This window comes from Actinosynnema sp. NPDC037264 (genome assembly GCF_055603705.1).
In genome coordinates this window covers 113,159-167,981 of record NZ_JBVJVK010000006.1, presented here as the reverse complement: position 1 = coordinate 167,981, position 54,823 = coordinate 113,159, and the positions used below count along the sequence as shown (strand labels likewise).

The following is a 54,823-nucleotide window of genomic DNA, read 5'->3' as shown; positions in this document are numbered from 1 at the left end:
CGCCGCCGCGTAGTCGCGGGGGCGGAGCTGGTACTTCTCCGAGTTCAGGTACTCCTCGCTGCCCGGCCGGACGGCCTCGTGCTCGAACAGCTCGTAGCCCGAGTACACACCCCAGGTCGGCGCCATCGTCGCCGCCAGCGCCGCGCGCAGCGCGAACATGCCCGGGCCGCCGTGCTGCAGCGACTCGTGCAGGATGTCGGGGGTGTTGACGAACAGGTTGGGCCGCGCTTCGTCCCAGTGCTCGACCAGTTCGTTGCCGAACTCGGTCAGCTCCTCCTTGGTCGTGCGCCAGGTGAAGTAGGTGTAGCTCTGCGTGAAGCCGAGCTTTGCCAGGCCGTACAGGCGGGCCGGGCGGGTGAACGCCTCGGACAGGAACAGCACGTCGGGGTGCCGGTCCTTGACCGCCCAGATCAGCCACGCCCAGAAGTCCGGCGGCTTGGTGTGCGGGTTGTCGACCCGGAAGATGCTCACCCCGTGGTCGACCCAGTGCAGCACCACGCGCAGCACCTCGTTGTAGAGGCCCTGCGGGTCGTTGTCGAAGTTGACCGGGTAGATGTCCTGGTACTTCTTCGGCGGGTTCTCCGCGTAGGCGATCGAGCCGTCCGGCCGGGTGGTGAACCACTCGGGGTTCTTCAGCACCCACGGGTGGTCGGGGGCGCATTGCAGCGCCAGGTCCAGCGCCACCTCGAGGTTCAGCTCGCGGGCGCGAGCGACGAACGCGTCGAAGTCCTCGATCGTGCCGAGCTCCGGGTGGATCGCGTCGTGCCCGCCCTCGTCCGCGCCGATCGCCCAGGTCGAGCCGGGGTCGTCCTCGGTGGCGGTGAGCGTGTTGTTCGGGCCCTTGCGGTTCACCCGCCCGATCGGGTGGATCGGGGGCAGGTAGGCGACGTCGAAGCCCATGGCCGCGATGCGGTCCAGCTCCTTGGCGGCGGTGACGAACGTGCCGTGCACCGGGACGCCCGACTCGTCCACGCCGCCCGTGCTGCGGGGGAAGAACTCGTACCACGAGCCGAACGCCGCCCGCTCCCGGTCGACCCACACCTTCTGCGGCTTGCCCTTGGTGATCAGCTCGCGGACGGGGTGGTCGTGCATGATCCGGCGGACGTCGCCCGCCAGGGCGGGTGCGACCCGCTCGGCCAGGGGGCGGTGCTCGTCGCGCAGCGCGGTGGCCGCGTTGACCAGCAGCGGCTTGTCCTTGCGCCGGTCGGGGCGGCGGCTGACGCGGTCGAGCAGCAGCGCGCCGCTCTCCAGGTCGTTCGCCAGGTCGTCGGCGCCCTGACCGGCGGCGATCTTGACCTCGACGGCGTGCTGCCAGGTGGCCCAGGGGTCGCTCCAGGCGTCCACGCGGAACGTCCACGAGCCCGTCGCGTCCGGCACGATCGTGGCGGCCCAGCGGTCCAGGCCGACGCCGTGCGGGACCATCCGTGTCTGTCTGGCGACCCGGTCGTTCGGTCCCCGCCACACCACCGTGGCGGCCACGGCGTCGTGGCCCTCGCGCCACACCGTGGCCTCGACCGGGACGTGTTCGCCGACCACGGCCTTCGCCGGGTAGCGACCGCCGCTCACGGTCGGGGAGACATCGTCGATACCGAGTCGTCCGCTCATCGGCAGCGCCCCTCTCACCTGGTGTGACGCTTGCACGGTCAAGTCTGCCCGCAGCGGTGGGACGGCCCACCACCGGGACACCTGTACCCGCTGTTCCTACCCGTTCTGATCGGATTGCACACTTGGCGGTGGCGCCCGTCTCGCGATCCGAGCAGATTCGCAGGCGGTGATCCGCTTCGACCGGGAGCCACGCCGATCTCAATCGAGCGACTAGGGCTCACACGATCGGAGTAGCGCCGGCCGGACCACCCTGCCGTGCCACCCGCCCTGGCGATCAGCCGCACGCCGGGGTGCCCCCGGCGGCCTCCGACCGCGCCGAACGCACGCCGCGCCGCCGAACGTGTCCAGGGTGCCGCGTCAACGTTTGCGCACTGTGGGCGAAATAACTTGCAGAGCGCCGTTTGCCCTGGTGAAGCTGTATCGGTCACGGCATCGGTTCGGGTGACCGTTGTCCCGCACCGCTGGATGGGGGATAAGGTCCGACGCCATGCGAGCACTTCGCCGGTTCACCGTCCGAGCCAGCCTGCCCGAGCCGTTGACCGCCCTGGGCACCCTCGCCACGAACCTGCGCTGGACGTGGCACCAGCCCACCCAGGACCTGTTCGCTTCGGTCGACCCAGAGCTGTGGGCCGAGCACGGCGACCCGTTGCGGCTGCTGTCCGTGGTCGCGCCCGACCGCCTCGAAGCCCTCGCCCGTGACGAGCAGTTCCTCGCGCACGCCCGCGCCCTGGCCGACGACCTGCACCGCTACACCACCGGACCGCGCTGGTTCCAGCGCCGCCAGGACGAGATCGCCCAGCGCCGCGAGCACGGCAACCACGACCTGCACCCCCTGCCGACCGCGATCGCCTACTTCTCGATGGAGTTCGGCGTCACCGAGGCCCTGCCGAACTACTCCGGCGGCCTCGGCGTGCTGGCGGGCGACCACCTCAAGGCGGCCTCGGACCTGGGCGTGCCGCTGATCGCGGTCGGCCTGCTCTACCGGTCGGGCTACTTCCGCCAGGCGCTGTCCCTGGACGGCTGGCAGATCGAGCACTACCCGGTGCTCGACCCGCGAGGCCTGCCGCTGGAGCTGCTCACCGAGCCGTCCGGCGCGCCGATCCTCGTGCACGTCGCCATGCCGGGCGACCGGGTGCTGCGCGCCAAGGTGTGGAAGGCGCAGGTCGGCCGCATCCCGCTGCTCCTGCTCGACTCCGACGTCGAGGAGAACGACGACGACCTGCGCGGCGTCACCGACCGCCTCTACGGCGGCGACCAGGACCACCGCATCCGGCAGGAGATCCTGGCCGGCGTGGGCGGCGTCCGCGCCGTGCGCACGTACTGCGACCTGACCGGGCACCCGTCGCCCGAGGTCTTCCACACCAACGAGGGCCACGCGGGCTTCCTCGGCCTGGAGCGCATCCGCGAGCTGGTCACGACCGAGGGCCTGGACTTCGACCAGGCGTTGGCGGCGGTCCGCGCGGGCACGGTGTTCACCACGCACACGCCGGTGCCGGCCGGCATCGACCGGTTCCCCGTCGACCTGGTGCAGCACTACTTCGGCTCCGAGGCCCTGCTGCCGGGCGTGAACACCCAGCGCCTGCTCGCCCTCGGCGCGGAGGACAACCCCGGCCTGTTCAACATGGCGCACATGGGCCTGCGGCTCGCGCAGCGCGCCAACGGCGTCTCCCGGCTGCACGGCACCGTCAGCCGCGACATGTTCCGCGGCCTGTGGCCGGGCTTCGACGCCGCCGAGGTGCCGATCGGCTCGGTCACCAACGGCGTGCACGGCCCGACGTGGGCGGCGACCGAGATGAGCAGGCTCGTCGGCGACACGGAGGAGGCCGGCGTCGGCCTGCACGGGTTCGAACCCGTCACCGACCAGCGGCTGTGGGAGCTGCGCAACGACCTGCGCGGCAAGCTCGTCGACGAGGTCCGCCGCCGCACGCGCGCGTCGTGGTTGCAGCGCGGCGCTTCGGCGTTGGAGCTGGGCTGGACCGACTCGGTGTTCGACCCGGACGTGCTGACCGTCGGCTTCGCCCGCCGCGTGCCGACCTACAAGCGGCTGACGCTGATGCTGCGCGACGCCGAACGGCTGCGCGCGCTCCTGCTGCACCCCGAACGGCCGGTGCAGCTGGTCGTCGCGGGCAAGTCGCACCCCGCCGACGACGGCGGCAAGGCGTTGATCCAGCAGATCGTGCGGTTCGCCGACGACGCGGGCGTGCGGCACCGGATCGTGTTCCTGCCCGACTACGACATGTCCATGGCCCGGTACCTGTACTGGGGTTGCGACGTGTGGCTGAACAACCCGATGCGCCCGCTGGAGGCGTGCGGCACGTCCGGCATGAAGTCGGCGCTCAACGGCGGGCTGAACCTGTCGATCCGCGACGGCTGGTGGGACGAGCTGTACGACGGCAGCAACGGCTGGGCCATCCCGACCGCCGACGGCATCACCGACCCGACCCGGCGTGACGACCTGGAGGCCGCCGCGCTGTACGACCTGCTCGGCAACCAGGTCGCGCCGCTGTTCTACGACCGCGGCGAGGACGGGGTGCCGACGCGGTGGCTGGCGATGGTGCGGCACACGCTGGCCTCGCTCGGCCCGGCGGTGCAGGCGTCGCGGATGGTGCGCGAGTACGTGGAGAACTTGTACGCGCCCGCCGCGTCGTCGGCCGCCTCGGTCGTCGGCGAGGGTTTCCGGGGCGCGAAGGAGCTGGCCGCGTACCGGCAGCGGCTGCGGGCGTCGTGGACGCGGGTGCGGGTGCTGGAGTCGGAGATGTCGCTGAACGGGTCGGTGACGCCGAACCTCGGCTCGCCGGTCGGCGTGCGGGCGCGGATCGAGCTGGCCGGCCTCGAACCGTCCGAAGTGGACGTCCAGGTGGCGTTGGGCCGGGTCGGCGACTCCGACGAGCTGTACGACGTGGTCACGCACGGGATGGACTACGCGGGCAACGGCAACTACGAGATCGAGGTGCCGCTGCCGCACGCCGGCGCCGTCGGCTACACGGTGCGCGTGCTGCCGCGGCACGACCTGCTCGCGTCACCGGCGGAACTCGGTCGGGTCGTGCTGGCCGGCTGAGGTCGCTCGATCAGATGACCGTCGGCGTGACCGGCGGTCATCTGATTCACGCTGGTGTGCCGAGGTTTCTTCGGTCGGGTGAACTCGCGGTTTTCACCGGCAGGTGGCCGCGCGTCCGCGCTTACGCTTCCGCCGTGAGGAAATTCGCAACGATCGGCACGGTGCTCGCCGTCGTGCTCGCCGTGGCCGTCATCCCGGCCGCGTCGGCGCAGCGGCGGTCGGCGGAACCGCCCGCCGCGTGCGCGGGACTGGTGACGCAGCTCGCGGACACGCTCAAGACGGTGGTCGCACCGCTGGCCGCGAACCCGCCGGCGCCCGACAAGGCCGCCGTGCCGCTGGGCGAGGCGCTCCGCGTGCTGGTGGCGATGACGGCCGCGAAGTGCCTGCCGACACCACCGACGACCGCGCCCGCCGAGAGCCGGTTGCACGGGCCGGAGCTGTGCCTGTCGCAGGACCTGGCCATGTTCGCCGGCGCGTTCAGCGTGTTGAGCAAGATCGTGCCCGGCGCCGTGGCGCCGGATCCGGGGAAGCTGCGCGCCGAAGTGCAGACGTGGTTGAAGCTGGTGAACGAGGCCCTGAAGACCTGCGGCCTGCCCGTGCCGGAGGGCGGCATGCCGACCATGCCGGATCAACCCGCATAGATCGGAGTCGGCGATGTGCGGCGTCATCTACCTCGGCGATCGAAGGGTCGAGATCCCTTGCCTGGTGCTGGATCCGCTCTGGTGGCGGCATCCGTGGCCGCCGATCGACTTCACGCAGATCGGTCTGGGCGAGGACACCGCGGGGCCGCTTCCCGAGCCGTGGAAGGTGGAGCTGACCAAGCTCGGTGAGATGTTGGCGGCTGCCGGTCGGTTCAGGGATGACGGGCAGGCTGATCGCCTCGGTGCGGTCATCGTCGAGGTCGGTAACGCCATCGCCGAGCAGGAGCGAGCGGAAGTGCGGTTCGAGTGGGCCGCGCACGTGAGGTAGTGCTGCGCGAAGTCCGACCTGGAGCCGGACTTCCCCGCTCGCACCCGTGACCCGACCGATGCCGCCGGACGTAGCCCCGGCTCCGGTCAGGTGATGTTGAGCCGGGCCGTGGTTTCGGCGACCCGGGGCATCCAGCCGGCGAGTTGTTCGGCCTCGACCAGGCTCGCGCGGGCGGCCGCGTTGTCACCGGCGGCCATGTGGGCGCGGGCGATCGTGGCCAGGGCGTCGGCGCGGGCGAGACCGGTCTCGCTGGTGGCCTTGGCCTGGGTGGCGAGGGCCAGCGCGGTGGCGTGGTTGTGCTCGATCAGGGCGAGTTGGGCCAGCGTGGCCGTGCAGCGGTGGCGGGGGTAGCCGAACTTCATCGCGCCGTCCGCCGCGCGTTTCGCCGCGGGCACGCCGACGTCCGCGGGCAGTTGGCCGCCCTCGACCGCGTTCGCCGTGGAGCCGGCCATCGCGGCGAGCACGAACGCCATGTCGCGCGGCTCCAGGTCGGTGCGCCCGACCAGGCCGCTGACCAGGTGCAACGCCTCGCCGTAGCGGGCGCGCAGCGTCAGCACGGAGGACCGCGCGCCGATCGCGACCAGCAGCGTGGGGTGGCGCTCGACCAGTTCGTCGGCCAGCGCCTCGGCCCGGTCGAGGTCGCCGACTTCGAGCGCGTCGGTGACCTCGTTGACCAGGGGGGTCGCCTCGTACTCGGCCGCCGTGCGGCCGGACACGCGGGGCAGGGCGAACAGGAACCAGCCGGGTGAGGTGGTGCCCGCGCCGCGTCGTGGCCACAGGCCGTTGAGCAGCACGGCCGTGCCCGCGACCGCGAAACCGCGCAGGAACGGCTGGTCCGCGCCCGACCAGCCGAGCGCGCCGAGCCAGGCCACCGCCACGACCACCGCGGCCACGACGGCCGACGTGAGCCCGGTCAGCCACAGCCGGCGGCGGACCGGCGCCTTGATCGACGTGAGGCCGACCGACATCAGCAGCGGGATCGTCCGCCACACCACCCGAAGGTGGGGCTTCGTCCACGTGCGGATCTCGCCGCCGACGCCGATCTCGACCAACGGCACCCGCACGTGGAACAGCCGTGCGCCGGCCAGCAGGCCGAGTTGGAGCGCCACGTTGACCGCCCACGTCCCCACCGCGGCCCCGCCGAACGTCGCGACACCCGGCCGCCAGATCACGAGGACGACCAGGGCCAACCCGGTCAGCGCTTTCCACACGAACCTGGAGACGCTGCCGCCGGCCTCCTGGTTCCCGAACGCGGAACTCGGGTGTGCTGAAGGCAGGACCCGCGCGACCTGAAGGATCGACCCGCGGGTCCTGGAGGTTCGACACGCGCGTGTGTCGAACGCTCGGGTCGCGTGTGTCGGACGCTCCGGTCGCGCGGGTCGGACGCTCGGGTACGCCGAGTTCCGCGTTCGGGGCGGTCAGGTGACGGCTTGGGTGGCGCCCGGGCGCACGGGCAGGCCGGCGGCGGCGTAGCCGCGGAAGCCGCCGACCAGGTCCGTCGCACGCGGCAGGCCCACGCGTTGCAGGTCGCGGGCGGCCAGGCTGGAGGCGTAGCCCTCGTTGCACAGCACGACCACGGTGGTGTCGGCGGTGAAGCCGGGGATCCGGTGCTCGCCGTTCGGGTCCAGCCGCCACTCCAGCACGATGCGCTCCACCGGGATCGAGCCGGGGATCTCACCCTCCGCCGCCCGGTCGTGGTGTGGTCTGATGTCGACCACCAGCACGTCCGACAGCCCGGCCAGCTCCTCCGGCGACACGCGGCTCAACGACCGCCGCGCTTGTTCCAGCAACTCCTCGGCACTCACGGACCCTCCTGGTCGGCCAGAACGCGCAGCTGCTCCAACGGCAGCCGCAGGGCGGGCAGCGGCGGGATCTCCCGCGGTATGTCGGCGAGGCTCGCGTACTCTCGGGTCGGCACCAGCGGCGGCGAGTAGGCGTGCACGCTCGCCGCACCGATACTGCCCTGGTTCAGCACCCGGTGCGCACGCCCGGCGCCGAACCCCAACGCGCTGCCCACGGGCCGCCGCGCGCTGCGGATCGGCCCACCGGGGTAGCGGTAGTCCTCCGCCAGCTCACCGGTGAGCACGGTGAACGAGCCCGCCGCGCCACCGTGGTCGTGCGCTTCGGTGCCCTGACCGGGCAGCCAGCTCAGCAGCCACAGCTCGACGCCCCCGGTCAGCCCGAGCCGCGCCCACCAGCGCCGATCGGGGTCGTACCGGAGGACGTCCAGCAGCGGGGTGGTCAGTTCGGCGGCGACGGTGGACGTCAGCTCGCGCAGCTCGCGCGGCGTCCACAGGTCGCGTTCGGGGTGGATGATGTCGCGCAGGAACCGCACGTCCAGCTTCGGGTGCAGGTCGGCGCGCGCGATCGTCGCGGTCACGTGGGTCGCTCCTGATGGCTACGGGTCGGGCGGGGTAGCGATCAAGACGCGACGCGGCGTCAACCAGGTAGGCCGGACCGGCCGCGTCGCGTCCGGCTACACCCGCACGACGCCACCAGCAGGAGGTCGATCGTGCGGTCGCACCAGGTCAGCAACGGGCGGGCCACGCCGGCATCGTGCCACGGATCGGCGCACCGCGCGCACGGCTCTCACCAGGCAGGATCGTGTCGGTGGCGGAGGCAGTCGGTCACCGACACAACTCAGTTCGGCACCCTCAGCAGCAACAGCGAGCGGCCCTCCAGCACGACGGTCGCGCCGGCCGCCAGGCTCTCCCCGGCCGCGGGCGAGCCGTCGGGGGTGGTGGAGTCGATCGTCGGCTCGTAGCGCCCGCCGTACTCGGGTCCCGGCAGCGTGACCTCGACCGGGTCCGCGCCCGCGTGCAGGAGCAGCAGCCACGAGTCGTCCGACACCAGTTCGCCGTCACGCGAGCGGGACAGGCTGTTCGACCCGTCGATCCACATGCCGAGGAACCGGCGGCCCTCGTCGAACCAGTCGGTCTCGGCCATCTCCTCGCCGTCCGGCCGGAACCACACCAGGTCGGGCGCGCCGGACGACGTGGTCCGGCCGTCGAAGAACTGCGGCTGCCGCAACGCGGGCGACGCGCGCCGCACCGCGATCACGCGCCGGGCGAACGCCAGCATCGCCTCGCCCTCGCCGCCGAGCTTCCAGTCCACCCACGACGTCTCGTCGTCCAGGCAGTACGCGTTGTTGTTGCCGCCCTGCGTGCGCCACTGCTCGTCACCGGCGGTCAGCATCGGCGTGCCGGTGGACAGCATCAGCGTGGCGAGCAGGTTGCGCGCCTGCCGGGCCCGCAGCGCCAGCACCTCCGCGTCGTCCGTCTCGCCCTCGACGCCGCAGTTCCACGACCGGTTGTCGTTGGTGCCGTCGCGGTTGTCCTCGCCGTTGGCCAGGTTGTGCTTCTCGTTGTAGGACACGAGGTCGCGCAGCGTGAACCCGTCGTGCGCGGTGATGAAGTTGACCGACTGCCACGGCCGCCGCAGGTCGTCGGCGTACAGGTCGGACGAGCCCGACAACCGGTACGCCAGGTCGCGCACGCTGGTCATGCCGCGCCAGAAGTCGCGCACCGTGTCGCGGTACCGGCCGTTCCACTCGGCCCACTGCACGCCGAAGTCGCCGACCCGGTAGCCGTCGCCGGTGGCGTCCCACGGCTCGGCGATCAGCTTGCACCGCGACAGCACGGGGTCCTGCGTGATCGCGGTGAGCATCGCCGACGCCCGGTCGAACCGGCCGCCGCCGGGCCTGCCCAGCGTGGACGCGAGGTCGAACCGGAACCCGTCCACGCCCAGCTCGGTGGCCCAGTACCGCAGCGAGTCCGTCACCAGCCGCACGAACTGCGGCGACCCGGCCTCGGTGGTGTTGCCGCAGCCGGTGATGTCGAGCGTGCCGCCGCCGTCGATGTGCAGGTAGTAGCCGGGCGCGTCGAATCCCCGGTAGGACAGCGTCGGACCCTCCGGACCGCCCTCGCACGTGTGGTTGAACACCACGTCGATGATCACTTCGATCTCCGCGTTGTGCAGCGCGGCGACCATCGTGCGGAACTCCTCCACCTCGCGGCCCGGCTCGCTGGCGTAGGCGGGGTGCGGCGCGAAGTAGCTCAGCGGCGAGTAGCCCCAGTAGTTGTGCCTGCCGTCGCGGATCAACGACGGCTCGTCGACGAACGCGTGCACCGGCAGCAGCTCGACCGACGTCACGCCGAGCCGGGTCAGGTGCTCCAGCACGGCCGGGTGCGCCAGCCCCAGGTACGTGCCGCGCTGGTGCTCGGGCACGGCCGGGTGCCGCTTGGTGAACCCCCGCACGTGCAGCTCGTAGACCACCGCCTCCTCGAACGGCACCTCGGGCTTCACGCCGGTGTCCGGCCCGCCGGGCGAGGTGACCACGGACAGCGGCACGCTGCCGAGCGAGTCGACCGGTGACGGTCCGCCGAGCATCGGGTCGTCCACGTAGCCCAGCGCCGCGTCGAGGTCGGACAACGTCCCCGTGATCCGCGTCGCATACGGGTCGACCAACAGCTTCGCCGGGTTGCACCGCAGGCCGCGTGACGGGTCGTACGGCCCGTGCACGCGGTAGCCGTAGCGCTGACCGGGCGTGACTCCGGAGATCAGCCCGTGCCAGACACCGAACGTGCGCTCGGTCAGCTCGACCCGCTCCTCGGTGCCGTCTTCGCTGATCAGGCACACTTCCACGGCGTGCGCGGGCGGTGCCGAGACCGCGAAGCGCACACCTCCGGCCTCGGGGTGCGCCCCGAGGGGGAACGGTCGGCCCGCGAGCAGGATCGAGTCGGCAGCCATGCGCCCGATCTTTCCAGCACACACGCTCGGTGTGGGCATGAGCGCGCTCAGGTTCACCGAGCCCGCCCATACCTCCCCCCACCGGACCACCGGCGGAACGGGGTGCAGAACAATGGCGGCGGCGGCGCATCGACGGGGCGAGGGCAGGCGTGGAAAACGAAGATCTGGTCATCCACATGCAGGGTGTTTCGGTTCGACGTGGCAAGACCACGCTGGTCGGGGACGTCGACTGGAGCGTGGAGCTCGACGAGCGCTGGGTCGTGCTCGGCCCGAACGGGGCCGGCAAGACGACGCTGCTCCGGCTGGCCGGCGCGGAGCTGCACCCGACCAAGGGCAAGGTGCACCTGCTCGGCGAGCGGATCGGCCGGACCGACATGGCCGAGCTGCGGCCCCGGATCGGGCTGTCCTCCTCGGCGTTGAACGGGCGCATCCCGGCCGACGAGAAGGTGGTCGACCTGGTGGTCAGCGCCGGGTACGCGGTGCTGGGGCGCTGGCGCGAGGAGTACGACCGGCTCGACACCGGCCGCGCCAGGCAGCTGCTGGCCACGATGGGCATCGAGCACCTGGCCGACCGCACCTACGGCACGCTGTCCGAGGGCGAGCGCAAGCGCACGCTGATCTCGCGGGCGTTGATGACCGACCCGGAGATGCTGCTGCTCGACGAGCCCGCGGCGGGCCTGGACCTGGGCGGCCGCGAGGACCTGGTCGCCCGGCTGTCCGAGCTGGCGATGGACCCGGACGCGCCGGCGACGGTGCTGGTCACGCACCACGTGGAGGAGATCCCGCCCGGCTTCACGCACGCGCTGCTGCTGCGTGACGGCGGCATCGTGGCGCAGGGCCTGCTGGCCGACGTGCTGACCGAGGAGAACCTCTCGAAGACGTTCGACCAGCCGCTGGAGCTCCAACGGTCGGGTGACAGGTACTTCGCCCGCCGGAAAACTACCGAGGGGTAACCTGCGAGGCGCACCGACGTCAGGGTCGAGGAGGACCGCGTGGCTGAGTTCGTGAGGCTCGAAGTCGAGGACGGGATCGGCACCATCCGGCTGGACCGCCCGCCGATGAACGCGCTCAACCGGCAGGTCCAGGAGGAGATCCGGTCCGCCGCGCTGGAGGCCGCCGACCGGGCCGACGTCTACTCGGTGATCGTCTACGGCGGGCCGAAGGTGTTCGCGGCGGGCGCGGACATCAAGGAGATGGCCGAGCTGTCCTACGCCGAGATGGCGGCCCGCGCGGGCGCGTTCACCTCGGCGCTGCGTGCGGTGGAGGAGATCCCCAAGCCGACCGTGGCCGCCATCACCGGGTACGCCCTGGGCGGCGGGTTCGAGCTGGCGCTGTGCGCGGACCGGCGGATCGCGGGCGACAACGCCAAGGTCGGCCAGCCGGAGATCCTGCTCGGCGTCATCCCCGGCATGGGCGGCACGCAGCGCCTGCCGCGGCTGATCGGGCCGTCGCGCGCCAAGGACCTGATCTACACCGGCCGGTTCGTGGGCGCCGAGGAGGCGTTGCGCATCGGCATGGTGGACGAGGTCGTGGCGCCCGACGACGTCTACGGGGCGGCGAAGCGGTGGGCCGACCAGTTCGTGAACGGCCCGGTGCGCGCCTACGCCGCCGCGAAGGCCGCGATCGACGGCGGGTTGGACACCGACCTCGGCAGCGGGCTGAAGCTGGAGAGCCAGCTGTTCGCGGCGATGTTCGCCACCGAGGACCAGAAGACCGGCATGGCGTCGTTCATCGAGAACGGCCCGGGGAAGGCGAAGTTCAGTGGCCGTTGATCCCAAGCCCAACCCGCACGCCACCGCCGAGGAGATCGAGGCGGCGTACAAAGACCCCAAGCTCGCGAACGTGCTCTACCACGACTGGGAAGCGGGCACGTACGACGAGAAGTGGTCGATCTCCTACGACGAGCGCTGCATCACCTACGCCACGGACCGGTTCCGCGCGGTCGCGGGTGACACCGGGCCGTACGAGCACGCGTTGGAGCTGGGCTGCGGCACGGGGTTCTTCCTGCTCAACCTGATGCAGGGCGGCGTGATCAAGCGCGGCTCGGTGACCGACCTGTCGCCGGGCATGGTCGAGGTGGCGCTGCGCAACGCCGGGCAGCTGGGGCTGCCGGTCGACGGCCGGGTGGCCGACGCCGAGCGCATCCCGTACGACGACGACACGTTCGACCTGGTGGTGGGGCACGCCGTGCTGCACCACATCCCGGACGTGCCCGCCGCGATGCGCGAGGTGCTGCGGGTGCTCAAGCCGGGCGGCAAGTTCGTGTTCGCGGGCGACCCGACGAACGTGGGCAACCTCTACGCCCGCAACCTCGGCCGGCTGACCTGGTGGCTGACCACCAACGTGACCAAGCTGGCCCCGCTCAACGACTGGCGCCGGCCGCAGGAGGAGCTGGACGAGTCCTCGCGGGCCGCGGCGCTGGAGGCCGTGGTCGACCTGCACACGTTCGACCCGTCGGACCTGGAGCGGACCGCGCGCGGCGCCGGCGCGGTCGGCGTGCGCGCGGTGACCGAGGAGCTGTCGGCGGCGTTGTTCGGCTGGCCGGTGCGCACGTTCGAGGCCGCCGTGCCGCGCGAGAAGCTGGGCTTCGGGTGGGCGATGTTCGCCTACAAGACCTGGCAGCGGCTGTCCTGGGTGGACGAGAACGTGCTGGCCAAGGTGCTGCCGCGCGAGCTGTTCTACAACGTCTCCGTGACGGGTCGCAAGCCGGTCTAGTGGCCTACGCCTTCAGCCTCGACGACGTGGCGTACCTGCGTTCGGACGCCGGGCGCGCCGCGTTGTCGGCGCTGGCCGACCTGCCGCTGACGCCCGCGTCGCGGCTGGCGGACGTGAACCGGGCCAGGCAGGTCTCGCCGACGCACTTCGCGGCGGTGCTGGAGACGGTGCTGTTGCGGCGCAAGGCGGTCGCGAAGGTCGGTTTCGCCGACGGGCTGTTCACCTCCGACGCGTTGCAGCAGGCCACCGCCCACCCGGTGGCGGTGCACCGGGCACGTCGCTTCCGCGGTCGGGCGCACGACGTGACCTGCTCGATCGGGGCGGACCTGGCGGCGTTGCCCGAGGGTTCCATCGGGTCGGACCTGGACCCGGTGCGGCTGGCCATGGCGCGGCACAACCTGGGTGACGCGGTGCCGTTGGTGCGTGCGGACGCGTTGCGACCGGTGTCGCGCGGCACGGCGGTGCTCGCCGACCCGGCGCGGCGGGACGCGAGCGGGCGGCGCACGTGGCGGCCCTCGGACTTCGCGCCGCCGCTGGACGAGCTGGCGGAGGCCTACGCGGACCGCGACCTGGCGGTGAAGTGCGCGCCGGGCGTCGACTTCGCGGTCGCGCCGTGGGCGGACGAGGTCGAGCTGGTGTCGTTGGACGGGCAGGTGCGCGAGGCGTGCCTGTGGACGCGCGGCCTGGCCACGCCCGGCGTGTCGCGGCGGGCGACCGTGCTGCGGTCGGACGGTCCGGAGTGGACGGTCACGTCCGCCGACCCCGACGACTGCGGTGTGCGCGAGCCGGACGAGTGGCTGGTCGACCCGGACGGCGCGGTGGTGCGGGCCGGGCTGGTGCGGCACTACGCGGCCCGGCACGGGTTGGCGCAGCTGGACGAGCGGATCGCCTACCTGACCGGACCCACGCCGCCGCCGGGCGTGCGCGCGTTCCGGGTGGTGGAGCACGGGCACTACAGCGAGAAGGCGTTGCGGTCCGTGCTGCGGGCGCACGACGTGGGCCGGCTGGAGATCCTGGTGCGCGGGCTGGACGTGGACCCGAACGCGCTGCGGCCGAGGCTGAAGCTGTCCGGGTCGGCGGAGGCGACCGTGGCGCTGACGCGCATCGGCCGCCGTCCCGTCTACCTACTCGCGCACGCCGAGCGCACCTAGCCGCTCGAAGAGGAACGCGCGCAGGCCGTCGAGGTCGGCGTCCAGCGTGATGTCGAGCGTCTTGGGGGCCTCCACCTCCAGTCGCCGGTCCACCACGAGCGCGCCCCGGTTCGGGCCGTAGGAGCAGTCGACGTCCACCGGGAACGGCGTGCCGCTCAGGATGCCGGGCCGCACCGCCTCGGCCACCGCGACCGCGTCGTGCACCGCCATGCCGTCCCAGCCGAGGAAACGCCGGTAGGTCTCCAGGTAGGAGGGCGTGAGGCCGACCAGCGTGGCGGCGACCCGCGACGTCTTCGCCAGCGCGTCCAGCCACTCGGCGCTGACCGCGCAGCGGCGGGTCAGGTCCATCGGCACCAGCGTCGTGGGCACGTCCTCCTCGACCAGCACGCGGCGGGCGGCCTCGGGGTCGCTCCAGACGTTGAACTCGGCCGTGGCGGTGACGTTGCCGCCGCTCACCCCGCCGCCCATGACGACGAGCCTGCCGATCTTCGGCTTGAGGCCGGGGTGGGCGGCCAGCAGCAGCGCGATGTTGGTGAGCGGGCCGATGGGGACGATCGTGACGGGTCGGTCGGCCTGGTCGAGCAGGTCGCGCAGGAGCGTGACGGCGTCGCGCCCGTCGGGGCCTCGGGTGGCTTCCGGCAGCGTGTCGGCGTACCCGGAGAGTCCGTCCTTGCCGTGGGCGCTGGACAGGTGCGGGTGGGGGTGGACCAGCGGCCGAGACGCGCCGACGCCCACCGGCACGTCGTCGCGGCCCAGGAGCGCCAGCAGCCGCAGGGCGTTGCGCGTGGTGTTCTCCAGCGACACGTTGCCGAAGACGGTGGTCACCCCGATCAGGTCGACCTCGGGGCTGGCGGCGGCGAGGGCGAGGGCGAACGCGTCGTCCACGCCGGGGTCGGTGTCGATGATGAGGGGTGTCGTCACGGCACCATCCTGGATCACGGCCGGCACCGGGGCAGCAGCGGCGGGTTGGGCTTGCGGTGGATCGCCAGCTTGTAGGCCGGGGTCACCAGCACGTCGCCGATCGTGCCGGGCCGCACGTCGGTGAGCGTGCACAGGGTCCGGCCCCGGACCGAGTCCTGCCGCAGGATCTCCGGCCGGCGCGTGTCGTGCGCGATGAACGTCAGGTCGTGGTCGCCGGACTCGACCACGTAGCCCACCGACCGCGTGCCGTCGGTCCGCTCGACCGCCTCGACGGGCAGCCAGAACTGCACGCCGTGGAAGTTGATCGCGAGGGTGCACGCGGTCAGCGGGATGGCCAGCACGGCCGTCACCCAGCGGCGGCTGAAGCCGTGCTCCTCCCGCATGCCCCTGATCTCCAGCCAGGTGACCGCCACGCCGGCCAGCATCATCCCGGCCAACAGCAGCGGGAGCAGGGCGCAGGACAGGACGGCCGCCGCGAAGAGGGCGCCGCGGACCACGCGGCCCTTCCTGGTCTTGGGCACCACGGCGTACAGCGCGACGAACGCGAAGGCGGGCAGCACCATGAACGTGGGGCTGAAGGCGCTGAACGCGACCGCGGCGAAGTCGATGTGCCGCGCGACGATCCGGACCAGTCGGAGGTCGAAGTCGGCGAACAGCAGCGCCTTGAGCACCACCATGGCGATCGGGACGCCGGTGAGGAGCAGCGCGGCCAGCTCGAACCAGCTCCACGACCTCCCCGGTAACCGCTCGGCGGCGCGGCGGCCCCGCCCCGCCCCGACCCGGCTGAGCCTGGACCGGTCGGCGGGACGCCGGCGAACCCGGATCGGTGGCACGCGCTTCCCCCAGTGGTGCGTTCGACGGCACGGCGACCTGGCACTTTAGCGGTCGGCGGTGGAAGTTAGAGTGCCATTCGTGACGAGCATGTGGGGTGCCCCGGTGTGGACGAGGTGGCGCCGGTCGCGCCGCGATCCGGCGCAGGCCAGGTTCCTCACCCTGGCGTCGTTGCGCTGGGTCCTGCGGCACCGCGCGTACACGCCCTGGTACCTGGTGCGGTACTGGCGGTTGCTGAAGTTCCGGGTCGCGAACCCGCACGTGGTGCTGCGCGGCATGGTGTTCCTGGGCAAGAAGGTCGACCTGCACTGCCGCCCCGGCTACGGCCGGCTGGAGATCGGGCGCTGGGTGCACATCGGCGACGGCAACGCCATCCGCTGCCACGAGGGTTCGCTGCGGATCGGCGACAAGGCCGTGTTCGGCAAGGACAACACGGTGAACTGCTACCTCGACGTGGAGATCGGCGCGGCCACGCTGATCGCCGACTGGGTCTACGTCTGCGACTTCGACCACGTCACGGCGGACGTCACGCTGCCGATCAAGGACCAGGGCATCGTGAAGTCGCCGGTGCGCATCGGGCCGGACTGCTGGCTCGGCACGAAGGTCACCGTCACCCGCGGCACGCGGATCGGGCGCGGCTGCGTGATCGGCGCGCACGCCGTGGTGCGCGGCGACGTGCCGGACTTCAAGATCGCCGTGGGCATCCCGGCGAAGGTCGTCAAGGACCGCCGCGCGGACTACGAGGCCGACGCCGTGCGCCGCGCCGCCGTCGCCGACATGGCGCGCAAGGCGCAGGAAGCCCTCGAGCAGTCCCGCAACGGCTCCTAGACGGGCTGGAGCTCCTCGCCCGCCTTGCGGTCGTACTCCTCCTGCGCGGCGCGGATGTCGTCGATGTGGGTCTCCGACCACACCCTGATCGCGTCCATCAGGCCGCCCACGTTGTCACCCAGCGGCGTGAGGCTGTACTCGACGCGCGGCGGCACGCTCGGGTAGACGGCGCGGTGCACGAGCCCGGCCCGTTCCAGGTCCCGCAGGGTCTGGGTGAGCATCTTCTGGGTGATGCCGTCGAGGCGTCGCCGGAGCTCGCCGAAGCGCAGGGTGCCGGGGCGCAAGCCTCCGATCACCAGGCACACCCACTTGTTGGTGAGCAGGTCGAGCACGGCTCGTGACGCGCACGTGCGGAGGTAGGCGTCCGCACCGCCGTGAGCGCGCAGGTCAGGGGTGGTATACACGAGGTACCTAATTACCATTCAGGTGCCTACTTCACAAGAGGTACCACCGAAGATGATCCTTTGACCATGACGAACGAGATGCGAGCGGTGATGGTCGAGGCCTTCGGCGGGCCCGAGGTCATGGAGGTGCGGACGGTCGCGCGGCCGGAGCCGGCGCGGGACGAGGTCGTGGTCGAGGTGCGCGCGGCGGGCGTGAACCCGTTCGACTGGAACGTGCGGCGGCACGGCTACTGGTTCACCACGCCGTGGGTGCCCGGCTGGGACGTCTCCGGCGTCGTGGTGGACGTGCCGGCGGGTGAGCACCGGTTCCGGGTCGGCGACGAGGTGTTCGGCATGCCCCACCTGCCGCGCGAGGCCGGCGCGTACGCCGAGTACGTCGCCGCGCCCGCGCGCCACTTCGCCCGCAAGCCCGCCGGCCTCGACCACGTGCACGCGGCGGCCCTGCCGCTGGCCGCGCTCACCGCGTGGCAGGCCCTCACCGAGGCCGCCGACGTCAAGCCGGGCGACCGGGTGCTGGTCCACGCCGCCGCGGGCGGTGTCGGGCACGTCGCCGTGCAGCTGGCGAAGTCGCTCGGGGCGTGGGTGATCGGCACCGCGCGCGCCGGCAAGCACGACCTGCTGCGCGAGCTGGGCGTCGACGAGCCGGTGGACTACACGACGCGGGACTTCGGCGAGCTGCGGGACGTCGACGTGGTGCTCGACCTGATCGGCGGCGACTACGAGCGCCGGTCGATGGGCGTGCTCAAGCCCGGCGGGCTGTACATCGGCCTGCCGGACCCGACCCGGCTGCCCGCCCTCCGCGTCATGGCGGACGAGCTGGGCGTGCGCGCGGCGGTCGTGTCCGTGGTGCCGGACCACGCCGTGCTGGAGCACGTGGCCGGACTGGTGGAGCGCGGCGAGCTGAGGGCGGTCGTCGCCGAGACCTTCCCGCTGGCGGACGTCGTCAAGGCGCACGAGGTCGGCGAGGCGAACCGGACCACCGGCAAGCTGGTGCTCACCGTCTCGGACCGCTGACCCCGCGTCCACGGCGAGGCGCTCGGCCCAGGACGCGCGGTCGGCGGTGGCCAGGGCGTCGTCGTGCGGCGAGAGCGCGGCGGACGCCCGGACCACGGCCGGCGCCGACGGCGTGCTCTCGGCGCATGGCGGAGGACTAGAGGAACACGTTGCCGGTCGGGATCTTGGGGCGGCCGAGCGGCGGGTGGTCGCGGACGGTCGTGGAGCGGTAGACCGCGGCCGTGTCCTCGGCGATCTTCGACCAGTCGAAGTCCGTGGCCAGGCGGGACTTCGCGGCGCGGGCCCGGCGGACGGCGGCGGGGCGGTCGTCCAGCACCGACCGGACCGCGCCGGCCAGGGCCTCGGTGTCGCCGGGGGCGAAGGACAGGCCCGTCACGCCGTCCAGGACGACCTCGCCGAGGCCGCCGGCGGTGGACGCGACGAGAGGCGTGCCGGCCGCCGCGGCTTCCAGCGCGACGATGCCGAACGGCTCGTACTTGCTCGGCAGCACGACCGCGTCCGCCGCCGCCAACGCCGCCGCCAGCGCCCGGTCCGACAGGTGGCCGACGAAGTCCACCGCCCGGCGCACCTTGTGCTTGCGCGCCTGCTCCACGAGCCAGTCCCGGTGCGTGCCGGTGCCCGCCACGACCAACCGGGTGCCCGGGTGGATCCGGCGGATCCGGGGCAGGGCGGCGATCAGGTCCTGCACGCCCTTCTCCCACTCCAGCCGCCCGAAGAACAGCAGCAGCGGCGCACCCGAAGGGCTGTGCGCGGCACGCGCGGCGGCCACGTCGGACGCCCGGACCCGCCACCGGCGGGGCTCGATGCCGTTGTGCAGCACCGTGACGGACGACGGCTCCACCTCGAACAGGTGCGCCACCTCCGTCCGCATCGCCGACGAGCACGTGATCAGCGCGTCCGCCCGGTTCGCCAGCCACCACTCGACCGAGTGCACCTGCTGGTTCAACGTCTGCGACAGCCACCCGCTGTGCCGACCGGCCTCGGTCGCGTGCACGGTCGCCACCAGCGGCGCGCCGCACTCCTCGGCCAGCGCGATCGCGGGGTGCGTGACCAGCCAGTCGTGCGCGTGCACGACGTCCGGCCGCCAGCCGCGCAGCAGCGCCAACCCGGCCCGCGTCATCGCGTGACCCATGGCCAGCGTCCACGCCACCAGGTCCCGCTCGAACACCAGGTGCGTCGGGTCCTCGGCCACCCGGATCAGCCGCACGCCGTCGACCACGGTGTCGGACGTGGGATGCGTGACCGCGTCCGTCCCCGAGGGCTGCCGGCACAGCACGACCACGTCGTGCCCCTGCGCCGCCAGGTGCCCGGCCAGCGCGTGCACGTGCCGGCCCAAACCGCCGACGACGACCGGCGGGTACTCCCAGGACAACATCAGCACGCGCATGGGCCATCCTCGCATCTCTGCACCGCTACCCTGGGAAGCTCCGGAGGAATCGGGGGCACGGTCATGCAGCCTTGGGTCTGGGCGGTCCTGTTCTGCGCCGTGGTGCTGGCCATCGGCTTCACTGTCGACCGGAGGGCCCGGGCCCGGCGCGCCGGCCTCGAACGACCCGCCGACACGAAGGGCCGCTCGAAGGCGGACCCGGTGGTGCAGGCCCGGATCGACAACCCCGGTTCGGCGGGCGTCGCGCACCGCCAGCACGGCAACGACCTCTCGGGCGGCGGGGGCCTCAACTAGCCAGCCCCCGCGCGTCGAGGTGGCCGAACGGACCGTCGACCAGGCGCAGTTCGGCCGCCCGCGCACGCCCGCGTCCCGCCCGCCGCAGCGCGACGAGCTCGGCGAACCGGTCCGCGTGCACCTTGGCCCGGTACCGGGCGTAGTCGGCGGCCGAGTCCTTGGTGACCATGAACGCCCAGTCACTGGACAACGCCAGCAACGCCTCCCGCACGGCCTGGTCGGCGACCGGGTCGCGCACCGCGCCGGAGGGGTCCAGCGCGAGCAGTTCCCGCTGCACCTCCGCGTTGCCGTGCACGATGTCGCCGACCTGCGGCCCGTTCCACACCTGCCAGTCCTTGCCCGAGCCCCACGACGACGGCGGCACGTCGACCGGCGCGCCGACGTGCCCGGCCTCGACCGCGCCGCGCAACGTCGTGACCAGCACCCCGGCCTCGGGCAGCTGCCGCAGCACCGCTTCCAGCCACGCCGGGCCCTCGTGCCACCAGTGCCCGTACAGCTCGGTGTCGTACGCGGCGACCACCAGGGACGGCTCGCCGTGCTGCTCCTTCAACGCACGCAGCCGCCGCACCACCGTGTCCACGAAGTCCGCCGCGTGCCGCCGCACGGCCTCCGCCGCCAGGTCCGGGTCGTAGGGCCGCTTGTCGGCAGGCTCGACCTTCTTGCCCGTCACCCGCGAAGGCTTGAGCCCGCTGGGGTGGTCGTAGGTGTGGAAGTCCCGGTACGCCGGGTCGCCCGGGTAGCCGACCTTGGGCGACCACACCCGGTAGGACACCTCCAGGTCGCGCCCGAAGGCCACCACGTCCGACGTGCCGACCGGCCGGCCCGCGGCGGTGTCGCCGCGCAGCGCCGGGCCGTCCACCAGGAACCGCCGCACGCCCGCCCGCGCGTAGTCGTGCTCCATGCCGGGGGCGTACGCGCATTCCGGCGCCCAGATGCCCTCGGGCGTCGACCCGATCCGCTGCGCGGTGTCGACCAACCCGGTGCGCAACGAGAACGCCCGCAGCCGCGGGTCGAGCAACGGCTGGAACGGGTGCGCGGCCGGACCGCCGAGCAGCTCGATCGTGCGGGAGTCCACAAGGGACCGGAGCACGGGTGAGAAACCGTGCCGCCACCGCGTTTCGAAGCGGTCCAACGCCCACGCCGACGCGCGGTGCTCGCGTGCCGCCAGGTCCGGCAGCCGGGACGACGCGCTGTGCGCGCGCAGCTGCCAGTTGCCCAGCCAGTCGTGCAGGCCCCGCAGGCTGTACGGGTCGTCGAGCTGCGCGGCCAGGACCGGCGTGACGCCCAGCGTCAGCACGTCCTCGCGGCCCTCGGCGGCGAACCGCTCCAGCAGGTCCACCACGGGCAGGTACGAGTGCGCCCACGCCTGGTACAGCCACTCCTCGCCGACCGGCCAGGCGCCGTGGTGCGCCAGCCACGGCAGGTGGCTGTGCAGGACCAGGCAGAACGTCCCCTCGCGCGTCACGGGCGCACCGCCACGGCGACCAGGTCCAGGCTCGCGTCCAGCTCGTCGGTCGTGATCTCGAAGTCCTCGCTGCGCACGGACGCCACGGCGGCCAGCAGGTCGTCGGGCCACGTGCCGCCGTCCACCACCACGGCCACCTGCGCGTCGATGACCGAACCGCCGAACCGCTCGTCCAGCGCGCGCAACGCCGGGCCGTGCCGCAGCCCGGCCAGCAGCTCGACCCGCAGCCCCGCGCCGACCAGCAGCCCGTGCAGCTCGGCCGGCGCCAGCTCGCGGGTGTGGAAGGGGTTCAGCGGTGTGTCGCGGCCGGGGGAGAAGGTGATCCGGTTCGGCGTGGTGACCAGCAACCTGCCGCCGGGCCGCAGCACCCGCGCGCACTCGGCCAGGAAGCCCTCCTGGTCCCACAGGTGCTCGATGACCTGGAGGTTCGCCACCACGTCCACGCTCTCGTCGCGCAGCGGCAGCGACGCCAGGTTGCCGCGCAGCACCGAGAGCTCCGGGTACGCCCGGTGCGCGTGCGCCGCGGTCAGCCGGTCGTAGTCGAGCGCGACGACCCGCGCGGCGTGCCCGGCGATCAGCGCGGCGCCGTAGCCCTCGCCGCAGCCCGCCTCCAGCACGACCGCGCCGACGCAGTGCCGGACCAGGTCCAGGTACGCCGCCTCGTGGCGCCTGAACCAGTAGTTCTCCTCGGCGATCCCGGGCACGGTGCGCTCACCGGTGAGGGGCAGCGGCTCGACGGTCACCCGGCCAGCGTAGTTGCCCGTTACTCGCTGGTAGGCATCGCCTGTCCGTTAGGGCGTCACTGTTTCGTGTGAACTTTTCCCCGCACTACGGCGGTCTTTTGTTGCTCTGCGCATTCACAATACGCCGGTTGATTCCGGGTGAATGACTCCATCGGGTGACCTGCGTCAAATTCGCCGTGATCTTCCCTGATGGTGTTTCCCCTGCAAGCGCGGTGCTTGGACCGCGTCGCACCAGGGTAGTCGTGGGTGGTCATGTGCCGCTTGGGTGCCTTACGCTCGTACCCTCGGCCAATCTTCGAACGAGCGGGGCCGCCATGGGTGCGAAAGAGCCGGACATTGTTCCGCTGCACGCGGGTTTCGACGTGGTCTACCGGGGTTTCCACCGCCGACAGGTGATCGAGCACCTGGAGAACCTGGACGAGCAGCTCAAGTACACGACCCTCGACCGGGCCGAGGCCCTGGCCCAGGCCGCCGACCTGCGCAAGCTGCTCGAGATGACCAGGAGCGACCTGGACGCGGCCCGTGCCCGCATCGAACGGCTGGAGATGTCGCCCAACACGACCTCCGGCGCGTCCGAGCGCCTGCACCGGATGCTGACGCTCGCCGAGGACGAGGCGAACGACCTGCGGGTGCGCGCCGAGCGCGACACCGCGGCGATGCGCGAGCGCACCGAGGCCGAGCTGGCCGACCTGCGGCGCCAGGTCGAGGAGGAGCTGGCCGCGCGGCGGGCCGAGGTCGAGGCGCACGCGCGCGACCGGCGCGAGGCGGCCGACCTGCGTGCCGCCGACCTGGATCAGCGGGAGGTCGACCTGGAACGTCGTCAGGTCGAGGTCGAGGCGCACCTCCGGGCCCGCGCGGAGGAGGTGGAGGCCGAGTGCGTCGCCGTGATGGCGAAGGCGCAGCAGGACGCGGAGCAGGTGCTGCGGGAGGCCGCCGAGCGGTGTGCCCAGCTGGAGGCCGAGTCCGACGCCAAGCGCGCCAAGGCGCAGAACTTCTTCGAGCTCACCATGAACCGCCGGCGCAACGAGGCCCAGCAGCACTTCGCCGAGCAGGAGGAGCTGGCGAAGGCGCGGGCGGCGTTCCTGATCAAGCTCGCGGCCCGCGAGGCGAACCGGCGGATCGCGGAGATCCAGCGGCAGTCCGACGACTTGCGCGAACTGCGCCACCTGGTGGCCGTGCAGCTGGCGTCGGCGCGCGTCGCGCTGGAGGAGGCGGCCGACAAGGTGCCCAACCTGATCCCGGAGCAGACGACCGTCGAGCAGGCGAGTGCGGGCGAGACGGGTGTGGGCCAAGCGGGCGCGGGTCAGGCCGGCGCGGTACAGCCGGGTGCCGGCGAGGCGAGTGCGGCGCAGGCGGGGGTCGGGCACGCGGATGGGAAGCCGGTCGAACCGATCGCCGCCGAGGCGATCGTCGCCGGGAAGTCGAAGGGCGAGCAGGCGGACACCGACGACCAGCGCGTCGGTGCCTGATGGCGGCAGCGCCGGCGGACCGCCGGTCGAGTGAGGATGGGTGATGTCCGGGGTGGCGGTCGTGGTCGGGTTGTGCGCCTTGTCGTTCGCGGCGGGCTGCGTGCTGACGGCGTTCATGCTCCGCCGGGACCAACCACCCGAACCGGTCCCGCAACCGGCGCCCGCCCCGCCGATGCCCCTGTTCGAACCGCAGTTCCCGCCGGAGGACTACGCGACCAAACCGATCCACCGCAACCCGGTGATGGGCATCCCGACCGCGCTGCCCGCACCGGAACGCCCCATCCCGCGCCCGAACCTGGTCGCGGTCCCGGACCCGGTGTCGCACAACGGGAAACCCGCGCGCCAGGACGAAGTGCGCCGGATGCACGTGGTCCGCACCGAGCCCGCTGATGCGGCTGATGTCGAGTCGGCCGAGCCGGTTCCCGAAGCGGCCGAGTCCGCCGAACCTTCCGAGACCGCCGAGACCGCGGAACGAGCCGAGACCGCCGACCTGGGAGAGCGCACCGAGCCTGCCGACCCGGCCGAGACCGTCGAGCCGGACTCCGAACCCGGCTCCGAACCCGGCTCGGAAGCAAGCGTCGAACCGACGGTCATCCAGGTGGTGGCCCGGCCCGAGCCCGTCGTGGTCCCGCGCGCGTTCGAAGCGGCCCGCCGGGAATCCAACCGGTAGCGGGCCGCTGAACGGCAGTGCTCAGTACGTCGGTACGCGGGTCAGCGCTTGCGCAACTTGCGCAGCAGTTGCTGTGCCTTGGCCTTGTTGCGGGGGTCGCGCGCCGCGTGCTTGACCTGCTCGGTGACCCGGCGGCCCTGCGGACTGCGGGCGAACGCGGCGAGTTTGCTGAACAGAGATGCCATGTCCACCTCCTTCCCTGTCCGCTCAACGCTCAAACCCCGCAAGGAGTTCCCAACCCGGCTAAACCGGCGAAACGGTCACGCCCACCGCGCCCGGCCCGACGTGCGCGCCGATCGCCGAGCTGACCTGGGTCACCAGGAACCGCCGCACGTTCGGCAGTTTCGCGCGCAGCTGGTCGAGCACGGTCCTGGCGCGGTCGGCCGCGTCGAAGTGCTCGACCGCGATGTCGACCACCTCCTTGCCCGCCCGCTTGACCGCGGTGTCGATCAGCTTGCGGATGGCCCGCTCCGCGCCGAGCACCTTGTCCAGCGGCGTGATCTGCCCGTCGGCGACGGTCAGCAGCGGCTTCATCGACAGCGCCGAGCCGAGCAGGGCGGCGGCCTTGCCGATCCGCCCACCGCGCTGCAGGTACTCCAACGTGTCCACGTAGATCAGCTCGGTGCTGCGCCGGACGCTGTGCTGCGCGGCGGACAGCACGCGGTTCGCGTCACCGCCGGCGGCGGCCACCGTGGCGGCGGCGACCACCGCGTACCCGAGGCTCATGCCGCACGTCTGCGTGTCCACCACGTGCACCGGCACCTGCACCTGCGCGGCCGCCTGCCGGGCCGCCTCCACGGTCTTCGACAGACCGGTCGACACGTGCAGCGACACGATCGCCTCGGCGCCGGAGGCCGCCGCGTCGGCGTAGTTCCAGAAGAACGCGCCGGGGTCGGGTGGCGCGGTGGCCACGTCGAGCTGCCCGCGCAGGGCGTCCACGAGCTTCGGCACGGGCACGCGGACCTCGTCGTCCACCCAGTCCCCGATGCGCACCTGGATCTGCGCGACGGTCACGCCGAGCTTCTCGGTCAACTGGGGCGGCAGGCAGGCGGTGGAGTCGGTGACAATCGCTACTCGCCGTGGCATGCGTTCGAACCTAGCCGAGTAGGGGGAGGGTCTGTAACGCCGTCGCGCGGACTGCCGACAATGTCCGAATGGCCCGGTGAGCGCCAGTGAGCATCATCACCCGCAGTGGGTGCTTGCTGCCGTTTGCACCTCTGCTACCGGTGGGTAACATCCAGGTGGCAGACACCACCATGCCAATGCGGCGATGACATGGCAGGGTCACGAACAATCCGGCGACCGCAGGCAACTACCGTCGCCCACCCACGTCGCCGCCCGTCCGCAGGAGGTCGAAGAGGACCCATGAACATTGTCGTCCTGGTCAAGCAGGTGCCCGACACCTGGTCCGAGCGCAAGCTCGCCGACGCCGACCACACCCTCGACCGCGAGTCCGCGGACGCCGTGCTCGACGAGATCAACGAGCGCGCCGTGGAAGAGGCGCTGCTGCTCCAGGAGGCGCACGGCGGCGAGGTGACCGTCGTCGCGATGGGTCCCGACCGCGCGACCGACGCGATCCGCAAGGCGCTCTCCATGGGTGCGGACAAGGCCGTGCACGTCTCCGACGAGGCCCTGCACGGTTCCGACGCGCTCACCACCGCCAAGGTGCTGGCCAAGGCCATCGGCACGATCGAGGGCTTCGACCTGGTCATCGCGGGCAACGAGGCCACCGACGGCCGCGCGGGCGCGGTGCCCGCGATGCTGGCGGAGCTGCTGGGCGTGCCGCAGGTGACGCAGGTGCGCAAGCTCACCGTCGAAGGCGGCACGGTCAAGGCGGAGCGGGAGACCGACGAGGGCGTCGCGCACCTCGAAGCGAGCCTGCCCGCCGTGGTCAGCGTGAACGAGAAGATCAACGAGCCGCGGTACCCGTCGTTCAAGGGCATCATGGCGGCGAAGAAGAAGCCGGTCACCAAGCTCGCGGTCGCCGACCTGGGGCTGGACGCGGGCGAGGTCGGCCTCGGCGCGGCCTGGTCGCAGGTGCTGGAGTCGGCCCCGAAGCCGCCGCGCGGCGCCGGTCAGCGTGTCGAGGACTCGGGTGACGGCGGTTCGAAGATCGCCGCGTACCTGGTCGACCAGAAGCTCATCTGAAGGCGAGGAATCCAATGTCTGAGGTACTCGTCCTCGTCGACCACGTCGACGGCGAGGTCAAAAAGGTCACCTATGAGCTTCTATCCGCCGCGCGCCGTCTCGGCGAGCCGGCCGCGGTGGTGGTCGGATCGCCCGGGACGGCGGGCAAGGTGAGGGAGTCGCTGGGCCGCTACGGCGCGGTGAAGGTGTACGCGGTGGAGTCCGACGACGCGGCGAACCACCTGGTCACGCCGAAGGTGGACGCGCTCGCCGCGATCGCGGCCACCGCGTCGCCCGCCGCCGTGCTGGTGTCGGCGACGTTGGAGGGCAAGGAGGTCGCGGGCCGGCTGGCCGTGCGCCTGGACTCCGGGCTGCTCTACGACGCCGTGGACCTCGACGGCGAGGGCGTCGCCACGCAGTCGATCTTCGGTGGCGCGTACGTGGTCAAGTCCAAGGTCACCAAGGGCGTGCCGGTCATCGCCGTGCGCCCCGGCGGTGTCGAGGCGTCCGAGTCGCCCGCGGACGCGGTCGAGCAGGCCGTCGAGGCGCCCGCCGCGAACCCGGCGCTGGTCACCAGGGTGACCGGGCGCGAGCCGGTCGCCGGTGGCGACCGCCCCGAGCTGACCGAGGCGTCGGTCGTCGTGTCCGGTGGTCGTGGCGTGGGCAGCGCGGAGAGCTTCGAGGTCGTGGAGAAGCTGGCCGACAGCCTCGGCGCGGCGGTCGGCGCGTCCCGGGCCGCCGTGGACTCCGGCTACTACCCGCACCAGTTCCAGGTCGGCCAGACCGGCAAGACGGTCTCGCCGCAGCTGTACATCGCGCTGGGCATCTCCGGCGCGATCCAGCACCGGGCGGGCATGCAGACGTCCAAGACCATCGTCGCGGTCAACAAGGACCCGGAGGCGCCGATCTTCGAGATCGCCGACTTCGGCGTGGTCGGCGACCTGTTCGCGGTCGCGCCGCAGCTGACCGACGAGGTCGGCAAGCGCAAGGGCTGACCTGCGGGTTCGTTCGCAGTCCCGGTCGAGGGCCGCTCCGCTTCGCGCGGGGCGGCCCTCGTGCCGTCGGCGGCCTCACCGTGCCTTAACCGACCTGCCACTGAGGCGTCATCGGAACGACCTGCTCCCGGTCGCCAACCGGTCGGTAGACCAGACCCATGACGCAGCCGCAACTGCTTGTCAGCACCGGTGACGCCGCTACCGACGCGCCGCGCTACTCCCTGCTGGTCGCGCGTGACAGCGACGAGGTCGTGGCCGCGCAGCGGCTGCGGCACCAGGTGTTCGCCTCCGAGATGGGCGCCGTGCTGCACAGCTCCGTGCCGGGGCACGACGTCGACTACTTCGACCGGTTCTGCGACCACCTGGTCGTGCGCGACGACCGGACCGGCGACATCGTCGGCACCTACCGGATGCTGCCGCCCGAGCGCGCCGCCGAGGCTGGCCGGCTGTACTCCGACGGCGAGTTCGACCTGTCGGCCCTCGACGCCCTGCGGCCCTCGCTCGTGGAGACCGGCCGGTCGTGCGTGCACCCCGACCACCGCAACGGGGCCGTGGTGTCGCTGGTGTGGGCCGGCATCGCCCGGTACATGCTGCTGTCCGGGCACTCGTGGCTGATCGGCTGCGCCTCCGTGCCGCTGCACGACGGCGGCTCGTTCGCGGCGGGGGTGTGGGACGTCGTGCGGGCCAAGCACCACGCGCCCGAGGAGTACCGGGTGGAGCCGCTGACGCCGTGGGACGTCGACGCCGTGGCGCGGCCGGACCGGACCGTGCTGCCGCCGTTGCTGAAGGGCTACCTGCGGCTGGGCGCGTGGGTGTGCGGGCGGCCCGCGCTGGACGCCGACTTCGGCGTGGCCGACCTGCCCGTGCTGCTCGGGATGGACCGGGTCGACCAGCGCTACCTGAAGTTCTTCCTCGGGGAGACGGCGTGAGCAAGCACGCGTGGATGCCCGTGTCGCCGTGCGGCGACGGGTGCGTGGACCACTCGACGGCGTCGGTCGGCCGGGTCCGGGTGGCGTGGCGGGTGCTGGCCGCCTCGGCCGTGATGCTGTCCGGGCTGTTCGTGGTGCTCGCCGTCCTGTGCGTGCGCGGGCAGGCGCGTTCGGCGCTGCTGCGGCGCTGGTTCCGGGCCCTGCTCGGCGCGTTCGGCGTGCGGCTGCGGCAGGTCGGGCCGGTGTTCCAGGACAACCCGGGACGTGGCGTGCTGGTGGTGTCCAACCACGTGTCCTGGCTGGACGAGCTGGCGATCGACGCGGTGCAGCCCATCAGGATGGTGGCCAAGCGGGACATCCGGGACTGGCCGGTGCTCGGCAGGCTGATCACCGCCGCCCGCACGGTGTACCTGGACCGGGAGCGGCTGTCGCTGCTGCCCGGGACGGTGGCCGAGCTGGCGGCGGCGCTGCGGGAGGGCGCGGCGGTGGGCATCCACGCGGAGGGCACGACGTGGTGCGGCGTGGCGTCCGGGCGCTACCGGCCGGCGCTGTTCCAGGCCGCGCTGGACGCCGGTGTGCCCGTGCGGCCGGTGGTGCTGCGGTACTCGCAGGGTTCGGAGACGTCCACCCGGCCCGCGTTCGTGGGTTCCGACACGCTGGTCGACTCGATGCGGCGGGTGCTGCGCTCGCGCGGGCTGGTGGTGGAGGTGCGCGTGCTGGACGAGGTCGCGCCCGGTCGTGCGGCGACGCGCCGCGAGCTGGCGGCGCTCGTGCAGCAGGAGGCCGAACGGGTGGCGCACGGGGCGGTAGAGGTGCCCTCGCCGCGCCGGCACGCCGCCGTGACGACCGCTCAGGCCGCCTGACGGGTCCGCGGGTGGCCTGGCTCCTGGGGGCAGGCCACCCGCCGGCTCAGGGGAACCTCAGCAGGCCTTCACCGACACGGCGTGGACCCGGCCGGAGATGTTGTAGATGGTGACCTTGCCCCAGCCGCCGCTCTTGGTCACGTTGTAGGTGTAGCCCGACTGCACCCGCTGGCTGCGCTTCGCGCCGGCCGGGACGTTCGACTCCTGCACGACGAGCGTGCCCGACTTCGACCCGCTGGCGTAGATGATCGAGTACAGCCGGGCGCCGCTGCAGTTGTTGGTCCAGTTGATGTAGCCGTAGCTCGCGGCGGACGCGGGAACCGCCGTGACGGCGAGTCCGCCGAGGGCCAGGCCCAGCGACGCGAGCAGGACGGTCAAGCGTTGACGCACGGGTTCTCCTTCGGGCACGAATGGATCACCCGCGAAGCTAATGCCGTGACACCGCCCGCCACGTCGGTCGTTCGCACCACACGGTCCGCGCCGGACTGCGTCATATTGCCTTGACCTCCACCCAGGTGGAGGTTGAACCATTGGCCCGTGACGACGACGACCGACACCCCCGCCAAGAGCAACCTGTGGACACCTGAACGGCGGGGCCCGACGGTCGGGATCATCCTGCTCGTCACGCTGCTCGCGTTCGAGAACATGGGCGTCAGCACGGCGATGCCGCGCATGGTCGCCGACCTCGACGGCAACGACCTGTACGCGTGGCCGTTCCTGGCGTTCCTCGCCGCGAGCGTGGTGGCCACCGTCCTGTCCGGACGGCTCAGCGACCTGCGCGGGCCTCGGCCGTCGCTGCTGGTTGGCCCCGCGCTGTTCCTGGTCGGCCTGGTCGTCGCCGGCCTCGCGCAGGACATGCCGGTGCTGCTGCTGGGGCGCGTGCTGCAGGGCATCGGCGGCGGCGCGCAGGTGGTCGCGGTCTACGTCCTGATCGGCCTGGTCTACCCGGAACGGGACCGGCCGGCGGTGTTCGGCCTGCTCGCGTCGGCGTGGGTGGTGCCGTCGCTCGTGGGACCGGCGCTGTCCGGGTGGCTGACCGAGACGCTGAGCTGGCGGTGGGTGTTCCTCGGGCTGGCGCCCTTCGTGCTGATCGGCGTGCTGCTGCTGGTCCCCGTGCTGCGGAACCTGCCGCCGCACACCCCCGACGAGAACACCCGGCGCGGACTGCCCCTGGCCGCGCTCGGCGCCGGGTTCGGCGTCGCGGCGCTGAGCTGGGCGGCCCAGCACCCCACCGGCGTCAACCTGGTGATCGGCCTGGCCGGGCTGGTCGCGCTGGCGCCCGCGCTGCGCGTGCTGCTGCCCGCGGGCACGCTCACCGCGCGCCGCGGCCTGCCGGTCACGATCCTGGCCCGCGCGCTGCTGGCGGGCTCGTTCTTCGCCGCCGAGGCGTTCATCCCGCTGACGCTGACCGCCGTGCACGGCTACTCGGCCATCGCCGCCGGCATCCCGCTCACGCTCAGCGCGCTGGGCTGGTCCAGCGCCGCCTGGTGGCAGTCGCGCAAGCCGGACATCCCGCGCGAGAAGCTCGTGCGGTGGGGGTTCGTGCTCAACGCGGTGGGTATCACCGGAGTGACGCTCATCGCACCGTCGTGGGGTCCGGCGTGGGCCACCCCGGTGCTGTGGGCGGTCGCCGGAGCGGGGATGGGGCTGGCCATGTCGAGCTTGAGCGTGCTCACGCTGGGCGCGTCGTCCGAGGTCGACCGGGGGTTCAACTCCTCGGCCCTGCAGATCAGCGACATGCTCGGCTCGGCGCTGCTGGTCGGCCTCGGCGGTGTGCTGGTCACCACCTTCGCCTCGGCCGCCGCGCCCACGGCCGCCGTGGTGCCGTTCGACCTGCTGATGGCGGGCGTCGCGGTGCTCGGTGCGGTGCTCGCGGGACGTCTGGGCCGGGCTACCCTGGAAAGCTGATGGCCTACTTCGACCACGCCGCCACGACCCCCATGCTCCCCGAGGCGATCGAGGCGATGACTCGGGCGTTGTCCACCACGGGCAACGCCTCGTCGTTGCACACCTCGGGCCGGCGGGCGCGGCGGCTGGTGGAGGAGGCGCGGGAGGACATCGCGGACGCCCTGGGCGCGCGACCCTCCGAGGTGATCTTCACCAGCGGCGGCACGGAGAGCGACAACCTCGCGGTCAAGGGCGTCTACTGGGCCCGCCGCACGTCCCGGCGCCGCCGGGTGGTGGCGTCGTCGGTCGAGCACCACGCCGTGCTGGACGCCGTGCAGTGGCTGGTCGAGCACGAGGGCGCCGAGGTCACCTGGTTGGAGCCCGACGGGCTCGGCCGGATCCGGCCCGAGGCGCTGCGCGACGCGTTGGACGACGACGTCGCCCTGGTCACCGCGATGTGGGCGAACAACGAGGTCGGCACGATCAACCCGGTGCGCGAGCTGGCCGCGCTGGCCGCCGACCGCGCGGTGCCGTTCCACACCGACGCGGTGCAGGCCGTCGGCGCGGTGCCGGTGGACTTCACCGACTCGGGCGCGTCCGCGTTGACGCTGACCGGCCACAAGCTCGGCGGCCCGTACGGCGTCGGCGTGCTGCTGCTGGGGCGAGACGTGGCGACGACGCCCGTGCTGCACGGCGGCGGGCAGGAGCGGGAGGTGCGGTCCGGCACGCTGGACGTGCCGTCGATCGTGGCCCTCGCCGCGGCGGTGCGGCACGCGGTGTCCCACCAGGCCGAGGCCGCCGCCGAGCTCGCCGCGCTGCGCGACGAGCTGGTGGCGTCGGTGCGGCGCGTGGTGCCGGACGTCGAGGTGAACGGCGACCCGGTGCACCGGCTGCCCGGCAACGCGCACCTGACGTTCCCCGGCTGCGAGGGCGACAGCCTGCTGATGCTGCTGGACGCCAAGGGCGTCGAGTGCTCCACCGGCTCGGCCTGCACGGCGGGTGTGGCGCAGCCCAGCCACGTGCTGCTGGCCATGGGCGTGGACCCGGTCCTGGCCCGCGGCTCGCTGCGGTTCTCGCTGGGCCACACGTCCACGGCGGCGGACGTGCGCGAACTGGCCGAGGTGATCGGCCCGGTGGTCGACCGCGCCCGCACGGCGGGCATCGCGGGGTTGAAGAGGCTTGCGGGCAAGGCGACGGCGGAGGTGTGACGGGCATGCGGGTGCTGGCGGCGATGAGCGGCGGGGTGGACTCCGCCGTGGCTGCGGCGCGGGCGGTGGCGGCGGGGCACGAGGTGACCGGCGTGCACCTGGCGCTGTCGGCGAAGCCCGGCACGCTGCGCACCGGCGCGCGCGGCTGCTGCACCATCGAGGACGCCCGGGACGCGCGGCGCGCGGCGGACGTGCTCGGCATCCCGTTCTACGTCTGGGACTTCGCGGAGCGGTTCACCGAGGAGGTCGTGGACGAGTTCGTGGCCGAGTACGCGGCCGGCCGCACGCCCAACCCGTGCCTGCGGTGCAACGAGAAGATCAAGTTCGAGGCGCTGCTGGACAAGGCGATCGCGCTCGGCTTCGACGCGGTCGCGACCGGGCACTACGCCCGGCTGTCCACTGTGGACGGTGTGCTGGAGCTGCGCCGCTCGGCCGACGACGGCAAGGACCAGTCGTACGTGCTGGCGTCGTTGACGCACGAGCAGCTGGCGCACGCGATGTTCCCGCTGGGCGACTCGACCAAGGCGCAGGTGCGCGTCGAGGCCGCCGAGCGCGGGCTCCAGGTCGCGGAGAAGCCCGACAGCCACGACATCTGCTTCATCCCTGATGGCGACACTCAAGGGTTCCTGACCAGGAAGCTCGGCGAGCAGCCCGGCGTCCTGGTCGACGACGAGACCGGCGCGGTGCTCGGGCGGCACGTCGGCGTGCACGAGTTCACCGTCGGCCAGCGCAAGGGCCTCGGCATCGACGCGCCCGCGCCCGACGGGCGGCCCCGGTACGTGCTGTCGCTGGAGCCGGTGACCGGCACCGTGCGGGTCGGCGCGGCGGAGAAGCTCCAGGTGACGGAGATCGTCGCGCAGCGGCCCGTGACGCGGGTCACGTTCGACGGTCCGGTGGAGTGCGTGGCGCAGGTGCGGGCGCACGGCGGTCTCGCACCTGCGGTGGCCGAAGTTGTCGGTGGAGAGCTGCTGGTCCGCCTCCGCACGCCGTTGAGCGGCGTCGCCCCTGGTCAGGCGGTCGCGGTGTACCGGGAGGACGCGGCGGCGGGCGACTTGGTGCTCGCCAGCGCCACCATCAGTTCGACGCGTTGAGGTCCGGCTTGTTGTTTTGTCGGTGTCGCCTGCGACACTGCGTGCGTGCCGTATGACAACGCACGACGCCGGAGGTCGCTGGTGGACATCGGGATCCGGGTGAGGGTGCTCTCGAGCAAGCTCGACCACCCGTCCGCGCAACGTCTCGACGCGGAGCAGTTCGAACGGCTGCGCGCGGAGGTCCGCACGCTGCGCTGGGTGGTCCGGGAGCGCCTGCACCGGCCCGAGTGGGCCGACCTGATCGCCGAGGTGGAGGCCATGGTGGAACGGGTGGAAGGGCTCGACCCGGCGCTCGCGCTGGAGGTCGAGGTGCCGCCGCAGGCGGGCGGGTCGCTGGGGCGCGTGGCGCCGGACCGCGGTTCGGCCGAGCGGGGATCGGCCCAGCCGGGCGACCGGGTGCCGCTGAGCGGTCGGACGAACGCGTTGTAGGCCGCCGTGGCGCCGCTGGGGGCGCGGTAGGCGATCGGGACGAGGACGACGGGTCCGGGCGCGGTGGCGCTCGGACCACCTCGTGAGCCTCACCGCCCGCGCCGGCAGCGACCGCCGCGCCGTGCGGGCTGGAGTCGCCAGGTCGTGCCGGCGGCAATCGCCGCGCCGTGGGCTGACGCTTCCCGCGAGGTCGCGAACGGTCTGCCGCCCGCGGAGTGGCCGATCCGACCCGAGCCAGGCAATCGAGCCGCCGGCCGTGGAGCAGCGGCGATCCGACACCGCCTATCAGGCCGTCCAGTCGGTGTTCGCGCCGCACAGCACCACGCACGCCAGCTCGCCCGGCACCTGCCCGGCCAGCCACGCGGCGAACGGCACGGCCGCCGCCGGTTCCACGGCCAGCCGGAACTCCTCCCAGAGCCGGTCGCGCGCGGCCAGGATCTCGGCGTCGGGCACGAGCACCGACGTCACGGGGTGCGTGCTCAGAATCTCGAACGGGACGTCGCCGACCCGGGTGGCGCCCAGCGCCGAGGCGGCGACCGAGACCACCTCGGAGTCCACGGGCTCGCCCGCGGCCAGCGCGTGGTGCAGGGCGCAGCACCGCTCCGGCTCCACCGCGACCGTGAGGCGACCCGACGCCAGCGCCGTGCCCGCGGCCAGCCCGCCACCGCCCACGGCGACCGCGATCGCGTCCACGTCCGGCGCGTCCTCGACCACCTCGGCGGCCACCGTGCCCTGGCCCGCCACGACGATCGGGTCGTTGTAGGCCTCGACGTAGAAGCCGGGCGTCTCGCGGGCCGCCAGCACCGCCTCGGCGTACGTGTCGCCGTGCCGGATCAGCTTCGCGCCCGCCGCCTCGATCCGCCGCACCTTGCCCTCCGGCGCGCTCACCGGCACGAACACCGTGGCGTGCAGCCCGAGCAGTTGCGCGGCCTTCGCCACGCCGAGGCCGTGGTTGCCGCCGGACGCCGTGACCACCCGATCCGGTGACCCGCCGGCGAGCAGGGTGTTGAGCGCGCCGCGCAGCTTGAACGAGCCGGTGAGCTGGAGGTGCTCGAGCTTGAGCACGATCGGCCTGCCGTCGACCTCGGTGCGCCACAACGGCGTGCGGCGGGCGTGCGGGCGGATGCGGTCAGCGGCGGCGGCGACGTCGGGGGTCATGCCTCCAGCATGCGCTCATCCGGCTGACCACCTGTAGACCCACATGACCAGCGTCACCGCGCCGACCACGAAGCACAGCAGCACGATCACCAGGCCTACCAGCACCAGCACGTTCGTGCCCCAGGACGAGTCGCGGTCGTCGGCCACCGCCAGCTCGGCCCGCAACTGCTCGTTGGCCGCGGTCCGCAACGCCACCAGCCGTTCCCTGGCGGTCTCGGTCGACGCGCCGGCCTCGCCGCTGGTCCAGTTCAACGCCCGCAGCCGCGCCAACGGCGTGCGGTAGGCGCGTTCGAACGCCGCCACCTCCGCCTCGTCGCGCACCTCGGACAGGTAGCTCCACCGCCCGGCCTGCGCCGCGTCGCCGAGCAGCCTGCACACCTCGGCGAGGCGCTCGCGCAGGTCCAGCCGGTCGGGGTAGCTGGCGACGAGCCCGACCAGCCGCTGTCGCGCCCGCAGGACACTGGCCAGGTCACCGCGTTCGACCTCTGCGGCGGCCTTGCGGAGCGTCGGCTCGAGCGGCATGAGCGACATCGTCCCAGCACGGGCAACCGCGCGGTGACCTCGTCCCGGCATCGGGAGTCGAATCCGCACGACCGAGTGCCTCTGGGGAGGGCGCCGGGCGCTCTAGGATTTCCGGGTGATCGCGGTATCGGTGGTGACGTTCGGCCTGGCCTGGTGGCTGGGGCTGTACCTGCTCGTGCGCGATCCCCGCAAGCGGCTGCTCCAGCGTGCCTCGATCGGGTTGCTCGCCTACGCGCTGGTGATCGTCCTCCCGCTGCCGACGATGGCGATGGCGGTGCCGGCGGTGGCGTGGACCGGGGTCGTCGTGTGCTGGCTGCCGGTGCGCTACGACCGCTGGTGGCGGTACAGCGCGCTGCCGTTGCTGGTGGCGGCCTACTTCGCGCCGGTGGTGGTGCTGATCCCGTTGGCCGCGGCCCTGGTGCTGTGCCTGCGGGTGCGGCGGGCGTTGCTGGGGGCGGCGACGATCCTGTTCGGGCTCAGCTGCGCGTTGTTGCTGGTGGACGTGCTGCCTCCGCCGCTGGTGATCGCGTCGGCCGGGTTCGACCTGCTGGTGTTCGGCGTGATCGTGGCGGTGGCGGACGCGTTCGACGAGGGTGAGGCGATCCGCGCGGACATGGTGCGCTCGCTGCTCACGTCGGCGGGGCTGGCGGCGGTGTTCGGCGGGCAGGTGGCGTTGTTCCTGGACGACCGGCTGGTGCCGCTGCTGTTCGGCACGGTCGCCGCCGCGATCGCGGTGCAGGTGCTGGCCAACCCGCTGGCGTTGCTGGTGGACCGGGTCGCGGTGCCCGAGGTGGCCGCCTCGCGCGCGGAGCTGCGCGACGCCGCCGAGTCGTTGCCCCGGCGCGCCCCGCTCGACCCGACCGAATTCGTGAAGCTGACCAGGCGTGCGTTGAGCAATTACGGCGACCTCGGGAAGTTGGTCGCGAGCCCGTTGACGGAATTGCCGGTGATCGACGCCCGGCTCGCCGCGCGGGGTGCATCGGACCAACCGCTGGAACGCGCGGCCGAGCTGAAGTCGTTGTTGCTGGAGAGCATCTGCCGGCTCAAACCGCGCGACGGCGAGTTCGGCACCAGCGACGAATGGCGGCACTACAACGCGCTGTACTTCTACTACGTGGTCGGCATCCGCCCGTACAGCAGGCGCACCAAGCGCGAGGGCCTCGACCCGGAGGCGCGGCGGGCGCTGGCGTGGTTCGTCAACCAGGTGCCGGAGCGGACGCTGCACAACTGGCAGAACGCGGGGGCGAAGTTGGTGGCCGAGGACTTGTCCGCCCAGGTCGAGGCGTCCTGACTGGCAGGCGTTGGCAGTGTTCGGCGTACCGCCGGCAGTGCCGCCGACCCTAACTTCCGAGCCATGACGACGACTCAGGTCCGCAACGACAACCTCCTCCGCTTCGCCCTCAAGCTCGACGGTGTCGCCTCGGGCGGGCTCGGCTTGATCGCACTGGTGTTCAACGACCTGCACACGGGATTGCCGAACGGGCTCGTGATCGGGCTCAGCGTTTTCCTGCTCGCCTACGGCGTCGGTGTTTTCCTCTTGGGCATGCGCCCCATCCGCCCGCTGGTCGCGGTGGTGATCATCGGCAATTCGGTGTGGGTGCTGGACAGCTTCCTGACCGCTTTCGCGGGCTGGTTCCCCGTGACCGGGCTGGGCGTTTTCCTGATCGTCGCCCAAGCGGTCGCCGTGATGGGCTTCATCACCCTCCAGGTGCTGGGTCTGCGCCGTTCGGCCTGAGCGTCCGGCTCCGGCCGCGGAACTCCGCCACCACCTCGTCGCCCCGGCGCACGGTGATGTCGTAGATCCCGCTCCGCCCGAACCGGACCCGCTCCACGGCCTCGGCCACCAGTTCGTCCCCCTGGTGGACGGGGGCGATGAAGTCGATCTCCGCCTGCGCCGCCACGGTCACCGAGCCGTGGCGGTTGCACGCGCAGGCGAAGGCGGTGTCGGCGAGCAGGAACACGTAGCCGCCGTGGCCGATCCCGTGCCCGTTGACCATCCGGTCGGTGACGGTCATGGCCAGCGTGGCCGTGCCGTCACCGAGTTCGAGCGCCCTGATGCCGAGCGCGGTCGACGCGGCGTCGTTGGCGAGCATCTCCGCTGGTCCGTTCATCCCTGCACTGTAAAGCGGCGGTGTCAGCGGTCGTGTCAGCCCGGTGACCGCCCGGTGTCAGGACGGCGGGCGATCGTGGTTCCCGTCAGCAGGTCAGCCCGAACGAACACCCGGAGAGCACGATGCAGACGTTCGACACCCCCGCCCCGATCGCCACCGTCCTGGACATCCCCGCCGGGCGCGTCCAGCTCATCGCCGCCGACCGGGTCGACACCACCGTCGAGGTGCTGCCGGCGGACGCCGCGAAGCGCCGCGACGTGAAGGCGGCGGAGCAGACGACCGTCACCTACGGCGACGGCGTGCTGCGGATCGAGACGCCGACGGGCAACCAGGTCCTCGGCCCGTCCGGTTCGGTCGCGGTGACGGTCCGGCTGCCCGCCGGCTCGCGGGTCGAGGCGAAGGCCGCCGCCGCGGAGTTCCGGGGCGTGGGACGGCTCGGCGACGTCGCGTTCGACGGCGCGCACGGCGTGATCACGCTCGACGAGGCCGACAGCGTCCACCTGACCGCCCACGCCGGTGACGTCTCGGTCGGCCGCTTGGGCGGCCCGGCCGTGATCAGCACCCAGAAGGGCGACATCCGCATCGCCGAGGCCGTGCGCGGCACCGTGACGCTGTCCACCCAGGCGGGCGGGATCTCGATCGGCGCCGCGCACGGCGTCTCGGCCACCCTGGACGCCGGCACGTCCTACGGCCGGATCCACAACGCGCTCGTGAACACCGGTGGCTCCGCCGACCGGCTCGACATCCGCGCCACCACGTCCTACGGCGACATCACCGCCCACAGCCTGCCTGGCGACCAGCGGCCGGACCGGCCGGACTTGCAGCAGGCCGCGCAGGCGGTCGTCGACGCGGGTTTCGCCGGAGTGGAACTGCGCGTGCACGACGAGCAGGGTGACTGGGTCGGTCGCGCCGGGGTGAGCGAGCTGGGTGGGACCGCCGAGCCGCCCGCCGACGGGCAGGTGTGGGCGGGCAGCGTCAGCAAGCCGTTCACCGCGACCGTGGTGCTGCAACTCGTGGCCGAGGGCAGGATCGGGCTGGACAGCCCGGTCGCCGACCGCCTGCCCGAGCTCGGGCTGGACGAGCGGATCACGGTGCGGATGCTGCTGCGGCACACCAGCGGCCTGTACAACTACACCGGCGACGTCGAGCCGGACGGGACGTTCGCGATGGGGCTGCCCTCGACCGGCAAGGCGTGGGTGGACAACCGGTTCCACTCCTACCGGCCCGAGGAACTGGTGCGGTTCGCGTTGGCCAAGCCGGCGCGCTTCGAGCCGGGGACGGACCAGAGCTACGCCAACACCAACTACACGCTGGCCCTGCTGCTGATCGAGAAGCTCACCGGCCGCTCCTACGCCGAGGAGGTGCGGCAGCGGATCATCGAGCCGCTCGGCCTGACGGGCACCGTGGTGTCGACCGACTCACCGGACCTCCCCGGCCCGCACCCCCGCGGCTACTACCGCTACCAGGACGCCGGCGAGTGGAAGGTGGTCGACGTCAGCCGCCAGAACCCGTCCCTGCTGGCCGGCGCCGGCGACCTGATCTCGACCGCCAAGGACCTGGCCAAGTTCATCTCCGCCCTGCTGCGCGGCGAGCTCCTCCCGGCCCCTCTCCTGGCCGAGATGACCACCCCGCACGGCAAGCTGAACCTCGGCCTGGGCCTCTGGATCCAAGACCTCGGCCCGCACGGCACCATCGTCCACCACAACGGCGGCGCCCCGGGCGGCTACGGCGCCCTGATGATCAGCACCCCCGACGGCCACAAGACCCTGACCGCATCCGTGACCACCGGCGACATCGACCCGGCCGGCGTGTTCCCCACGGCGTTGGACGGCCTCATCAAGGCGGTGTTCTGCACCGAGCAGCCTCAGCCAACCGCCTGACCCCTCAACCCCGACCCGGCCGCGCCGAGCTCCCACTGAGCCCGGCGCGGCCGTTCACGTGCGGGTCAGGCGGTGAAGCCCTTGAAGATGTTCGTGAACTCGTACTGGGTCTGGCTGATGCTGCTGCACGTCGGCGAGATGCCGCCGCCCGGGCAGCCGCCGTTGTCCCGGCCCACCGACCAGAAGCCCAGCAGGCCGATGCGGTTCGTGTTGGCCCACGCCACCAGCTTCCGCGCGTGCGCCTGGGTGAAGACCTTGCCGTTGAAGTTGCGGCCGATCATCGGGGTCACGCCGAGCAGCCGCTTCAGCTCCGCGTCCGACTTGGCGGGCCAGATCTGCTTCAGCTGCCGCAGGCTGCTCTCGGCGGCGGCGATGACGGCGTCGCCCCAGTCGGCGCGGGAGGAGCCGAACTCCATGGTCATGGGGTTGACGAGGACGGTCAGGCCCTTGGCGGCCGCGTTCTGCAGGATCTGCACCGAGTACGGGTCCATGCCGTAGTCGTCGCCCTGCACGCGCATCGTGTAGCTGATCGACGTGCCGCGCTCGGTCTGCAGGCGCTTCAAGGCGGTGTTCACCAGGTCGTGCGGGATGGTGGCCTCGACGTCGACGTCCAGGTGGTTGCTGCCGACCGCGTCGAGCACCTTCTTGTACGCCGCCAACAACGCGTCCGCGGTGGAGCACGAGTACTCCAGGTACGGCCCGGCGGCGCCTCCGGTCGCCACGATCACGTCACCGCCCATGGCCTTCAGCGCACGCACGTCGTTGACGATCCGGCTGTCGTGCAACGGGATCGTGCCGCCCCACGACGGGTTGCAGCCGCTGCTGTCCGCGAGCGCGAAGGCGAGCGTGAACACCTTCTGGCCGGTGGCGCGGGCGACCGACTCCAGCGACGGCGTCGGCATGGTGATGTCCACGTACGGCGCGGACTTCAGGCTGCCGGGGAGAGGTGGTTGGTCCGAAGTAGTGGTCGTCGTCGTAGTTGTGGTGGTAGTCGTGGTGCCGCCGGTGCAGGGTTGGCCGTTGAGCTTGCAGTTGGCGGGCAGGCCCGTGCCGTTCACCAGGAACCCGAACGACGTGGACGCGCCCGCCGCGAGCCCGCCGTTGTACTCACGGTTGGTGAACGTGTGGTGCGAGCCGCTGCTGGTCAGCGTCGCGTCCCAGTACGAGCCGGGCGAACTGCCCGCCGGCAGGTCGAACTCGACCTTCCACCCGGACACCGCGCTCGACCCCGCGGTGACGGTGAACTTGCCCTGGTAGCCCGAACTCCACGTGGAGTCCTGGGTGAACACGGCCGTCGGGGTCGGCGCCGCGCCCGCGGGGGCGGCGAGCAGCAGACCGGCGGTGACGGCGGCGGTGGCGCCTGCCGCGAGTGCGGCCAGGCTCGTGCGCTTGAGGGACATGGGCACCTACTCCCGTGCAGGGGGGACGGGGTGGGAGTGGTGCGGGAGCGCGGGGCGCGGCACGCCCCCACACCACGTCGTGGCGGTGCCCGCGAACACCGTCGGCACCGACAAGGTGACCGTAGGTGGACTGGACCACCTCGTCAATGGGTCTAGACCTTTTCGGTCACGAACGGCCGACCGCCCGTAGTGGGAGACTGTCCGGGTGGATGCCCTCCCTTGGTCCGCCGGCGCCGCGACCGGCGTCGGCTCGCTACCCGGAACCGACCCGCTGGAGGCCGCCAGGATCGTTCTCGGCGAACTCCCCGACCTCCCTCACCTGCCCGAACTCCCCGCCCGGGGCGTCGGGGCGGACATGATCGGCCGCGCCGCCGCGCTCCTGGTCGACCTGCCGGTCGAGGTGGTCCCGTCCGGCTGGCGGACCGCCGCGCACGCCGGCAAGGACCACCGGCGCGCGGTCGACCTGCTGCGCCGCGACCTGGACGCGTTCGAGGAGGCCGCCGAGCCCGCGCCGCCGTCGGTCGTCAAGGTGCAGTCCGCCGGACCGTGGACGCTCGCCGCGAGCGTCGAGCTGCCGCGCGGCCACCGGGTGCTGACCGACCGGGGCGCGCTGCGCGAGCACGCCGAGTCGCTGGTCGAAGGCCTCAACCGGCACGTCGCCGAGGTCGCCAAGCGCACCGGCGCGAAGGTCGTCGTGCAGCTGGACGAACCGGCGCTGCCCGCCGTGCTCAAGGGCCTGCTGCCGACGCCGTCCAAGCTCGGCACCGTCGCCGCCGTCCCCGAGCCGGACGCCCGGGCCCTGCTCCAGACCGTGATCGACGGCCTCGACGCGGACGTGATCGTGCACTGCTGCGCCCCGGCCCCGCCAGTGACGCTGATCCGGCAGGCGGGCGCGCGGGCGGTCTCGTTCGACGTCACGATCCTCGACGACACGATGTGGGACGAGCTCGGCGAGGCGTGGGAGGAGAAGACCCAGCTGTTCCTGGGCCTGGCCCCGAGCACCGACCCGACCGCCCCGAGGACGCTGAGGTCGCTGGCCCAGCCCGCGTTGGACCTGGTGGACCGGCTCGGTTTCCCGCGGTCGATCCTGGGCACGCACGCGGTGCCGACGCCGACGTGCGGCATGGCGGGCGCGAGCGCGAAGTGGGTGCGACGGGCGTTGGCGCTGACGCGTGACGTGGGCAAGGCGTTCGTGGAGCCGCCCGAGGACTGGTGACCCCGCCTACAGGTCGCTGAACGGCGCGGCGTAGGTGAAAGGCCCGGTGAGGGCCGGCGTGTAGGCGGACAGGGCCCTGGCCTGGAAGTACGGGGCCCAGTCCGGGTCCGGCGGCGTGATGCCGTAGGTCGACGCCAGCGCAAAACCGAAGCGGGAGTAGTAGGCCGGGTCGCCCAGGAGGATCACCAACGGCTCGTCGAGGGCGTCGGCGGCGCCCAGGACGGTGTGCATCAGGGCCTTGCCGACGCCGGAGCGCTGGTGGGCGGGCAGCACGCTCAGCGGGCCGAGGCCCAGCGCGGGAGCTCCGCCCACGGACCCGCGCGTGCACACGACGTGACCGACCACGGCGCCGTCCACCTCGGCGACCAGGGACAGGGCCGGGATCCAGCCGGGGTCCGCCCGCAGCGCCGCGACCAGCCCCACCTCACCGCCCGGTCGCGCCGCGAACGCGGCCTCCGTCACGTCGTGGACGGCCTGGATGTCGGCGGTGGTCTCGCGTCGGATCAGCACGACACAGCACCTTACGACCCCACCAGGTGAACCCCCGAGGGCATTTCCGCACCGCGCAGGAACGCCAGCAGCACGCTCTGGAACGCGCGCCCGGCCGACGTCGGCGCCACGTCGGTCCGATGCGCCAGGGCCACCGTCCGCGTGGTCGCCGGGGTCAGCGGCGTCCCGTGCAACGACCGCGTGGCCAGCACCGTGCTCGGCACGATCGCCACCCCCAAACCCACCTCCACGAACCGCAGCACGGCGTCCATCTCCCCGCCCTCCACCGCGAACCGCGGCTCGAACCCCGCCTGCCGGCACGCCGCCAACGTCGTCTCCCGCAGGTCGTACCCCGGCCGGAACATCACCAGCGGCTGCTCGCGCAGGTCCGTCAACCGCATCCGGGGCACGCCCAGCGGCGCCGCCGACGCCACCACCAGCTCCTCCCGCAGCACCGGCACCACCGTCAACGCCCGGTCCGCGTCCGCCGGCGACACGATCACCAGCGCCAGGTCGAGCTGCCCCGCCTCCAGCGCCGCCACCAGGTCGCGCGACCCGCCCTCCGTCACCGACACCTGGATCCCGGGGTACGCGTCGTGGTAGCGCTTGATCACGTCCGCGAACAGGCTGACGCACAGGCTCGGCGTCGCACCGACCCGCACCCGTCCCCGCCGCAGCCCCACCAGCTCGGCCACCTCGAGCCGCGCCGTGTCCACATCGGACAGGATCCGGGCGGCCACCGGCAGCAGCGCCTCACCCGCCGGCGTCAACGTGACGTTCCCGCGCGCCCGGCTGAACAGCTCCGCGCCCAGCTCCTTCTCCAGCGCGTGGATCTGCTTGGACAGTGAGGGCTGCGCCACACGCGCCTCCGCCGCCGCGCGCGTGAAGTGCCGCGTCCGGGCCACTGCCAGGAAGTACACGAGCTGCTGCAGCGTCATAGCCCCAGGCTATCTTCAGGCAGCTCACGATGTATTGGACGACTCGTCACACCGGTTCCTAGCGTCAGCGACGTGGACACGATCGGGCTCTACCGCACCACCGTCGGCAAGAAAGTCGTCATGGCGGTCACCGGCGCCGGACTGCTGCTGTACGTCGTCGTGCACATGCTCGGCAACCTGACCGTCTTCTCCGGCGCGGACGCGATCGACGGCTACGGCCGGTGGCTGCGCGAGATCGGCGCGGTCTGGCCGACGCGGGTCGCCCTGCTCGCGTGCGTGGGGCTGCACTTCGCCGCCGCCTACCAACTGACCGCGAAGGCGCGCAGGGCCAAGGGCCGGTACGAGCACCGCCGACGCGTCCAGGGCAGCTACGCGGCCCGCACCATGCGCTGGGGCGGCGTGATCATCGCCCTGTTCGTGGTCTACCACCTGCTCGACCTCACCGCCGGGTGGCTCAACCCCCACGGCGTGCCCGGCGAGATCCACGCGAACGTCGTCGCCGACTTCCAGCACTGGTACGTGGTGCTGGCGTACGCGGTGGCCGTGCTCGCGCTGGGTTTCCACATCCGCCACGGCGTGTGGAGCGCCACGCAGACCCTCGGCGTCACCACCTCGCGCGTGATCGGCCTCGGCGTCGCCGTGGTCGTCTGCGCCGGTTTCCTCTCCGTTCCCTTCGCCGTCTTCACCGGATTGGTGAGCTGACATGTCCTACACCGAAGGCGCGCCGATCGCCGACCAGCGCGTGCCCGCCGGGCCGATCGAGACCCGCTGGGACCGCCGCCGCTTCTCCGCCCGCCTGGTCAACCCCGCGAACCGGCGCAACCGCAGCGTGATCGTGGTGGGCACCGGCCTCGCGGGCGGCTCGGCCGCGGCGACGTTGGCCGAGCTCGGCTACCAGGTCAAGTCGTTCTGCTACCAGGACAGCCCGCGCCGCGCGCACAGCATCGCCGCGCAGGGCGGCATCAACGCGGCCAAGAACTACCGCAACGACGGCGACAGCGTGCACCGGCTGTTCTACGACACGGTCAAGGGCGGCGACTTCCGCTCCCGCGAGTCGAACGTGCACCGGTTGGCGCAGATCAGCGTCGAGATCATCGACCAGTGCGTGGCGCAGGGCGTGCCGTTCGCCCGCGAGTACGGCGGCCTGCTCGACACCAGGTCGTTCGGCGGCGCGCAGGTCTCCCGCACGTTCTACGCCCGCGGCCAGACCGGCCAGCAACTCCTCCTCGGGGCCTACCAGGCCTTGGAACGGCAGATCGCCGCCGGACGCGTCGAGATGCACCCGCGCACCGAGATGCTCGACCTCATCGTGGTGGACGACCGGGCGCGCGGGATCGTCGTGCGCGACCTCGTCAGCGGCGCGGTGTCCACCCACTTCGCGGACGCCGTCGTGCTCGCCACCGGCGGCTACGGCAACGTGTTCCACCTCTCCACCAACGCCAAGGGCTGCAACACCACCGCGATCTGGCGGGCGCACCGGCGCGGCGCGCTGTTCGCCAACCCGTGCTTCACCCAGATCCACCCGACGTGCATCCCGATCAGCGGCGACCACCAGTCGAAGCTCACCCTGATGAGTGAATCCCTGCGCAACGACGGCCGCGTGTGGGTGCCGCGCGACCAGCACGACACGCGTGCGCCGAACGACATCCCCGAGGCCGACCGGGACTACTTCCTGGAACGCATGTACCCGGCGTTCGGCAACCTCGTGCCGCGCGACATCGCGTCCAGGGCCGCCAAGAACATCTCCGACGAGAAGCGCGGCGTCTACCTCGACTTCGCCGACGCCATCCGCCGACTCGGGGCGCTCGCCGTCGAGCAGCGCTACGGGAACCTGTTCGAGATGTACCAGCGGATCACCGGCGACGACCCGTACCGGACGCCGATGCGCATCTACCCGGCCGTGCACTACACGATGGGCGGGCTGTGGGTCGACTACGACCTGCGTGCCACGATCCCCGGCCTGTACGTGATCGGCGAGGCGAACTTCTCCGACCACGGCGCGAACCGGCTGGGCGCGTCGGCGCTGATGCAGGGCCTGGCGGACGGCTACTTCGTGCTGCCCGGCGTGATCGGCGACTACCTGGCCGACGCGCCGTTCGGGCCACTCGACGACAGTCACCCGGTCGTGGCCGACACGGTGTCCGAGGTGCGCGGTCGGGTGAAGACGTTGCTGGCCGTGAACGGTGACCGCACGGTCGAGTCGTTCCACCGCGAGCTCGGCCGGCTGATGTGGGACGAGTGCGGCATGGAGCGCGACGAGGCGGGGCTGCGCAAGGCGTTGGAGCGGATCCCCGAGCTGCGCGAGGAGTTCTGGCAGCGGGTGAAGGTGCCCGGCGACGGCGAGCGGCTCAACCAGGAGCTGGAGAAGGCCGGCCGGGTCGCGGACTTCTTCGAGCTGGCGGAGCTGATGTGCGTGGACGCCCTGCACCGCGCCGAGTCGTGCGGCGGGCACTTCCGGTCGGAGAGCCAGACGCCGGACGGCGAGGCGTTGCGGGACGACGCGAACTACTCCTACGTCGCCGCGTGGGAGTACACGGGCGTGGGCCGACCACCCGTGCTGCACAAGGAAGAGCTGGTCTTCGACCACGTCACGCCGAGCACCCGGAGCTATTCGTGAAGCTGACCCTGCGGATCTGGCGGCAGAGCGGCGCCACCGGGCGCCTGGTGGAGTACGCCATGGACGACCTGTCGCCGGACATGTCGTTCCTCGAAGCGCTGGACGTGCTCAACGAGCGGTTGATCACGTCCGGGCAGGAGCCGGTGGCGTTCGACCACGACTGCCGCGAGGGCATCTGCGGCATGTGCGGGATGATGATCAACGGGATGGCGCACGGGCCGGAGAAGGCCACCACGGCGTGCCAGCTGCACCTGCGGCACTTCCGCGACGGCGACGTGGTGACCGTGGAGCCGTGGCGGGCCGAGCCGTTCCCGGTGGTGCGCGACCTGGTGGTGGACCGGTCGGCGTTCGACCGGATCGTGGCGGCCGGCGGGTACATCAGCGTGCCCGCGGGGTCCGCGCCGGACGCCCACGCGACGCCCGTGCCCAAGCCGGACGCGGACACGGCGTTCGAGGCGGCGGCGTGCATCGGCTGCGGCGCGTGCGTGGCGGCGTGCCCCAACGGGTCCGCGATGCTGTTCACCGCCGCGAAGGCCACCCACCTCGGCGTGCTGCCGCAGGGTCAGCCGGAGCGGTACTCGCGGGCGCGGGACATGGTCGCCGAGCACGACGCGTCGGGCTTCGGCGGCTGCACGAACACCGGCGAGTGCACGTCGGCGTGCCCCAAGGGCATCCCGCTGACCACCATCGCCCGGCTCAACGCCGACCTGCTGCGCGCTCACACCACCCGCAGCGACAGGTAACCCGTCCCGCACACCAGGAGCGTGGAGAGCAGCCCCAGGAGGAGCGCCCTGGGGCTGGTCCGCACGAGGCTCTTGAGCCGCACCGACGTGCCCAGGCCGAACAGCGCGGCGGCCAGCACGACCGTCGTCGCGGTACCGGCCACGTCCACGACAGCAGCCGGCACCAGCGGGCTGACCAGCATCAACGCCAGGAAGCCGAGCAGGAAGCCGGGCACCGGCGGAGCGCCGCGACCGCCGACACCGGCCACGATCGGCGCCAACAACGCCACCCGCCCGAGCTTCACCGCCATCGCCGTCGCCAGACCGCCGGCCGGTGCGGCGGCGGCCACCTGCGCCACCTCGTGCACGCTCAGCCCGATCCACTGCGGTGAGGCGTGCAGCAGCGGCAACGCGACCATCGCCAGCGTGCCGTAGAGCGTGACGAGGGCGACGCTGGTGGCCACGTGCTCGTCCTCGCGGTCGACCCGCCCCTCGACGGCGGCGATGGCCGACGCGCCGCAGATCGAGAAACCGCTGGCCACGAGGATGTACAGGCCGCGTGGCAGGCGCAGCCAGCGGCCGAGCAGCACCGTGCCGAAGAACGTCACCGAGACCGTGGCCAGGATCGCCACCAGAACGCCCGGTCCCAGGTTGAGGAGTTGCACGACGGACAGTTGCAGACCGAGCAGCACCACCCCGGTGCGCAGCAGCTTGCGCGTGACGCCGCTCAGATCCGGCAGGCGTCCACCCACCAGCACACCCAGGACCAACGCGGCGATCAGCACACCGTCCAGCCTCCGTCGGCGCGGGCGCTTCCGGTAGGCGGCAGTCGACCCCGCGGTCATACCCTGGGGCTATGACCCCGGACCTCGAATCGCTGCGCCTGCTGGTGCTCGTCGGGGAGCTGGGCAGCCTCGGCCGTGCCGCCGAGCAGCTCGGCATCGCGCAACCGTCGGCGAGCAAGCGGCTGTCCACCCTGGAACGGCGACTCGGCGTCGTGCTGGTCGACCGGGGCCGGCGCGGCTCCGTGCTCACGCCCGCCGGCGTGGTGGTGACCGAACGGGCGCGGCGGGTGCTGGACGAGGTCGCCGGGCTCGTGGAGGGCGCACGGGCGCTGCGGTCGGCGCAGGAGGCCGAGCTGCGGGTCGCCGCGAGCATGACCGTGGCCGAGCACCTCGCGCCGAGCTGGATCGGCGAACTGCGCCGCGCCCGACCCGACCTGCGCGTGGGACTGCGGGTGACCAACTCGGAGACGGTCGGCGCCCTCGTCCGCGACGGCGCGGTCGACCTCGGGTTCGTCGAAGCGCCAGGCCCCCTACCAGGGCTTTCGTCGCGGGAAGTGGCCGTGGACCGGCTCGCGGTGATCGTCGCGCCCGGCCACCCGTGGTCCCGCCGGCGACGGCCGCTCACCCCGCCGGAACTGGCCGCGACACCGCTCGTGATGCGCGAACGCGGCTCCGGCACCCGCGACACGCTCGACCGGGCGTTGCCCGACGCGTGCCCGCCCGCGCTGGAACTCGGCTCCACCACGGCGGTGCGCGGCGCGGTGGTCGCCGGCGTCGCCCCCGCCGTGCTGAGCGTGCTCGCCGTGGACGTCGACCTCGCCGAGGGCCGACTGGTCGAAGTGCCCGCGGAACTCGACCTCCGACGCGTGCTGCGCGCCGTGTGGCCCGGCGGGCGCAAGCTCGTGGGACCCGCCGCGGAACTCCTCGCCGTGGCCGACCGCCGCGGCCGGCCGCCGCGGTCCGGCGCCGCCGCGGATCCGGGCACGGCCGCGGTCCGGCCGTAGTTCAATGGAGCCATGAGCTGGTTCCGCCGACGCACCGAACCCGAACCCGCGCCCGTCCACCTGCCCAACCCGGCCGAGGCCGCGGTGGCGTTCTGGCAGGAGTGGTTCGAGCTGCTGCCGACCGTGAGCGCGGCCCTGGGCGACGGCGAACCGTTCCGCGTGGAGGGCGACCTGGGCGCGATGGTCGCCGCCATGCACCCCGACCTGGAGTTCTCCCTCGAACGCGGCCACCGCGCGATCTACGCCCTGGTGATCACCGGCCGTGAAGACCCGAAGCTGCGGCCCTACACCGACGCGTGGATCGCCGCCGCGCCGGCCGAGGACATGATCTGGGAGTACCACGACTCGGTGCCCGCGGTGCCGGACCCGACCCTGGTCACCATCAACCTCGGGCCGCGCCGGATGCGCCTGGCCGACGTGCGGGTGGTCGCGCAGGTCTCGGACGGCCTGGTGGACGTCGCCGTCTACCACCCGGAGTTCGCCGGCCTCGACGACAAGGCCAGGCAGACCATGACGTTCCTGCCCTTGGACGTCACGCTCGGTGAGCGACTGGCCGGTGAACGACTCGGCCGGGTGGAAACCGCGTCCGCCGAGCCGGAGGGCACGATCGGCCTGCTGGAACTGCGCGACCTGGTCCGGGCGATCGCCGAGGATCCCTCCTGAAATTGTCGGACCCCCTCGATACCCTCATGCCGTGACCAGCAGCGACTCGTTGAACCCGGCCCAGGCTCCCGCCGAGGGCGTCGAGGACGTGCCCGTCGACGTGCGCGTGCGGCACGCCGCGTTGGCCGAGGTGGTGCGCGGGCACCAGTTCCGCTACTACGTCCTCGACTCGCCGACGGTCAGTGACGGCGAGTTCGACGCGCTGCTCCGGGAGTTGGAGGCGCTGGAGCAGGCGCACCCCGGGCTCGCCACGCCCGATTCGCCCACGCAGCTCGTCGGCGGCACGTTCTCGACCGAGTTCAAGGCGGTCGACCACCTGGAGCGGATGCTCAGCCTCGACAACGTGTTCTCGGCCGAGGAGCTGCAGGGCTGGTTCGAGCGGGTGCGCAAGGAGGTCGGGGCGGACGCGCACTTCCTGTGCGAGCTGAAGGTCGACGGCCTGGCGATCAACCTGCTCTACGAGCACGGGGTGCTGGTGCGCGCGTTGACCCGGGGTGACGGGCGGACCGGCGAGGACGTGACGCTCAACGTCCGCACCCTGGAGGACGTCCCGGATGTGCTGAGGGGCACCGACGAGTACCCCGTGCCCGAGCTGGTCGAGGTGCGCGGCGAGGTGTTCTTCGCCGTGGAGGACTTCCTGGAGCTGAACGCACGGCTGGTGGAGGCGGGCAGACCACCGTTCGCGAACCCGCGCAACACCGCCGCCGGGTCGTTGCGGCAGAAGGACCCGAAGGTGACGGCGTCGCGCCGGCTGCGGATGATCTGCCACGGGCTGGGCAAGCGCGAGGGGTTCGAGCTCACCCGGCAGTCCGAGGCGTACGAGGCGCTGAAGGCGTGGGGGCTGCCGGTGTCGCCGCACACCGCGGTGCTGAGCACGTTCGAGGAGATCAGCGCGCACGTCGCGCACTGGGGCGAGCACCGGCACGACGCCGTGCACGAGATCGACGGCGTGGTCGTCAAGGTGGACGAGGTGTCGTTGCAGCGGCGGCTCGGCAGCACGTCGCGCGCGCCGCGGTGGGCGATCGCGTTCAAGTACCCGCCGGAGGAGGCCACGACCACCCTGCTGGACATCAAGGTGCAGGTCGGCCGCACGGGCCGCGTGACGCCGTTCGCGGTGATGGAGCCGGTGAAGGTGGCGGGTTCGACGGTCGCCCGCGCCACCTTGCACAACGCCAGCGAGGTCAAGCGCAAGGGTGTGCTGATCGGCGACCGCATCGTGATCCGCAAGGCCGGCGACGTGATCCCCGAGGTGCTGGGGCCGGTGATCGACGCCCGGCCCGATGACGCCTACGCGTTCGAGATGCCCCTGACGTGCCCCGAGTGCGGGCACGAGTTGCGCCCGATGAAGGAAGCGGACGTCGACATCCGGTGCCCCAACGCGGCCGGGTGCCCGGGTCAGCTGCGCGAGCGGTTGGCGTACCTGGCGTCGCGGTCGGCGTTGGACATCGAGGTGCTGGGCTTCGAGGCGGCGGCGGCGCTGGTCGACTCCCCGGTGTACGGCGACGAGGGCGACCTGTTCGACCTCGACGCGGACAAGCTGGCGCGGGTCGCCCTGTTCCGCACCAAGGACGGCGAGCTGACCGCGAACGCCGTGAAGCTGCTGGACAACCTGGAGACGGTCAAGCAGCGTCCACTGTGGAGAGTCCTGGTCGCCCTGTCCATCCGCCACGTGGGCCCCACCGCGGCCCGTGCGCTGGCGCGGGAGTTCGGTTCCCTGGACCGCATCGTCGCCGCGACGGAGGAGGAACTGGCCGCCGCCGAGGGGGTGGGCCCGACCATCGCCACGGCCGTGCGCGAGTGGGTCGAGACACCGTGGCGTCAAGCCGTCGTGGCGAAGTGGCAGGCCGCGGGGGTGCGGATGGCCGAGGAACGGGACACTTCGGTCCCGCGCAACCTGGAGGGGTTGTCGATCGTGGTGACGGGTTCGCTGGAGACGTTCTCGAGGGACGAGGCCAAGGAGGCGATCCTGTCGCGCGGCGGCAAGGCGGCGGGTTCGGTGTCGAAGAAGACGGCGTTCGTCGTCGTGGGCGAGTCGCCGGGTTCCAAGGCGGAGAAGGCGGAACAGCTGAAGGTCCCGATCCTGGACGAAGCAGGCTTCCGCATCCTGCTGACGAGCGGACCGGAAGCCGCCACCAAGGTCGCCACCATCGCCGAGGACCCCACCGGATACCCCACCGAAGACCTCGCCGACCCCCCACCTCTCACCGACCACTCCACCACCCCCACCACCTAACCTCAACCCCCACGCCGCCCTGACCAGCAACTTCCCCAACTACACCAACCACGACCGAGTGATCACGATAGGAGGACCAAATCAAAACACCGTTATCCGCCACCTGAAACGTCGGTTGAAACAACGAGGCCGGCAACCAACCCCCGCCCCACCCCCACCAACCCCCGCCCCACCCCCACCAACCCCCGCCCCAACCCAACCCGGCCGGCCACTCCAAGCAGCCGGCCACTCCAAGCAACTGACCGCTCCAGGCAGCCAGCCACTCCAAGCAGCCGGCCGCTCCAGACAGACGGTGGTCGTCTCCCGGAACTCCCTCCAGCCCGTGCCTCCAGCCAACGTCGCCCGCAGCACCCCACTTCTGCGCCTCGCCGTCCAGCGAAACCCGCCCGCCGCGCCACAGCCCGCCCGCCACGCCGCAGCCCGCCCACCGTGCCGCAGCCCGATCAACGGGTCCTGCTCGGCCAACGGGTCCTGCTCGGATCCTGCTCGGCCAACCCTCCACCCCCCGCAAGGGCATGACAGCTCGCGCGAGCGTCCTCCTCGGTGAGGTGTCAGGGATGTCGCCCACCAACACAGCCCGGCGAGAACGGCCGCCAAGCGGTTAACCCGCCGACGTCACATTCGGGAAGCGTGCGACCCACCGCTTCTGCCACGGCGTTTCCACCGCACGCCGGTTGTAGTTGGTCCGCGCCCACGCCACCGCGTCACCCGACGGGACGCCCGCCAGCACGGCCAGGCACGCGATCACGGTGCCCGTCCGCCCGACCCCGCCGCCGCACGCCACCTCGACCCGCGCACCGGCGACGGCCCGTGCGTGCAGGTCCCTGATCAGCACGACGGCGTCCGCCGGCGCCTTCGGCAGCCGGAAGTCCGGCCACTCGACCCACTCGTGCTTCCACGAAGGAGCGTCCACGCGGGCCATCACCGCGCGTCGCATCCGAGGCGATCCCAAGTACAGGCCGTAGTCGGGCGTGCCCTCAGGTGTGGGGTTCCGCAAGCCCCGACCGCGCACGAGAGCGCCGTCGGGCAGTTCGATCGCACCGGGAAGGCTCATCGCCCCATCATCGCGACCCGCAGTCTTGCGGCCAAAGGCAGGTGCCGCGGACGACATCGGGCCGGAATCTTGATCGCACCGTGTCGGGGCAGTTGTCTGGACGACAATCGGGGACTGTCCGATGACGTGGAAGGGAACCAGATGGCCGACATCGTGGTGAGGCCCGCCAGGGAAGACGAGTGGGCGGCGGCGGGTGCGATCACCGTGGCCGCCTACCAGGCCGACCGCCACATCGACAGCCACACCGGCGGGTACGCCGACACGCTGGTCGATACGCGCACCCGTGCCCGCGAGGCGGAACTGCTGGTGGCGGTGGACGTCGAGAACACCGTGCTCGGCACCGTCACGGTGGTCCGGCCCGGCACCCCCTACGCCGAGGTCAGCAAGGACGGCGAAGTGGAGTTCCGGATGCTCGCGGTCAGCCCGTCGGCACGGGGCCGTGGCGTCGGCGAAGCGTTGGTGCGCGCGGTGATCGTGCGGGCGCGCGAGCTCGGCGCACACCGGCTGGTGATGAGCAGCTCCGAGCACATGACCACGGCGCACCGCCTCTACCAGCGGCTCGGTTTCCAACGACGTCCCGATCGCGACTGGCGGCCGGTGCCCGGCGTGGACGTGACCGCGCTCGGGTTCAGCCTCGAACTCGCATGATCTCGTCGCGCAGCGAGCGGTCCCGCGCGGCCCGGTCGTAGAGCAGTTCCACCAGCGTCGCGTGGTCGAGCTCGGCGAGGCGGACGCGCAGCTCCTCGTCCTCCGCGTCCGGCGGCGGCACGGTCAGGCCCCGCTCCAGCAGCACCAGGCCGACCGCGACGCAGTGCTTGCAGAAGAAGCCCTGCGACCCGTACGGGCAAGTGCACGCGCCGGCCAGGCGGGTGTCGTCCCACTGGAGCGTCACCCGGTACTCGGCCGCGCCGACCACGACGCCTTCCACGTGCCGCGAGCGCACGGCCAGCTCGACCACGGCGTCCCGGTAGGTCAGCCCGCGCCAGTACGACTTGGCGCCCGCGTGGTGGCGCAGCAGGGCTGAGGTCAGCGTCGGCATGGCGGTATCCAACACCTTGTGGTTCGGTGGGTTTCGTGCTCCAGGCCTGTCTGAACGGCGCCCGGGAGCCGGGCAGCCACCCTAGTGTGCCGATCACGCCGCAGCAGCTGGCGGCCGACGCCGCGGCGTGCGGCGAGCTGGGCGTGACGTCCTTCCACGTGCACCCGCGTGACGTGGTGGGCTTGGAGGTGCTGGCCGGCCCGGAGGTCGCCACTTCGGTGTCCGTGGTGCGGTCCCTGGTGCCGCACGCGGAGATCGGCGTGACGACCGGCGCGTGGATCGTGCCGGACCCCGTGCGGCGGGCGGAGCTGGTGCGCGGGTGGGCGGGGCTGGCGGCGGGACGTCCGGACTTCGCGTCGGTCAACGTCCACGAGGACGGGTGGCTCGCCGTCGCGGAGGCGTTGCACGACGCGGGCATCGGCATCGAGCTGGGCGTGTTCCACGTCGAGGCGGCGCGGACGTTGCTGGAGGTCGGCGTGCCGCCGGGGACGGTGCGGGTGCTGGCGGAGGTGCAGCCGGGGGAGACCCCGGAGGACGCGGCACGGCTGCTCGACCTGCTGGGGCCGCTCGGGGCGCCGATCCTGCTGCACGGCGAGGACGACAGCGCGTGGCCGGTGCTGGACTACGCGGTGACGCGCGGGCTGGACACCCGGATCGGCCTCGAGGACACGCTCACCTCGCGTGACGGCACGCCGGCGGCGGACAACGCGCAGCTGGTGGAGCTGGCTCTCTGACGCGGGAAAACCACTGGTAGCGCGGTCGCGTGCCGTGGTTTCGTTGCGCCATGGTGTCCACCGACCGGCTTCTCGCCTTCGCGGCCATGTCGTTCCTGCTGATCGTGATACCGGGGCCCAGCGTCCTGTTCGTGGTCGGGCGGGCGTTGGCGCAGGGTCGCCGGGCCGCGTTGATCACGGTCCTGGGGAACACGCTCGGCGCCTACGCCCTGGTCGTGGCCGTCGCGTTCGGCGTCGGGGCGATCGTCGAGCGGTCGGCGGTCGTGTTCATGACGTTGAAGCTGGCCGGCGCCGCGTACCTGGTCTACCTGGGGGTGAAGGCGGTGCGGCAGCGCGCGTCGCTGCACGCGACGTTCACCGCCGGCGGTCCGGCGCGGGGCGGGCTGCGCACGTTGTGGGAGGGCTTCGCGGTCGGCGTGGCGAATCCCAAGACGATCGTGTTCTTTGCCGCCGTGC

General features: G+C 72.4%; 56 protein-coding genes (2 of these 56 cut by a window edge). 33 read left to right on the top strand and 23 right to left on the bottom strand.

The window, feature by feature from the left end; translation table 11 throughout:
• Positions 1-1,605: the 5' portion of an alpha-1,4-glucan--maltose-1-phosphate maltosyltransferase gene (locus ACZ7GX_RS10245; protein ID WP_498774955.1), read on the bottom strand. The gene continues 390 nt to the left of window position 1, outside the view; the window shows 1,605 of its 1,995 coding nt (coding positions 1-1,605); the start codon lies at positions 1,603-1,605; its stop codon lies off the left edge, out of view.
• Positions 1,606-2,092: 487 nt separating this feature from the next.
• Here ACZ7GX_RS10245 and glgP point away from each other — a divergent pair, with 487 nt between their 5' ends.
• From glgP to ACZ7GX_RS10230, 3 genes are all read left to right on the top strand, one after another.
• Complete coding sequence (glgP, locus tag ACZ7GX_RS10240; RefSeq protein WP_498774953.1) at positions 2,093-4,663, top strand: alpha-glucan family phosphorylase; 2,571 nt, start codon at positions 2,093-2,095, stop codon at positions 4,661-4,663.
• 134 nt (positions 4,664-4,797) lie between these two features.
• Entirely contained in the window at positions 4,798-5,304 is a 507-nt protein-coding gene (locus ACZ7GX_RS10235; protein ID WP_498774951.1) for a hypothetical protein, read from the top strand.
• 13 nt (positions 5,305-5,317) lie between these two features.
• A complete protein-coding gene (locus ACZ7GX_RS10230) occupies positions 5,318-5,632 on the top strand; it encodes a hypothetical protein (RefSeq protein WP_498774949.1) in 315 nt (104 codons plus the stop codon).
• Positions 5,633-5,718: 86 nt separating this feature from the next.
• Here the strand turns inward: ACZ7GX_RS10230 and ACZ7GX_RS10225 are convergent, their stop codons facing one another.
• From ACZ7GX_RS10225 to glgX, 4 genes are all read right to left on the bottom strand, one after another.
• A complete protein-coding gene (locus ACZ7GX_RS10225; protein ID WP_498774947.1) occupies positions 5,719-6,843 on the bottom strand; it encodes a hypothetical protein in 1,125 nt (374 codons plus the stop codon).
• 207 nt (positions 6,844-7,050) lie between these two features.
• On the bottom strand, positions 7,051-7,437 hold the full coding sequence (locus tag ACZ7GX_RS10220) for a rhodanese-like domain-containing protein (RefSeq protein WP_498774945.1): 387 nt from the start codon (positions 7,435-7,437) through the stop codon (positions 7,051-7,053).
• Positions 7,434-8,012, bottom strand: a complete 579-nt coding sequence (locus tag ACZ7GX_RS10215) for a cysteine dioxygenase (RefSeq protein ID WP_498774943.1) — start codon at positions 8,010-8,012, stop codon at positions 7,434-7,436. Before ACZ7GX_RS10215 ends, ACZ7GX_RS10220 begins: the two co-directional genes overlap by 4 nt.
• Positions 8,013-8,272: 260 nt before the next feature.
• Entirely contained in the window at positions 8,273-10,381 is a 2,109-nt protein-coding gene (gene glgX / locus ACZ7GX_RS10210; protein ID WP_498774941.1) for a glycogen debranching protein GlgX, read from the bottom strand.
• A gap of 176 nt (positions 10,382-10,557) precedes the next feature.
• Between glgX and ACZ7GX_RS10205 the strand changes: the two genes are divergently transcribed.
• The 4 genes from ACZ7GX_RS10205 to ACZ7GX_RS10190 are packed head-to-tail and all read left to right on the top strand — an operon-like array spanning position 10,558 to position 14,247.
• On the top strand, positions 10,558-11,334 hold the full coding sequence (locus tag ACZ7GX_RS10205; RefSeq protein WP_498775216.1) for an ABC transporter ATP-binding protein: 777 nt from the start codon (positions 10,558-10,560) through the stop codon (positions 11,332-11,334).
• Between the two features lie 39 nt (positions 11,335-11,373).
• On the top strand, positions 11,374-12,153 hold the full coding sequence (locus ACZ7GX_RS10200; RefSeq protein WP_498774939.1) for an enoyl-CoA hydratase/isomerase family protein: 780 nt from the start codon (positions 11,374-11,376) through the stop codon (positions 12,151-12,153).
• A complete protein-coding gene (locus tag ACZ7GX_RS10195; RefSeq protein ID WP_498774937.1) occupies positions 12,143-13,096 on the top strand; it encodes a class I SAM-dependent methyltransferase in 954 nt (317 codons plus the stop codon). Before ACZ7GX_RS10200 ends, ACZ7GX_RS10195 begins: the two co-directional genes overlap by 11 nt.
• The gene (locus ACZ7GX_RS10190; RefSeq protein WP_498774935.1) at positions 13,096-14,247 is read left to right on the top strand and encodes a THUMP-like domain-containing protein; all 1,152 of its coding nucleotides are present in this window, start codon (positions 13,096-13,098) and stop codon (positions 14,245-14,247) included. Before ACZ7GX_RS10195 ends, ACZ7GX_RS10190 begins: the two co-directional genes overlap by 1 nt.
• On the opposite strand, the gene ACZ7GX_RS10185 is transcribed toward ACZ7GX_RS10190, so the two are convergent.
• Together ACZ7GX_RS10185 and ACZ7GX_RS10180 are read right to left on the bottom strand one after the other, a co-directional pair.
• A complete protein-coding gene (locus ACZ7GX_RS10185; RefSeq protein ID WP_498774933.1) occupies positions 14,221-15,168 on the bottom strand; it encodes a nucleoside hydrolase in 948 nt (315 codons plus the stop codon). The two genes, ACZ7GX_RS10190 and ACZ7GX_RS10185, sit on opposite strands and share 27 nt — an antisense overlap.
• A gap of 14 nt (positions 15,169-15,182) precedes the next feature.
• Positions 15,183-16,001 carry a hypothetical protein gene (locus ACZ7GX_RS10180; RefSeq protein ID WP_498774931.1) on the bottom strand — a complete coding sequence of 273 codons (819 nt, stop codon included), beginning with the start codon at positions 15,999-16,001 and terminating at the stop codon, positions 15,183-15,185.
• Between the two features lie 79 nt (positions 16,002-16,080).
• Here ACZ7GX_RS10180 and ACZ7GX_RS10175 point away from each other — a divergent pair, with 79 nt between their 5' ends.
• Positions 16,081-16,827: an acyltransferase gene (locus ACZ7GX_RS10175; RefSeq protein ID WP_498774929.1), complete on the top strand. Its 747-nt coding sequence runs from the start codon at positions 16,081-16,083 to the stop codon at positions 16,825-16,827.
• Here the strand turns inward: ACZ7GX_RS10175 and ACZ7GX_RS10170 are convergent.
• Positions 16,824-17,231 carry a winged helix-turn-helix transcriptional regulator gene (locus ACZ7GX_RS10170; protein ID WP_498774927.1) on the bottom strand — a complete coding sequence of 136 codons (408 nt, stop codon included), beginning with the start codon at positions 17,229-17,231 and terminating at the stop codon, positions 16,824-16,826. The two genes, ACZ7GX_RS10175 and ACZ7GX_RS10170, sit on opposite strands and share 4 nt — an antisense overlap.
• 66 nt (positions 17,232-17,297) lie before the next feature.
• Here ACZ7GX_RS10170 and ACZ7GX_RS10165 point away from each other — a divergent pair, with 66 nt between their 5' ends.
• Positions 17,298-18,245 carry an NADP-dependent oxidoreductase gene (locus ACZ7GX_RS10165; protein WP_498774925.1) on the top strand — a complete coding sequence of 316 codons (948 nt, stop codon included), beginning with the start codon at positions 17,298-17,300 and terminating at the stop codon, positions 18,243-18,245.
• A gap of 136 nt (positions 18,246-18,381) precedes the next feature.
• Here ACZ7GX_RS10165 and ACZ7GX_RS10160 read toward each other — a convergent pair whose 3' ends face one another.
• Positions 18,382-19,632 carry a glycosyltransferase family 4 protein gene (locus ACZ7GX_RS10160; protein ID WP_498774923.1) on the bottom strand — a complete coding sequence of 417 codons (1,251 nt, stop codon included), beginning with the start codon at positions 19,630-19,632 and terminating at the stop codon, positions 18,382-18,384.
• Between the two features lie 63 nt (positions 19,633-19,695).
• On the opposite strand from ACZ7GX_RS10160, the gene ACZ7GX_RS10155 reads away from it, so the two are divergent.
• Positions 19,696-19,926: a hypothetical protein gene (locus tag ACZ7GX_RS10155; RefSeq protein ID WP_498774921.1), complete on the top strand. Its 231-nt coding sequence runs from the start codon at positions 19,696-19,698 to the stop codon at positions 19,924-19,926.
• Here the strand turns inward: ACZ7GX_RS10155 and ACZ7GX_RS10150 are convergent.
• Positions 19,919-21,391 (bottom strand): 1,4-alpha-glucan branching protein domain-containing protein, encoded by a 1,473-nt coding sequence (locus ACZ7GX_RS10150; RefSeq protein ID WP_498774919.1) that lies wholly within the window; start codon positions 21,389-21,391, stop codon positions 19,919-19,921. The genes ACZ7GX_RS10155 and ACZ7GX_RS10150 overlap by 8 nt on opposite strands.
• Positions 21,388-22,134: a class I SAM-dependent methyltransferase gene (locus tag ACZ7GX_RS10145; RefSeq protein WP_498774917.1), complete on the bottom strand. Its 747-nt coding sequence runs from the start codon at positions 22,132-22,134 to the stop codon at positions 21,388-21,390. Before ACZ7GX_RS10145 ends, ACZ7GX_RS10150 begins: the two co-directional genes overlap by 4 nt.
• Before the next feature lie 314 nt (positions 22,135-22,448).
• Here ACZ7GX_RS10145 and ACZ7GX_RS10140 point away from each other — a divergent pair, with 314 nt between their 5' ends.
• Positions 22,449-23,603, top strand: a complete 1,155-nt coding sequence (locus tag ACZ7GX_RS10140) for a hypothetical protein (RefSeq protein ID WP_498774915.1) — start codon at positions 22,449-22,451, stop codon at positions 23,601-23,603.
• A gap of 43 nt (positions 23,604-23,646) precedes the next feature.
• On the top strand, positions 23,647-24,273 hold the full coding sequence (locus ACZ7GX_RS10135) for a hypothetical protein (protein WP_498774913.1): 627 nt from the start codon (positions 23,647-23,649) through the stop codon (positions 24,271-24,273).
• Between the two features lie 41 nt (positions 24,274-24,314).
• On the opposite strand, the gene ACZ7GX_RS10130 is transcribed toward ACZ7GX_RS10135, so the two are convergent.
• Together ACZ7GX_RS10130 and ACZ7GX_RS10125 are read right to left on the bottom strand one after the other, a co-directional pair.
• The gene (locus ACZ7GX_RS10130) at positions 24,315-24,458 is read right to left on the bottom strand and encodes a hypothetical protein (RefSeq protein ID WP_498774911.1); all 144 of its coding nucleotides are present in this window, start codon (positions 24,456-24,458) and stop codon (positions 24,315-24,317) included.
• Between the two features lie 58 nt (positions 24,459-24,516).
• Complete coding sequence (locus ACZ7GX_RS10125) at positions 24,517-25,359, bottom strand: DegV family protein (protein WP_498774909.1); 843 nt, start codon at positions 25,357-25,359, stop codon at positions 24,517-24,519.
• Positions 25,360-25,638: 279 nt separating this feature from the next.
• On the opposite strand from ACZ7GX_RS10125, the gene ACZ7GX_RS10120 reads away from it, so the two are divergent.
• From ACZ7GX_RS10120 to ACZ7GX_RS10105, 4 genes are all read left to right on the top strand, one after another.
• A complete protein-coding gene (locus ACZ7GX_RS10120) occupies positions 25,639-26,421 on the top strand; it encodes an electron transfer flavoprotein subunit beta/FixA family protein (RefSeq protein WP_498774907.1) in 783 nt (260 codons plus the stop codon).
• Positions 26,422-26,435: 14 nt separating this feature from the next.
• Positions 26,436-27,395, top strand: a complete 960-nt coding sequence (locus ACZ7GX_RS10115) for an electron transfer flavoprotein subunit alpha/FixB family protein (RefSeq protein ID WP_498774905.1) — start codon at positions 26,436-26,438, stop codon at positions 27,393-27,395.
• 158 nt (positions 27,396-27,553) lie between these two features.
• The gene (locus tag ACZ7GX_RS10110) at positions 27,554-28,324 is read left to right on the top strand and encodes a GNAT family N-acetyltransferase (RefSeq protein WP_498774903.1); all 771 of its coding nucleotides are present in this window, start codon (positions 27,554-27,556) and stop codon (positions 28,322-28,324) included.
• The gene (locus tag ACZ7GX_RS10105; RefSeq protein WP_498774901.1) at positions 28,321-29,187 is read left to right on the top strand and encodes a lysophospholipid acyltransferase family protein; all 867 of its coding nucleotides are present in this window, start codon (positions 28,321-28,323) and stop codon (positions 29,185-29,187) included. The genes ACZ7GX_RS10110 and ACZ7GX_RS10105 overlap by 4 nt, the downstream gene beginning before the upstream one ends.
• Positions 29,188-29,244: 57 nt before the next feature.
• Here the strand turns inward: ACZ7GX_RS10105 and ACZ7GX_RS10100 are convergent, their stop codons facing one another.
• Positions 29,245-29,577, bottom strand: coding sequence for a hypothetical protein (locus ACZ7GX_RS10100; protein WP_498774899.1), 333 nt, complete (start codon positions 29,575-29,577; stop codon positions 29,245-29,247).
• Positions 29,578-29,724: 147 nt separating this feature from the next.
• On the opposite strand from ACZ7GX_RS10100, the gene ACZ7GX_RS10095 reads away from it, so the two are divergent.
• From ACZ7GX_RS10095 to ACZ7GX_RS10080, 4 genes are read left to right on the top strand one after another with little or no spacing between them, the layout of a single operon-like run.
• Complete coding sequence (locus ACZ7GX_RS10095) at positions 29,725-31,095, top strand: MFS transporter (protein WP_498774897.1); 1,371 nt, start codon at positions 29,725-29,727, stop codon at positions 31,093-31,095.
• Positions 31,095-32,282, top strand: a complete 1,188-nt coding sequence (locus tag ACZ7GX_RS10090; protein WP_498774895.1) for a cysteine desulfurase family protein — start codon at positions 31,095-31,097, stop codon at positions 32,280-32,282. The genes ACZ7GX_RS10095 and ACZ7GX_RS10090 overlap by 1 nt, the downstream gene beginning before the upstream one ends.
• A gap of 5 nt (positions 32,283-32,287) precedes the next feature.
• Positions 32,288-33,373, top strand: a complete 1,086-nt coding sequence (gene mnmA / locus ACZ7GX_RS10085) for a tRNA 2-thiouridine(34) synthase MnmA (protein WP_498774893.1) — start codon at positions 32,288-32,290, stop codon at positions 33,371-33,373.
• 45 nt (positions 33,374-33,418) lie between these two features.
• A complete protein-coding gene (locus ACZ7GX_RS10080) occupies positions 33,419-33,802 on the top strand; it encodes a hypothetical protein (RefSeq protein WP_498774891.1) in 384 nt (127 codons plus the stop codon).
• A 285-nt stretch (positions 33,803-34,087) separates the two neighbouring features.
• On the opposite strand, the gene ACZ7GX_RS10075 is transcribed toward ACZ7GX_RS10080, so the two are convergent.
• Entirely contained in the window at positions 34,088-34,960 is an 873-nt protein-coding gene (locus ACZ7GX_RS10075) for a serine/threonine dehydratase (RefSeq protein WP_498774889.1), read from the bottom strand.
• A gap of 15 nt (positions 34,961-34,975) precedes the next feature.
• The gene (locus ACZ7GX_RS10070; protein ID WP_498774887.1) at positions 34,976-35,482 is read right to left on the bottom strand and encodes a DUF6584 family protein; all 507 of its coding nucleotides are present in this window, start codon (positions 35,480-35,482) and stop codon (positions 34,976-34,978) included.
• A 115-nt stretch (positions 35,483-35,597) separates the two neighbouring features.
• On the opposite strand from ACZ7GX_RS10070, the gene ACZ7GX_RS10065 reads away from it, so the two are divergent.
• Together ACZ7GX_RS10065 and ACZ7GX_RS10060 are read left to right on the top strand one after the other, a co-directional pair.
• Positions 35,598-36,773: a hypothetical protein gene (locus ACZ7GX_RS10065; protein WP_498774885.1), complete on the top strand. Its 1,176-nt coding sequence runs from the start codon at positions 35,598-35,600 to the stop codon at positions 36,771-36,773.
• A 63-nt stretch (positions 36,774-36,836) separates the two neighbouring features.
• Positions 36,837-37,217 (top strand): hypothetical protein, encoded by a 381-nt coding sequence (locus ACZ7GX_RS10060; protein ID WP_498774883.1) that lies wholly within the window; start codon positions 36,837-36,839, stop codon positions 37,215-37,217.
• Here the strand turns inward: ACZ7GX_RS10060 and paaI are convergent.
• A complete protein-coding gene (paaI, locus tag ACZ7GX_RS10055) occupies positions 37,180-37,593 on the bottom strand; it encodes a hydroxyphenylacetyl-CoA thioesterase PaaI (RefSeq protein WP_498774881.1) in 414 nt (137 codons plus the stop codon). The two genes, ACZ7GX_RS10060 and paaI, sit on opposite strands and share 38 nt — an antisense overlap.
• 122 nt (positions 37,594-37,715) lie before the next feature.
• On the opposite strand from paaI, the gene ACZ7GX_RS10050 reads away from it, so the two are divergent.
• Entirely contained in the window at positions 37,716-39,473 is a 1,758-nt protein-coding gene (locus ACZ7GX_RS10050; RefSeq protein ID WP_498774879.1) for a serine hydrolase, read from the top strand.
• A gap of 65 nt (positions 39,474-39,538) precedes the next feature.
• Here the strand turns inward: ACZ7GX_RS10050 and ACZ7GX_RS10045 are convergent, their stop codons facing one another.
• The gene (locus tag ACZ7GX_RS10045; protein ID WP_498774877.1) at positions 39,539-40,873 is read right to left on the bottom strand and encodes a glycoside hydrolase family 18 protein; all 1,335 of its coding nucleotides are present in this window, start codon (positions 40,871-40,873) and stop codon (positions 39,539-39,541) included.
• Positions 40,874-41,078: 205 nt separating this feature from the next.
• Here ACZ7GX_RS10045 and ACZ7GX_RS10040 point away from each other — a divergent pair, with 205 nt between their 5' ends.
• Positions 41,079-42,089, top strand: a complete 1,011-nt coding sequence (locus ACZ7GX_RS10040; protein WP_498774875.1) for a methionine synthase — start codon at positions 41,079-41,081, stop codon at positions 42,087-42,089.
• Positions 42,090-42,095: 6 nt separating this feature from the next.
• Here ACZ7GX_RS10040 and ACZ7GX_RS10035 read toward each other — a convergent pair whose 3' ends face one another.
• Together ACZ7GX_RS10035 and ACZ7GX_RS10030 are read right to left on the bottom strand one after the other, a co-directional pair.
• The gene (locus ACZ7GX_RS10035) at positions 42,096-42,599 is read right to left on the bottom strand and encodes a GNAT family N-acetyltransferase (protein WP_498774873.1); all 504 of its coding nucleotides are present in this window, start codon (positions 42,597-42,599) and stop codon (positions 42,096-42,098) included.
• Between the two features lie 11 nt (positions 42,600-42,610).
• The gene (locus ACZ7GX_RS10030; RefSeq protein ID WP_498774871.1) at positions 42,611-43,516 is read right to left on the bottom strand and encodes a LysR family transcriptional regulator; all 906 of its coding nucleotides are present in this window, start codon (positions 43,514-43,516) and stop codon (positions 42,611-42,613) included.
• Between the two features lie 72 nt (positions 43,517-43,588).
• Here ACZ7GX_RS10030 and ACZ7GX_RS10025 point away from each other — a divergent pair, with 72 nt between their 5' ends.
• From ACZ7GX_RS10025 to ACZ7GX_RS10015, 3 genes are read left to right on the top strand one after another with little or no spacing between them, the layout of a single operon-like run.
• On the top strand, positions 43,589-44,218 hold the full coding sequence (locus ACZ7GX_RS10025) for a succinate dehydrogenase cytochrome b subunit (protein WP_498774869.1): 630 nt from the start codon (positions 43,589-43,591) through the stop codon (positions 44,216-44,218).
• A 1-nt stretch (position 44,219) separates the two neighbouring features.
• The gene (locus tag ACZ7GX_RS10020) at positions 44,220-46,133 is read left to right on the top strand and encodes a fumarate reductase/succinate dehydrogenase flavoprotein subunit (RefSeq protein WP_498774867.1); all 1,914 of its coding nucleotides are present in this window, start codon (positions 44,220-44,222) and stop codon (positions 46,131-46,133) included.
• Positions 46,130-46,876: a succinate dehydrogenase/fumarate reductase iron-sulfur subunit gene (locus ACZ7GX_RS10015; protein WP_498774865.1), complete on the top strand. Its 747-nt coding sequence runs from the start codon at positions 46,130-46,132 to the stop codon at positions 46,874-46,876. The genes ACZ7GX_RS10020 and ACZ7GX_RS10015 overlap by 4 nt, the downstream gene beginning before the upstream one ends.
• Here the strand turns inward: ACZ7GX_RS10015 and ACZ7GX_RS10010 are convergent.
• Positions 46,852-47,700: a YeiH family protein gene (locus ACZ7GX_RS10010; RefSeq protein ID WP_498774863.1), complete on the bottom strand. Its 849-nt coding sequence runs from the start codon at positions 47,698-47,700 to the stop codon at positions 46,852-46,854. The genes ACZ7GX_RS10015 and ACZ7GX_RS10010 overlap by 25 nt on opposite strands.
• Before the next feature lie 11 nt (positions 47,701-47,711).
• Between ACZ7GX_RS10010 and ACZ7GX_RS10005 the strand changes: the two genes are divergently transcribed.
• From ACZ7GX_RS10005 to ligA, 3 genes are read left to right on the top strand one after another with little or no spacing between them, the layout of a single operon-like run.
• Positions 47,712-48,644 carry a LysR substrate-binding domain-containing protein gene (locus ACZ7GX_RS10005; RefSeq protein ID WP_498774861.1) on the top strand — a complete coding sequence of 311 codons (933 nt, stop codon included), beginning with the start codon at positions 47,712-47,714 and terminating at the stop codon, positions 48,642-48,644.
• A 12-nt stretch (positions 48,645-48,656) separates the two neighbouring features.
• Positions 48,657-49,307: a hypothetical protein gene (locus ACZ7GX_RS10000; RefSeq protein ID WP_498774859.1), complete on the top strand. Its 651-nt coding sequence runs from the start codon at positions 48,657-48,659 to the stop codon at positions 49,305-49,307.
• A gap of 31 nt (positions 49,308-49,338) precedes the next feature.
• Positions 49,339-51,540 (top strand): NAD-dependent DNA ligase LigA, encoded by a 2,202-nt coding sequence (gene ligA, locus ACZ7GX_RS09995; RefSeq protein ID WP_498774857.1) that lies wholly within the window; start codon positions 49,339-49,341, stop codon positions 51,538-51,540.
• Between the two features lie 601 nt (positions 51,541-52,141).
• On the opposite strand, the gene ACZ7GX_RS09990 is transcribed toward ligA, so the two are convergent.
• Positions 52,142-52,594 (bottom strand): phosphatase domain-containing protein, encoded by a 453-nt coding sequence (locus tag ACZ7GX_RS09990; RefSeq protein ID WP_498774855.1) that lies wholly within the window; start codon positions 52,592-52,594, stop codon positions 52,142-52,144.
• A 141-nt stretch (positions 52,595-52,735) separates the two neighbouring features.
• Here ACZ7GX_RS09990 and ACZ7GX_RS09985 point away from each other — a divergent pair, with 141 nt between their 5' ends.
• Complete coding sequence (locus ACZ7GX_RS09985) at positions 52,736-53,242, top strand: GNAT family N-acetyltransferase (RefSeq protein WP_498775214.1); 507 nt, start codon at positions 52,736-52,738, stop codon at positions 53,240-53,242.
• Here ACZ7GX_RS09985 and ACZ7GX_RS09980 read toward each other — a convergent pair.
• On the bottom strand, positions 53,223-53,633 hold the full coding sequence (locus ACZ7GX_RS09980) for an SWIM zinc finger family protein (RefSeq protein WP_498774853.1): 411 nt from the start codon (positions 53,631-53,633) through the stop codon (positions 53,223-53,225). The two genes, ACZ7GX_RS09985 and ACZ7GX_RS09980, sit on opposite strands and share 20 nt — an antisense overlap.
• A gap of 26 nt (positions 53,634-53,659) precedes the next feature.
• On the opposite strand from ACZ7GX_RS09980, the gene ACZ7GX_RS09975 reads away from it, so the two are divergent.
• Together ACZ7GX_RS09975 and ACZ7GX_RS09970 are read left to right on the top strand one after the other, a co-directional pair.
• Positions 53,660-54,367: a 3-keto-5-aminohexanoate cleavage protein gene (locus ACZ7GX_RS09975; protein WP_498774851.1), complete on the top strand. Its 708-nt coding sequence runs from the start codon at positions 53,660-53,662 to the stop codon at positions 54,365-54,367.
• A 50-nt stretch (positions 54,368-54,417) separates the two neighbouring features.
• A protein-coding gene (locus ACZ7GX_RS09970; RefSeq protein ID WP_498774849.1) for a LysE family translocator crosses the window boundary here: on the top strand, positions 54,418-54,823 show its 5' portion. 233 nt of this gene lie beyond the right edge of the window; the window shows 406 of its 639 coding nt (coding positions 1-406); its start codon is at positions 54,418-54,420; the stop codon falls past the right edge of the window.

What these genes read in the sequence shown, in the direction of transcription:
- ACZ7GX_RS10120 (WP_498774907.1), top strand. Translation starts at nt 25,639, where the DNA reads ATGAACATTGTCGTCCTGGTCAAGCAGGTGCCCGACACCTGGTCCGAG.
- ACZ7GX_RS10165 (WP_498774925.1), top strand. Translation starts at nt 17,298, where the DNA reads ATGACGAACGAGATGCGAGCGGTGATGGTCGAGGCCTTCGGCGGGCCC.
- glgX (WP_498774941.1), bottom strand. Translation starts at nt 10,381, where the DNA reads ATGGCTGCCGACTCGATCCTGCTCGCGGGCCGACCGTTCCCCCTCGGG.
- mnmA (WP_498774893.1), top strand. Translation starts at nt 32,288, where the DNA reads ATGCGGGTGCTGGCGGCGATGAGCGGCGGGGTGGACTCCGCCGTGGCT.
- ACZ7GX_RS10045 (WP_498774877.1), bottom strand. Translation starts at nt 40,873, where the DNA reads ATGTCCCTCAAGCGCACGAGCCTGGCCGCACTCGCGGCAGGCGCCACC.
- ACZ7GX_RS10090 (WP_498774895.1), top strand. Translation starts at nt 31,095, where the DNA reads ATGGCCTACTTCGACCACGCCGCCACGACCCCCATGCTCCCCGAGGCG.
- ACZ7GX_RS09985 (WP_498775214.1), top strand. Translation starts at nt 52,736, where the DNA reads ATGGCCGACATCGTGGTGAGGCCCGCCAGGGAAGACGAGTGGGCGGCG.
- ACZ7GX_RS10000 (WP_498774859.1), top strand. Translation starts at nt 48,657, where the DNA reads ATGAGCTGGTTCCGCCGACGCACCGAACCCGAACCCGCGCCCGTCCAC.
- ACZ7GX_RS10020 (WP_498774867.1), top strand. Translation starts at nt 44,220, where the DNA reads ATGTCCTACACCGAAGGCGCGCCGATCGCCGACCAGCGCGTGCCCGCC.
- ACZ7GX_RS10230 (WP_498774949.1), top strand. Translation starts at nt 5,318, where the DNA reads ATGTGCGGCGTCATCTACCTCGGCGATCGAAGGGTCGAGATCCCTTGC.
- ACZ7GX_RS10135 (WP_498774913.1), top strand. Translation starts at nt 23,647, where the DNA reads ATGTCCGGGGTGGCGGTCGTGGTCGGGTTGTGCGCCTTGTCGTTCGCG.
- ACZ7GX_RS10075 (WP_498774889.1), bottom strand. Translation starts at nt 34,960, where the DNA reads ATGACCCCCGACGTCGCCGCCGCCGCTGACCGCATCCGCCCGCACGCC.
- ACZ7GX_RS10130 (WP_498774911.1), bottom strand. Translation starts at nt 24,458, where the DNA reads ATGGCATCTCTGTTCAGCAAACTCGCCGCGTTCGCCCGCAGTCCGCAG.
- ACZ7GX_RS10005 (WP_498774861.1), top strand. Translation starts at nt 47,712, where the DNA reads ATGACCCCGGACCTCGAATCGCTGCGCCTGCTGGTGCTCGTCGGGGAG.
- ACZ7GX_RS10030 (WP_498774871.1), bottom strand. Translation starts at nt 43,516, where the DNA reads ATGACGCTGCAGCAGCTCGTGTACTTCCTGGCAGTGGCCCGGACGCGG.
- ACZ7GX_RS10050 (WP_498774879.1), top strand. Translation starts at nt 37,716, where the DNA reads ATGCAGACGTTCGACACCCCCGCCCCGATCGCCACCGTCCTGGACATC.
- ACZ7GX_RS10060 (WP_498774883.1), top strand. Translation starts at nt 36,837, where the DNA reads ATGACGACGACTCAGGTCCGCAACGACAACCTCCTCCGCTTCGCCCTC.
- ACZ7GX_RS10160 (WP_498774923.1), bottom strand. Translation starts at nt 19,632, where the DNA reads ATGCGCGTGCTGATGTTGTCCTGGGAGTACCCGCCGGTCGTCGTCGGC.
- ACZ7GX_RS10125 (WP_498774909.1), bottom strand. Translation starts at nt 25,359, where the DNA reads ATGCCACGGCGAGTAGCGATTGTCACCGACTCCACCGCCTGCCTGCCG.
- ACZ7GX_RS10110 (WP_498774903.1), top strand. Translation starts at nt 27,554, where the DNA reads ATGACGCAGCCGCAACTGCTTGTCAGCACCGGTGACGCCGCTACCGAC.
- paaI (WP_498774881.1), bottom strand. Translation starts at nt 37,593, where the DNA reads ATGAACGGACCAGCGGAGATGCTCGCCAACGACGCCGCGTCGACCGCG.
- ACZ7GX_RS10010 (WP_498774863.1), bottom strand. Translation starts at nt 47,700, where the DNA reads ATGACCGCGGGGTCGACTGCCGCCTACCGGAAGCGCCCGCGCCGACGG.
- ACZ7GX_RS10155 (WP_498774921.1), top strand. Translation starts at nt 19,696, where the DNA reads ATGCAGCCTTGGGTCTGGGCGGTCCTGTTCTGCGCCGTGGTGCTGGCC.
- ACZ7GX_RS09980 (WP_498774853.1), bottom strand. Translation starts at nt 53,633, where the DNA reads ATGCCGACGCTGACCTCAGCCCTGCTGCGCCACCACGCGGGCGCCAAG.
- ACZ7GX_RS10070 (WP_498774887.1), bottom strand. Translation starts at nt 35,482, where the DNA reads ATGCCGCTCGAGCCGACGCTCCGCAAGGCCGCCGCAGAGGTCGAACGC.
- ACZ7GX_RS10205 (WP_498775216.1), top strand. Translation starts at nt 10,558, where the DNA reads ATGCAGGGTGTTTCGGTTCGACGTGGCAAGACCACGCTGGTCGGGGAC.
- glgP (WP_498774953.1), top strand. Translation starts at nt 2,093, where the DNA reads ATGCGAGCACTTCGCCGGTTCACCGTCCGAGCCAGCCTGCCCGAGCCG.
- ACZ7GX_RS09990 (WP_498774855.1), bottom strand. Translation starts at nt 52,594, where the DNA reads ATGAGCCTTCCCGGTGCGATCGAACTGCCCGACGGCGCTCTCGTGCGC.
- ACZ7GX_RS10115 (WP_498774905.1), top strand. Translation starts at nt 26,436, where the DNA reads ATGTCTGAGGTACTCGTCCTCGTCGACCACGTCGACGGCGAGGTCAAA.
- ACZ7GX_RS10140 (WP_498774915.1), top strand. Translation starts at nt 22,449, where the DNA reads ATGGGTGCGAAAGAGCCGGACATTGTTCCGCTGCACGCGGGTTTCGAC.